This is a genomic window from Pedobacter frigidisoli, assembly GCF_004331675.1.
GTDB classification, from domain to species: domain Bacteria; phylum Bacteroidota; class Bacteroidia; order Sphingobacteriales; family Sphingobacteriaceae; genus Pedobacter; species Pedobacter frigidisoli.
The window spans coordinates 57,672-115,342 of sequence record NZ_SJSN01000015.1; the positions used below are offsets into that span (position 1 = coordinate 57,672).

General features: G+C 38.1%; 57 protein-coding genes (2 of these 57 cut by a window edge). 29 read left to right on the plus strand and 28 right to left on the minus strand.

The window, feature by feature from the left end; all coding sequences use genetic code 11:
• Both EZ449_RS17365 and EZ449_RS17370 read right to left on the minus strand, forming a co-directional pair.
• Positions 1 to 723 carry the 5' portion of a response regulator gene (locus EZ449_RS17365; protein ID WP_131561216.1) on the minus strand. 330 nt of this gene lie to the left of the window's left edge, so only the first 723 of its 1,053 coding nucleotides appear in the window; its start codon is at positions 721 to 723; its stop codon lies off the left edge, out of view.
• Entirely contained in the window at positions 698 to 1,915 is a 1,218-nt protein-coding gene (locus EZ449_RS17370; RefSeq protein WP_131561218.1) for a PAS domain-containing sensor histidine kinase, read from the minus strand. Before EZ449_RS17370 ends, EZ449_RS17365 begins: the two co-directional genes overlap by 26 nt.
• Positions 1,916 to 2,166: 251 nt before the next feature.
• On the opposite strand from EZ449_RS17370, the gene EZ449_RS17375 reads away from it, so the two are divergent.
• From EZ449_RS17375 to EZ449_RS23325, 7 genes are all read left to right on the plus strand, one after another.
• Positions 2,167 to 4,527 (plus strand): phosphoketolase family protein, encoded by a 2,361-nt coding sequence (locus tag EZ449_RS17375; RefSeq protein WP_131561220.1) that lies wholly within the window; start codon positions 2,167 to 2,169, stop codon positions 4,525 to 4,527.
• 86 nt (positions 4,528 to 4,613) lie between these two features.
• Positions 4,614 to 4,982: a BON domain-containing protein gene (locus tag EZ449_RS17380; RefSeq protein WP_165499800.1), complete on the plus strand. Its 369-nt coding sequence runs from the start codon at positions 4,614 to 4,616 to the stop codon at positions 4,980 to 4,982.
• Between the two features lie 311 nt (positions 4,983 to 5,293).
• Entirely contained in the window at positions 5,294 to 6,949 is a 1,656-nt protein-coding gene (glgP, locus tag EZ449_RS17385; RefSeq protein WP_131561224.1) for an alpha-glucan family phosphorylase, read from the plus strand.
• Positions 6,950 to 7,086: 137 nt separating this feature from the next.
• Complete coding sequence (locus tag EZ449_RS17390) at positions 7,087 to 7,917, plus strand: hypothetical protein (RefSeq protein WP_131561226.1); 831 nt, start codon at positions 7,087 to 7,089, stop codon at positions 7,915 to 7,917.
• Between the two features lie 31 nt (positions 7,918 to 7,948).
• Positions 7,949 to 8,368, plus strand: coding sequence for a hypothetical protein (locus tag EZ449_RS17395; protein WP_131561228.1), 420 nt, complete (start codon positions 7,949 to 7,951; stop codon positions 8,366 to 8,368).
• A 115-nt stretch (positions 8,369 to 8,483) separates the two neighbouring features.
• The gene (locus EZ449_RS23320; protein WP_131561230.1) at positions 8,484 to 9,614 is read left to right on the plus strand and encodes a L,D-transpeptidase scaffold domain-containing protein; all 1,131 of its coding nucleotides are present in this window, start codon (positions 8,484 to 8,486) and stop codon (positions 9,612 to 9,614) included.
• Positions 9,544 to 9,987: a L,D-transpeptidase family protein gene (locus tag EZ449_RS23325; RefSeq protein WP_131561232.1), complete on the plus strand. Its 444-nt coding sequence runs from the start codon at positions 9,544 to 9,546 to the stop codon at positions 9,985 to 9,987. Before EZ449_RS23320 ends, EZ449_RS23325 begins: the two co-directional genes overlap by 71 nt.
• A gap of 9 nt (positions 9,988 to 9,996) precedes the next feature.
• Here the strand turns inward: EZ449_RS23325 and EZ449_RS17410 are convergent, their stop codons facing one another.
• Positions 9,997 to 10,392 carry a tautomerase family protein gene (locus tag EZ449_RS17410; RefSeq protein WP_131561234.1) on the minus strand — a complete coding sequence of 132 codons (396 nt, stop codon included), beginning with the start codon at positions 10,390 to 10,392 and terminating at the stop codon, positions 9,997 to 9,999.
• Positions 10,374 to 10,505 (minus strand): hypothetical protein, encoded by a 132-nt coding sequence (locus EZ449_RS23330; RefSeq protein WP_262711143.1) that lies wholly within the window; start codon positions 10,503 to 10,505, stop codon positions 10,374 to 10,376. Before EZ449_RS23330 ends, EZ449_RS17410 begins: the two co-directional genes overlap by 19 nt.
• A gap of 52 nt (positions 10,506 to 10,557) precedes the next feature.
• Between EZ449_RS23330 and fumC the strand changes: the two genes are divergently transcribed.
• The 8 genes from fumC (at position 10,558) to msrA (ending at position 19,548) form a co-directional block, all read left to right on the plus strand.
• Positions 10,558 to 11,991 carry a class II fumarate hydratase gene (fumC, locus tag EZ449_RS17415; RefSeq protein WP_131561236.1) on the plus strand — a complete coding sequence of 478 codons (1,434 nt, stop codon included), beginning with the start codon at positions 10,558 to 10,560 and terminating at the stop codon, positions 11,989 to 11,991.
• A gap of 40 nt (positions 11,992 to 12,031) precedes the next feature.
• On the plus strand, positions 12,032 to 13,180 hold the full coding sequence (locus EZ449_RS17420) for a porin (RefSeq protein ID WP_165499801.1): 1,149 nt from the start codon (positions 12,032 to 12,034) through the stop codon (positions 13,178 to 13,180).
• Between the two features lie 10 nt (positions 13,181 to 13,190).
• Complete coding sequence (locus EZ449_RS17425; RefSeq protein WP_131561240.1) at positions 13,191 to 14,621, plus strand: anion permease; 1,431 nt, start codon at positions 13,191 to 13,193, stop codon at positions 14,619 to 14,621.
• Positions 14,622 to 14,657: 36 nt separating this feature from the next.
• The gene (locus EZ449_RS17430; protein WP_205943030.1) at positions 14,658 to 15,323 is read left to right on the plus strand and encodes a succinate dehydrogenase cytochrome b subunit; all 666 of its coding nucleotides are present in this window, start codon (positions 14,658 to 14,660) and stop codon (positions 15,321 to 15,323) included.
• Positions 15,323 to 17,233 (plus strand): fumarate reductase/succinate dehydrogenase flavoprotein subunit, encoded by a 1,911-nt coding sequence (locus EZ449_RS17435; RefSeq protein WP_131561243.1) that lies wholly within the window; start codon positions 15,323 to 15,325, stop codon positions 17,231 to 17,233. The genes EZ449_RS17430 and EZ449_RS17435 overlap by 1 nt, the downstream gene beginning before the upstream one ends.
• A 21-nt stretch (positions 17,234 to 17,254) precedes the next feature.
• The gene (locus EZ449_RS17440) at positions 17,255 to 18,001 is read left to right on the plus strand and encodes a succinate dehydrogenase/fumarate reductase iron-sulfur subunit (protein WP_131561245.1); all 747 of its coding nucleotides are present in this window, start codon (positions 17,255 to 17,257) and stop codon (positions 17,999 to 18,001) included.
• Entirely contained in the window at positions 18,002 to 18,811 is an 810-nt protein-coding gene (locus tag EZ449_RS17445; protein ID WP_131561247.1) for a DUF6544 family protein, read from the plus strand. It abuts the gene before it with no gap.
• A 245-nt stretch (positions 18,812 to 19,056) separates the two neighbouring features.
• Positions 19,057 to 19,548, plus strand: coding sequence for a peptide-methionine (S)-S-oxide reductase MsrA (gene msrA, locus EZ449_RS17450; protein WP_131561249.1), 492 nt, complete (start codon positions 19,057 to 19,059; stop codon positions 19,546 to 19,548).
• 201 nt (positions 19,549 to 19,749) lie between these two features.
• Here the strand turns inward: msrA and EZ449_RS17455 are convergent, their stop codons facing one another.
• Entirely contained in the window at positions 19,750 to 20,619 is an 870-nt protein-coding gene (locus EZ449_RS17455) for a 1-aminocyclopropane-1-carboxylate deaminase/D-cysteine desulfhydrase (RefSeq protein ID WP_131561251.1), read from the minus strand.
• A 62-nt stretch (positions 20,620 to 20,681) separates the two neighbouring features.
• The gene (locus EZ449_RS17460) at positions 20,682 to 21,710 is read right to left on the minus strand and encodes a DUF6588 family protein (RefSeq protein WP_131561253.1); all 1,029 of its coding nucleotides are present in this window, start codon (positions 21,708 to 21,710) and stop codon (positions 20,682 to 20,684) included.
• A gap of 93 nt (positions 21,711 to 21,803) precedes the next feature.
• Here EZ449_RS17460 and EZ449_RS17465 point away from each other — a divergent pair, with 93 nt between their 5' ends.
• Both EZ449_RS17465 and EZ449_RS17470 read left to right on the plus strand, forming a co-directional pair.
• Positions 21,804 to 22,832, plus strand: coding sequence for an RluA family pseudouridine synthase (locus EZ449_RS17465; RefSeq protein ID WP_131561255.1), 1,029 nt, complete (start codon positions 21,804 to 21,806; stop codon positions 22,830 to 22,832).
• A gap of 3 nt (positions 22,833 to 22,835) precedes the next feature.
• A complete protein-coding gene (locus EZ449_RS17470) occupies positions 22,836 to 23,678 on the plus strand; it encodes an aminotransferase class IV (RefSeq protein WP_131561258.1) in 843 nt (280 codons plus the stop codon).
• Between the two features lie 433 nt (positions 23,679 to 24,111).
• Here the strand turns inward: EZ449_RS17470 and fmt are convergent, their stop codons facing one another.
• The gene (gene fmt, locus EZ449_RS17475; protein WP_131561260.1) at positions 24,112 to 25,020 is read right to left on the minus strand and encodes a methionyl-tRNA formyltransferase; all 909 of its coding nucleotides are present in this window, start codon (positions 25,018 to 25,020) and stop codon (positions 24,112 to 24,114) included.
• 92 nt (positions 25,021 to 25,112) lie between these two features.
• On the opposite strand from fmt, the gene EZ449_RS17480 reads away from it, so the two are divergent.
• Positions 25,113 to 26,156: a DNA topoisomerase IB gene (locus EZ449_RS17480; protein WP_131561262.1), complete on the plus strand. Its 1,044-nt coding sequence runs from the start codon at positions 25,113 to 25,115 to the stop codon at positions 26,154 to 26,156.
• 76 nt (positions 26,157 to 26,232) lie between these two features.
• Here the strand turns inward: EZ449_RS17480 and EZ449_RS17485 are convergent, their stop codons facing one another.
• Both EZ449_RS17485 and EZ449_RS17490 read right to left on the minus strand, forming a co-directional pair.
• Positions 26,233 to 26,481 (minus strand): hypothetical protein, encoded by a 249-nt coding sequence (locus EZ449_RS17485; RefSeq protein ID WP_131561264.1) that lies wholly within the window; start codon positions 26,479 to 26,481, stop codon positions 26,233 to 26,235.
• Between the two features lie 69 nt (positions 26,482 to 26,550).
• Complete coding sequence (locus EZ449_RS17490; RefSeq protein WP_131561266.1) at positions 26,551 to 27,819, minus strand: exo-beta-N-acetylmuramidase NamZ family protein; 1,269 nt, start codon at positions 27,817 to 27,819, stop codon at positions 26,551 to 26,553.
• 168 nt (positions 27,820 to 27,987) lie between these two features.
• Here EZ449_RS17490 and EZ449_RS17495 point away from each other — a divergent pair, with 168 nt between their 5' ends.
• Positions 27,988 to 29,208: an ABC transporter permease gene (locus EZ449_RS17495; protein ID WP_131561268.1), complete on the plus strand. Its 1,221-nt coding sequence runs from the start codon at positions 27,988 to 27,990 to the stop codon at positions 29,206 to 29,208.
• Positions 29,209 to 29,390: 182 nt separating this feature from the next.
• Here EZ449_RS17495 and EZ449_RS17500 read toward each other — a convergent pair whose 3' ends face one another.
• Positions 29,391 to 30,191, minus strand: coding sequence for a tRNA pseudouridine synthase A (locus tag EZ449_RS17500; RefSeq protein WP_131561270.1), 801 nt, complete (start codon positions 30,189 to 30,191; stop codon positions 29,391 to 29,393).
• A 73-nt stretch (positions 30,192 to 30,264) separates the two neighbouring features.
• Here EZ449_RS17500 and EZ449_RS17505 point away from each other — a divergent pair, with 73 nt between their 5' ends.
• The gene (locus EZ449_RS17505) at positions 30,265 to 30,648 is read left to right on the plus strand and encodes a YchJ family protein (protein ID WP_225872358.1); all 384 of its coding nucleotides are present in this window, start codon (positions 30,265 to 30,267) and stop codon (positions 30,646 to 30,648) included.
• Here EZ449_RS17505 and EZ449_RS17510 read toward each other — a convergent pair.
• The 9 genes from EZ449_RS17510 to mnmD all read right to left on the minus strand — a co-directional run bounded on the left by EZ449_RS17510 (position 30,643) and on the right by mnmD (position 38,021).
• Positions 30,643 to 31,767, minus strand: coding sequence for an ATP-binding protein (locus EZ449_RS17510; RefSeq protein ID WP_131561272.1), 1,125 nt, complete (start codon positions 31,765 to 31,767; stop codon positions 30,643 to 30,645). The two genes, EZ449_RS17505 and EZ449_RS17510, sit on opposite strands and share 6 nt — an antisense overlap.
• 71 nt (positions 31,768 to 31,838) lie before the next feature.
• A complete protein-coding gene (locus EZ449_RS17515; protein ID WP_131561274.1) occupies positions 31,839 to 32,291 on the minus strand; it encodes a hypothetical protein in 453 nt (150 codons plus the stop codon).
• A gap of 2 nt (positions 32,292 to 32,293) precedes the next feature.
• On the minus strand, positions 32,294 to 33,172 hold the full coding sequence (locus EZ449_RS17520; RefSeq protein ID WP_131561276.1) for a restriction endonuclease: 879 nt from the start codon (positions 33,170 to 33,172) through the stop codon (positions 32,294 to 32,296).
• Between the two features lie 18 nt (positions 33,173 to 33,190).
• Positions 33,191 to 33,997, minus strand: coding sequence for a nucleoside triphosphate pyrophosphohydrolase (gene mazG, locus EZ449_RS17525; RefSeq protein WP_131561279.1), 807 nt, complete (start codon positions 33,995 to 33,997; stop codon positions 33,191 to 33,193).
• A gap of 465 nt (positions 33,998 to 34,462) precedes the next feature.
• Entirely contained in the window at positions 34,463 to 34,759 is a 297-nt protein-coding gene (locus EZ449_RS17530) for a hypothetical protein (RefSeq protein WP_131561281.1), read from the minus strand.
• A gap of 2 nt (positions 34,760 to 34,761) precedes the next feature.
• Entirely contained in the window at positions 34,762 to 35,871 is a 1,110-nt protein-coding gene (locus EZ449_RS17535) for an AI-2E family transporter (protein WP_131561283.1), read from the minus strand.
• Positions 35,872 to 35,947: 76 nt separating this feature from the next.
• Positions 35,948 to 36,895, minus strand: coding sequence for an aldo/keto reductase (locus EZ449_RS17540; protein ID WP_131561286.1), 948 nt, complete (start codon positions 36,893 to 36,895; stop codon positions 35,948 to 35,950).
• Between the two features lie 82 nt (positions 36,896 to 36,977).
• The gene (locus EZ449_RS17545; RefSeq protein WP_131561288.1) at positions 36,978 to 37,229 is read right to left on the minus strand and encodes a hypothetical protein; all 252 of its coding nucleotides are present in this window, start codon (positions 37,227 to 37,229) and stop codon (positions 36,978 to 36,980) included.
• Positions 37,230 to 37,355: 126 nt separating this feature from the next.
• Positions 37,356 to 38,021 carry a tRNA (5-methylaminomethyl-2-thiouridine)(34)-methyltransferase MnmD gene (gene mnmD / locus EZ449_RS17550; protein WP_131561290.1) on the minus strand — a complete coding sequence of 222 codons (666 nt, stop codon included), beginning with the start codon at positions 38,019 to 38,021 and terminating at the stop codon, positions 37,356 to 37,358.
• A 168-nt stretch (positions 38,022 to 38,189) separates the two neighbouring features.
• Between mnmD and EZ449_RS17555 the strand changes: the two genes are divergently transcribed.
• Positions 38,190 to 38,528: an MmcQ/YjbR family DNA-binding protein gene (locus tag EZ449_RS17555; protein ID WP_131561292.1), complete on the plus strand. Its 339-nt coding sequence runs from the start codon at positions 38,190 to 38,192 to the stop codon at positions 38,526 to 38,528.
• Positions 38,529 to 39,081: 553 nt separating this feature from the next.
• On the opposite strand, the gene EZ449_RS17560 is transcribed toward EZ449_RS17555, so the two are convergent.
• Positions 39,082 to 40,629, minus strand: a complete 1,548-nt coding sequence (locus EZ449_RS17560; RefSeq protein WP_131561294.1) for a M20/M25/M40 family metallo-hydrolase — start codon at positions 40,627 to 40,629, stop codon at positions 39,082 to 39,084.
• Positions 40,630 to 41,363: 734 nt separating this feature from the next.
• Entirely contained in the window at positions 41,364 to 42,209 is an 846-nt protein-coding gene (gene accD / locus EZ449_RS17565) for an acetyl-CoA carboxylase, carboxyltransferase subunit beta (RefSeq protein ID WP_131561296.1), read from the minus strand.
• A gap of 206 nt (positions 42,210 to 42,415) precedes the next feature.
• On the opposite strand from accD, the gene fbaA reads away from it, so the two are divergent.
• The 3 genes from fbaA (at position 42,416) to EZ449_RS17580 (ending at position 44,541) form a co-directional block, all read left to right on the plus strand.
• On the plus strand, positions 42,416 to 43,495 hold the full coding sequence (gene fbaA / locus EZ449_RS17570; RefSeq protein WP_131561298.1) for a class II fructose-bisphosphate aldolase: 1,080 nt from the start codon (positions 42,416 to 42,418) through the stop codon (positions 43,493 to 43,495).
• 141 nt (positions 43,496 to 43,636) lie between these two features.
• Positions 43,637 to 44,122, plus strand: a complete 486-nt coding sequence (locus EZ449_RS17575) for a low affinity iron permease family protein (protein ID WP_131561300.1) — start codon at positions 43,637 to 43,639, stop codon at positions 44,120 to 44,122.
• Entirely contained in the window at positions 44,119 to 44,541 is a 423-nt protein-coding gene (locus tag EZ449_RS17580; RefSeq protein WP_131561302.1) for a GNAT family N-acetyltransferase, read from the plus strand. Before EZ449_RS17575 ends, EZ449_RS17580 begins: the two co-directional genes overlap by 4 nt.
• Positions 44,542 to 44,823: 282 nt before the next feature.
• Here EZ449_RS17580 and EZ449_RS17585 read toward each other — a convergent pair whose 3' ends face one another.
• The 5 genes from EZ449_RS17585 to EZ449_RS17605 form a co-directional block, all read right to left on the minus strand.
• Positions 44,824 to 45,684, minus strand: a complete 861-nt coding sequence (locus EZ449_RS17585; protein ID WP_131561305.1) for a hydroxymethylglutaryl-CoA lyase — start codon at positions 45,682 to 45,684, stop codon at positions 44,824 to 44,826.
• Between the two features lie 136 nt (positions 45,685 to 45,820).
• Positions 45,821 to 47,137, minus strand: coding sequence for an NAD(P)/FAD-dependent oxidoreductase (locus EZ449_RS17590; protein WP_131561307.1), 1,317 nt, complete (start codon positions 47,135 to 47,137; stop codon positions 45,821 to 45,823).
• 725 nt (positions 47,138 to 47,862) lie between these two features.
• A complete protein-coding gene (gene secDF / locus EZ449_RS17595; RefSeq protein ID WP_131561309.1) occupies positions 47,863 to 50,844 on the minus strand; it encodes a protein translocase subunit SecDF in 2,982 nt (993 codons plus the stop codon).
• A 386-nt stretch (positions 50,845 to 51,230) separates the two neighbouring features.
• Complete coding sequence (locus EZ449_RS17600) at positions 51,231 to 51,740, minus strand: dihydrofolate reductase (protein ID WP_131561311.1); 510 nt, start codon at positions 51,738 to 51,740, stop codon at positions 51,231 to 51,233.
• Positions 51,741 to 51,957: 217 nt separating this feature from the next.
• On the minus strand, positions 51,958 to 52,752 hold the full coding sequence (locus EZ449_RS17605; protein ID WP_131561313.1) for a thymidylate synthase: 795 nt from the start codon (positions 52,750 to 52,752) through the stop codon (positions 51,958 to 51,960).
• 200 nt (positions 52,753 to 52,952) lie between these two features.
• On the opposite strand from EZ449_RS17605, the gene ispE reads away from it, so the two are divergent.
• The 5 genes from ispE to EZ449_RS17630 all read left to right on the plus strand — a co-directional run bounded on the left by ispE (position 52,953) and on the right by EZ449_RS17630 (position 57,047).
• A complete protein-coding gene (gene ispE, locus EZ449_RS17610) occupies positions 52,953 to 53,756 on the plus strand; it encodes a 4-(cytidine 5'-diphospho)-2-C-methyl-D-erythritol kinase (RefSeq protein WP_131561315.1) in 804 nt (267 codons plus the stop codon).
• A gap of 163 nt (positions 53,757 to 53,919) precedes the next feature.
• Positions 53,920 to 54,339, plus strand: a complete 420-nt coding sequence (locus tag EZ449_RS17615) for an OsmC family protein (protein WP_131561317.1) — start codon at positions 53,920 to 53,922, stop codon at positions 54,337 to 54,339.
• Between the two features lie 70 nt (positions 54,340 to 54,409).
• Positions 54,410 to 55,582 carry a trans-sulfuration enzyme family protein gene (locus tag EZ449_RS17620; protein ID WP_131561319.1) on the plus strand — a complete coding sequence of 391 codons (1,173 nt, stop codon included), beginning with the start codon at positions 54,410 to 54,412 and terminating at the stop codon, positions 55,580 to 55,582.
• A gap of 179 nt (positions 55,583 to 55,761) precedes the next feature.
• Positions 55,762 to 56,484, plus strand: coding sequence for a pirin family protein (locus EZ449_RS17625; RefSeq protein ID WP_131561321.1), 723 nt, complete (start codon positions 55,762 to 55,764; stop codon positions 56,482 to 56,484).
• A 266-nt stretch (positions 56,485 to 56,750) separates the two neighbouring features.
• Positions 56,751 to 57,047 (plus strand): response regulator, encoded by a 297-nt coding sequence (locus tag EZ449_RS17630; RefSeq protein WP_131561323.1) that lies wholly within the window; start codon positions 56,751 to 56,753, stop codon positions 57,045 to 57,047.
• A 338-nt stretch (positions 57,048 to 57,385) separates the two neighbouring features.
• On the opposite strand, the gene EZ449_RS17635 is transcribed toward EZ449_RS17630, so the two are convergent.
• Both EZ449_RS17635 and EZ449_RS17640 read right to left on the minus strand, forming a co-directional pair.
• Positions 57,386 to 57,664: a lipopolysaccharide assembly protein LapA domain-containing protein gene (locus EZ449_RS17635; protein ID WP_131561325.1), complete on the minus strand. Its 279-nt coding sequence runs from the start codon at positions 57,662 to 57,664 to the stop codon at positions 57,386 to 57,388.
• A 4-nt stretch (positions 57,665 to 57,668) separates the two neighbouring features.
• Positions 57,669 to 57,671, minus strand: the final stretch of a protein-coding gene (locus tag EZ449_RS17640) for a TolB-like translocation protein (protein WP_131561327.1). The gene runs 2,802 nt beyond the window's last position; only the last 3 of its 2,805 coding nucleotides appear in the window; its start codon lies off the right edge, out of view; it ends in the stop codon at positions 57,669 to 57,671.

Consider the following 57,671-nt stretch of genomic DNA (forward strand, 5'->3'; position numbering starts at 1 on the left):
TTCCATTTGATCTAATGGGATGAGGCAAACCTTGCTGTCCTCTAATGCTGTCGCTGTATCAGCGTAAGAACTATCACTTAATACCGCGTTAATTCCCAAATAGTCGCCTTTGCCGTAAATCCCAGTCATTAGTTCTCTGCCATCCTTGGCTAGTTTTATCGTTTTAATTCTTCCATTTGTTACCAGATAAAGTCCTTTGCCGTAATCGTCTTCATAATAAATGACTTGATTCTTTTTAAAATCCCTACTTTTCTTTTCTTCAATAATCTTATTAAATTCAGCAAGCCCGTCTATTTTCTCTACCAATACTTTAAACTCTTCAGTTTTGCTATGATAGGAAAGATCATTTGCTGCTTTCTTTTTTAAACGGATCTCAATGGCATTTAGCAGTTCCATATCATCAAAAGGCTTAACTAAATAATCATCTGCACCCAATTCCATACCTTTTCGAAGATCGGCATATTCTGCCTTTGCGGTAAGAAAAATAAATGGAATTCCTATCGTCTGCTCATTCCTATTAAGCATATACAATACACCATATCCATCAAGTTCGGGCATCATAATATCACAAAGTATGATATCTGGAACATGGGTGATCGCCAAATCTACCCCAATTTTGCCGTTTTCAGCCTCAAATACTGTGTACTGGGCCATTTCGAGAATTTCAACCAGGTTTTCACGAATCTCATCATGATCTTCAATTATCAATACTTTTTTGCTCATGGTTGTTTTTTTGTGGGAATGTAAGTGTAAATATTGTTCCCCTGTTTACTCTGCTCTTAAAACTAATATGCCCATTCATTAGTCCTGTATATCGAGATAATATACTTAATCCTAATCCATTACCAGATATGTTGCCGGTGTTGTGCGCCCTAAAAAACGCTTCAAATAGATGCTTATGATCACTTTCGGGGATGCCAATCCCATCATCGCAAATCCTAATGGTACAATTATGGTCGTTTATCTTGGTGTAAAACTGAATCTGACTATCATCTCCTGAATATTTTATTGCGTTATCTATCAAGATGATTATACAGTTTTTCAGTAGATTTTGATCGAGTGTTACCTTTTGATTCGTACCCCTATGTTTAAAGATAATTTGTTGTTTCCCCCTCAACACCACCTGCATTTCGCCAGTAATTTCTTCTGCCATCTCTGATAGGTTAAAATGGCTTAATGATGGTTTAACCATGCCACTGTCCAATTTTTCCAGAGATAAAAAATCATTTAAGATCGCAGTGATATTAAGCACGGCATCCTTGATTTTGCCTACATGCTTTCCGATGTTTTTTTGATCAAGTGATTCCGAATATCGTTCAATTAAGGATGCAGATAACTGAACTAAGCTCAATGGCGTCCTAAACTCATGTGAAGCAATGGAGACAAATCTGCTTTTCAACTGACCGAACTCCTTTTCTTTCTCAAGCGATAGGTTTAGGTCTACCTGTGTGCGCTTTAAAGCATCAACGCTCATTCTCAAGGAATGAGTCCTTTCCTCAACCTGCGTTTCCAATTGCGCCGCATAGTCAAGTAATTTTCCTTCAGCCTCTTTCTCTCTGGTCAAATCGTGAATAAAACCAGCATAAACTATTCTTCCTGAGTACTTAACCTCACTTACGCCCAAACGAAATGGAAAATAACTTCCATTTTTTTTCATTCCAATTAACTCTCGGCCAATTCCAATAATATTTGCCTTTCCAGTTTCCCTGTGATTGAGGAGATGTTGGTCATGGTTAGATTTATCTGGTTGCGGCATCAGAATGGATATGTTTTCGCCGATAACCTCCTCTGCAGGATAGTCAAATAACCGGCAAGCGGCGGGGTTGATTGATTCTACTATACCTTGGTCATCAATCGTGATCAGTCCGTCTATTGCATTGTCAATAATTGCCTTTAGCAATACGGCATTTTCCATAAATAATTGATTAACAGCTAAATGTTCTACCTATATTAATAGAACGATCTCTGAGGGCTATTGTTTTGATTTTATTCTTTTAAGGAATATTGGCGCTAGCAAGGTAGTCATTCAAAAATGGAAAACAGTTTATTATTCATGATGAGCATCATCAACTTAAGATAGTACTATCATTTCTAACTAAGGTTGGGATGGTACTTTTGCTATATGTAAAGTCACTAGCAAATGTTCCATGCTAAATCCAAAACACCATGCAAGAAATTTTAGAAGCAGAAATCAATAAAATACATCAATATTGGCAGGCGGTAAATTACTTATCTGCAGGTCAGATTTATTTACAAGCTAATCCATTATTGCGTAAACCACTCACAGCAGAAGATATAAAACCAAGACTACTTGGCCATTGGGGTACTTCTCCCGGTTTAAATCTTATTTATGTCCATTTAAATCGGTTGATAAAGGATACCGATGCAGATATTTTATACGTATGCGGACCTGGCCACGGGGCTCCAGCTGTGCTGGCACATACTTACTTGGAGGGTACATATACCGAGCTTTTCCCTGAAATAACTATGGATGAGGAAGGCATGCTTAAGTTTTTTCGGCAGTTCTCAACCCCAGGAGGAATTCCTAGTCATGTGAGTGCGCACACACCAGGCTCGATTAATGAGGGTGGTGAATTGGGTTATTCCCTTATGCATGCTTTCGGGGCAGTTTTCGATCATCCGAACCTGATTGCCGCATGTGTGATTGGTGATGGAGAGGCAGAAACAGGTCCTCTTGCAGCAAGCTGGAATTCAGTTGCATTTTTAAATCCTGCTAGAGATGGTGCTGTTTTACCAATACTTCATCTAAACGGATACAAAATAGCAAGCCCAACCATATTTTCCCGGATGGATGATACGGCCTTAAGCGAACTTTTTAAAGGCTATGGATATGAGGTATTTTTCGTTGAGGGTGAGCACCCACATAACGTTCACCGCCAAATGTCTTCCACTTTGGATATCGTGTATGATAAGATCAGAAAAATACAATACAACGCCCGGGCAGAAGGCATGATCCATCAAAGAAAATGGCCAATGATTATCTTAAGAACACCTAAGGGCTGGACGGGCCCAAAATCCTGGAACAATCTGCCCATCGAAGGATCCTTTCGCTCGCATCAGGTTCCATTGGCTGGAGTTAAGGAGAACCCTGAGAAATTGCAAGCCCTTGAGGCATGGATGCGCAGCTATGAACCAGAGCAGCTCTTCGACGAGCATGGTACGCTAAACCCCGAACTCCGTAGTATTTCACCTGTCGGCAATAAAAGAATGAGCGCTTCACCTTATGCAAATGGAGGCGTATTGTTAAGGGAACTTATTTTGCCAGACTTCAAAAACTATGGTATCAAGGTATCCCACCCGGGCACAATCGCAGCTGAAAGTACCAGAAATTTAGGTAAGTTTTTGCGTGAGATATTCACGCTGAATGCGGACAATAAGAACTTTAGGTTGTTCTGTCCAGATGAAACGAATTCCAATAGGTTAGAGGCTGTATTTCAGGTAACTAATCGATGCTTTATGGAAAAAATAATCGATACAGATGATAAGTTATCTCCAGATGGAAGGGTAATGGAAGTTTTGAGTGAACACCTTTGCGAAGGTTGGCTTGAAGGTTACTTATTAACGGGTAGACATGGTCTATTTCCATGTTATGAAGCTTTTGTAACCATTGTAGATTCTATGGTTAGCCAACATGCAAAATGGCTGAAGACTACTCAGGAAATTCCGTGGCGCAAACCAATAGCCTCACTTAACTACTTATTAACCTCTCATGTATGGAGACAAGATAACAATGGTTATAGTCATCAGGGGCCAGGTTTTATTGATACAGTGGTCAATAAAAAAAGCAGTGTGATCAGAATCTATTTACCACCTGATGCCAATACCCTGCTTTCGGTTATGGATCATTGTTTAAGAAGCAAAAACTATATTAATGTTGTTATTGCCGGGAAACAGCCTGAATTGCAATGGTTAGGGATGGAAGAAGCTGTAGCGCATTGTGAAAAAGGAGCATCCATTTGGGAATGGGCCGGAAATGAAGTTGGAGTACCGGAGGTTATCTTAGCCTGCGCCGGAGATGTGCCAACCCAAGAAACCATCGCTGCGGCGGAAATTCTTCGTACGCAGCTACCTGAGCTTCAGGTACGAGTTGTTAATGTGGTTGATTTAATGTCTCTTTCTCCGAGAGCGTATCATGCACATGGTTTAAGTGATGAATATTTTGAAGACCTATTTACCAATGCTGCCCCTGTAATTTTTGCATTCCATGGTTATGTCCGTATCATTCATGACCTGGTTCATGGTAGGCCAGACCCGGCACGGTTCCATGTTCAAGGATTTATGGAAGAAGGTACAACCACCACACCATTCGATATGGTGGTATTAAATCAGATGAGTCGCCATCATCTAGCCATAGAAGCGGTTAAGCGTATTCCCCGGTTACAGCAGCAGGCTGATGAATTCATCCGCTTTTGTGAGGATAAGTTAAACAGCCACAAGGAATACATAAGTGTCCATCTTGATGATATGCCAGAGATAAAAAACTGGCGATTAAAGAGGGTCAGATAATTCATTTTGCCTGATTATATAGGGAAATAAATAAAAATATGATGTTGAGAAAAAGCGTATTTGGCCCATTAACAATGGAAATTATAATGAAAAATAAAGATAAAAACTTGGAGAAAGAGGTTAGACTGGCTATTAATTCAAATACTCTTATGAATGAAGAGAAAATAGAAATTTCGGTAGAAAGTGGTCTTGTAACCCTAAAAGGATCAGTGGATAGTTACGCCAAAAAACTAGCCACAGAACATGCCGCAAAATCGGTGAAAGGCGTAAAAGATGTTATTCAGAAAATTGAGGTCAGGTTTGCGCTTAAAAACAACCTGATCGTTTACATGGGAATAAACTTGGTTTTAGATAGTAGGCATTCCTATAAAAATGATAGTGACCAACCTATGCATATTTTAGGTCCAATTCGCCCGAATTTTCATGCTGAAAGGAGCCGTAATGAAATCTGGTGAAAAGGCAAAGTTCAGTAAAGATAATGGTATAAGCATTTTCCAAAGCTATTTACTTAATAGGCTAGCTTTGCTGAACTGGATATCAAGCCGTTATCTCATTATGGAGCTTTCCAAAAACATGATGCGCTGGCCATATATGTCCTTGGGAAAGTTTATAAAAAGGATATTTAACAATCATGAAACAGTTTAATGTTATACATGGATTGGTTTTTGTAGAATGCTCTTGAATAATTTGTAATTTAAGCCTGAAAATACAAGCAGATTACAAAATTCTTATTTTCAATAAAAGATCATTCAATAAAAACTTTTTCATGACTAGAACAGAGCTCTTTGGGTATAGTCCCAATTCAGAATATCAAACCAGTGTGGCCTATTTTTCAATGGAGTTTGCCATTGATCAATCTCTAAAGATTTATAGTGGAGGGTTAGGATTTCTTTCCGGCTCTCATCTTCGAAGCGCCTTTGAGCTGAAGCAAAATTTGTTAGGCATCGGCATGCTTTGGAAATATGGGTATTATGACCAAGTAAGGGATAAGGATAATAATATGGTTCCAGCTTTTGTTCAAAAAGATTATTCTTTTTTGGAAGATACTGGGATTATCCTTTCTGTTCCTGTACATAGTGCAATGGTGAAGGTTAAGGCGTTTTTATTGCGGCCAGAAACATTTGGAACCGCACCTTTATTTTTGCTGAGTACCGATCTTCCAGAAAATGATGAGGTAAGTAAGAGCATCACTCACCGATTGTATGATCCTAATGAGGCCACCCAGATTGCACAATCGATCATTTTGGGCATTGGTGGAGGAATGCTTTTGGATCAGCTAAATCTTCAGCCAGATTATTACCACATGAACGAGGGGCATGCTGTACCCCTAAACTTTTATCTATATTCAAAATATCAAAATCTAACTGAGATTAAAAAGAGAATGGTATTTACTACACATACTCCCGAGCTTGCTGGTAATGAGGAGCATGATTTTTCGCTACTAAAAGAGATGTCGTTCTTCTACCACATGCAAGACCATGAAGTTAAGTTTGTGTTAGGGCTAGAAGGTGATAAGTTTAACTACACCCTGGCAGCGCTGAAGTTTTCTGGCAAGGCAAATGCAGTTTCCAAACTTCATGGAGAAGTCGCTCGTGAGATGTGGGGAGGCTATGATGGCATTTGTGAGATTATTTCCATTACCAACGCACAAAATCAAAAATATTGGCAGGATAGTGAAATTGCTAAAAGTGTAGAGGAGAATAATGAGCAGGAGTTTTTTGGTAGGAAGAAAGAACTAAAATCAATGTTGTTTCAACATGTTGCCGATCAAACAGGAAAGCTATTTGATGAAAATGTACTGACCCTAGTATGGGCCAGGCGTTTTGCTGCGTATAAAAGAGCAGATCTTCTTATGCATGATTGGGAGCGTTTCGAGGCATTATTAAAGCTTTCAAAATACCCAATACAGATCATTTGGGCAGGAAAACCATATCCAGAAGATAAGGGAGCTAACCAAATCTTCAATAGTATTATTGATAAAACAAGAAAATTTCCTAATTGTGCAGTATTGGTAGGCTATGAACTTGGTTTATCCTCCCTATTAAAAAAAGGTTCCGATGTTTGGCTGAATAACCCAAAAATGTATCGTGAGGCTTCAGGTACAAGTGGCATGACGGCAGCAATGAATGGTGCGATCAACTTGTCTATTCCAGACGGTTGGATTCCTGAATTTGCCCTAAATGGCGAAAACTGTTTTCTTATCGAGCCTGCTCAAGATTCGTTATCCGAAGAGGCGAGAGATAGAAAAGAGAATGCCAACCTAATGGATGTATTGGAAAACATGGTTCTACCTACGTACTATGATCATCCAAAAAAGTGGTTCAATATGGTTCAAAAGGGTTTTAAAGGCGTTGTCCCAGAATTTGAATCAGCAAGAATGGCAGAAGCCTATTACAAGCAAATGTACCAGCAGGCAAATTAAAGTTAAACGATTTCTAATCTCATGCCATATTCCAACTTCTATGATCAACCTCAATTATTAAGGTGATTACCATCATTTAATTTGCCTTAGGCTATACCGATCTTTATTGTCAGCGTATAGCTTAAAGCAAATCACAAATGAAATCCATTATCATCATTAACGACCAGAGTCCAGAATCTGAACATGCTGCAGCATTTGCACTCATCCTGGCACAACGTATTGGGGTAAATATTATCGTAGCAAACTTACCGGTTCTAAAACTTACTACGGATGAATATGGATGGACTGATACGCTTCCGGAGATCATTAATGCTGTATCAATCGATACCAAGATGGTGAAAAATCTTTTGGAGAGAAAAATGCTCCATCCCGGATTTAAACCAGTCATTCAAGAATTAAGTTTTTCTTGTGAAAATGGAGATTTATATAAGCTAGCCAGTGAAAACGAAATCTTGCTGGTAATAAAAGGCTTGGATGAATTTCTGCCTGAAGCGCTGCTTAATGTAAACCTTGCCATTAATAATCTACTTCACAAAATTCATGTGCCGCTGATGATCATTCCATCATCATGGTCGGATAATGAACTCAAGCGCATGGTGTATTTAACCGATCTGCGCTTTTGTGGACTTGGCATGGTAAAGTTTTTGGCCAACCTTGCAACATGTTGGGATGCTAATCTGGTTATCGCACATTCATCGGCAAGTGGTCTTCCACAGATGGAGATCAATCAGGCAGAAGAAGTGTTTAACCAAGAGGTGAGCCACAATGTAGGCTACAAAAAACTTTTCCTTAATATGCTCGATCAAAACGAATGTATAGATACGTTGGAAGTTGTGGTAAGTGAAATGAAAGCCGATCTCTTAATTTTAGTTGACCAGCATTTTCATTTCAATTTCCTTACCCAGCAATATTTCAAGGATAAATGCTCGCTATACAAGCCTGTTCCGATACTTATACTTCCATCATAACTAAAATTTTATAGCATATAATATGAACACCATGAATAGTAATTCCCCAGCATTTATCCATTATCATACCATAGCAAAACAATGGGCATCGGATATTGATTTTTTTAAGGTTGAAATGGTCTTTCTTCATCATTTGCTCGATGATCATTTTATACTGCTCTCCAGCGCTGAATATATAGATGACCTAAAAGCTGTAGGCAAAAAATTTTTAACGCTTGAGAAAGATAAATATAATGTAGATACAGAGCTGATCGATTATATAAAGGTATTAGAGGGGCAAACAGAAAATTTGGTTGATAGCCATGGAGAATTGTTGGATAATAAGCAAAAGCAAATGGAACAGCGTATGTCTCACCTCACTTCGACTTACAGAAAACTTAAGCAGGAACTTTTTTCCTTGGTTATTTCATTAATACAGGATAGAAAGCGACAAGGTTTGCCTCAGCTGTAAGGGTATGTATGGGTTAAATGAATTTTGCCTCATTTAAATAATCAACTTATATCATAAGCTTATAAAGTTCTTCGCAGCCCCTATTAGAATTACATCCTCATTTTAAATAAGAAAAATGAAAAATCACCTAAAATCCCAAGGTCAATCAAAGTTCAAAGAGATCATATTTATCGTTTGCTTGGTCTGTTTGTTCTTGCACATATCTGTTAATGCACTGGCTCAAAATCCAGTCATCTCTTTTACAAAAGAGGGAGAAACTAACGAATTGATTTCGCAGGAAACAAAAATGCAGCTTGTAGAATGTAAAAACGTACTTAATTATCCAAAATCAGTAGAACGATTTTATAAGATTAACTCCTACAAGTTATCTTGGGTAAATAAACTGAACCATAACAGGCAGCTAGCTCCAGCCATGTTAATATTAGATTGTGTGAAACAGTTCGGGCTCAACCGTGATGATTTCCATGCGAATAACCTGCTTTATAAACAAATTGAAACCCTTGCTGAAGTGCCCGAAATGCTTAGTGGAGGCCAACGTGCAATCTTCGATGTTTTAATGACTGATGCAATGATCACCTTTATGAACCACCTGCATTACGGAAAATTTAATACCTCCTTAACGCCAACTAAAATTGATGATGGCGAACCAGGTGATTTTAATGCCGTTCTCAAATTGGTGCAATTAATGGTAAGTAAGGATTTTTATAATGAGATAGCTGGCGTTAGGCCAAGGTCTGCAGCGTATGATGACCTGCAAAAATACATGCATTTGGTTCGGGGGCAATACCTGGAAGATAGCTATGAATTCCCTGAAAAAAGCGTTCGAAAAATGACGATCAACATGGAGCGCCTGCGTTGGGATACCGGTAAGGATGGTACAGTCTTAATGATCAATATTCCTGCACAAATGGCAAAGCTGCATGTAGCCGACTCTATATATGCATTCAAAATTATTGTAGGTAAAGCTTCATCGCCAACCCCTACTTTAGCGAGCTACATTACACACTTTACTACGGCACCTGAGTGGAAAGTTCCTTATAGTATTTTTACTAATGAAATATTACCAAAGGCAATTAAAAATGAAAACTACCTTGAAAATAATCATTACGCCATCTATGATGCAAAAGGGAATTATATACCAACAAGTGTTAAAAAGTTACAATACATCAAAGCTCATGCAAAAAATTACTTTGCAAGACAGTCGTCTGGATGTGATAGCGCAATGGGCAATAGTATTCAGATTTGATAATCCATACCAGGTTTTTTTGCATGATACCCCACAACCAGAATTATTCCAATCCAAAGACAGGGCGCTAAGCCATGGCTGCATTCGTGTGGAAAAGGTAGAAAAGATGGCCTCCCTTATCTTATTAGCAGATGGAAGCAAAGCCAAAACCCCCATAATGCGTAAAGCAGTAGCAGCTTATCAAAAAAAGGATTTCGTGCTTAAAAATCCGATTCCGATATCCATAAATTATATCACTTGCGAAATGATCGATAAGCAGCTGGTTATTTACAATGATATTTATGCTCAAGATCGGGCACTTGAAATGGCCATGTATGGTTATGAAAGGCTGCTTGCGTCTGATTTAAGAATAAGTTTGAAAGCGCTTAATTAAGCTTTCTCATTATAAAGAACCCTCATCTGGCAACCACTCTGAACTAAAGCTTCCCAGTCGCTGATGATACATTTCGTCGCCACTATGTTGTGTAAATTCGATGTTAAGCTGGCCAACTTCCAGCCCTAAAACTTCATTACACATATCAATCAGCGCCCTAGAAAGTGCTGTTCTGGTATGCGCATCGCGGCCCTGGCGGATATCGCACATCATAATTGCAGCAGGCATAGGTTCATCATCACCACATCGCCAGATTGCACCTTCACCAAGTTCCCTAATGCTCACGGTAATACGGTTAGCATCAGCTTTCATAATTCTGGAGTAAGTTTCCCCAATTCGCTTGGCCAATATTTTTTTCGTGGCATAAGGATAATTTCTGATGACTTCTAGTTGTAGGTATGGCATAATGGAAGTTTTTTAGTGCATAAGCCTAAACTGGTAAATGCGATATACAAAGTAGGCTTATTTGCCAATATTTCGTGCTGATCCAAATCATCCTCTACCTTGATTGCCATCATGGTCTTCCCTTTAAAAACTACCCACCTTTACATAAATCCTAATTGATCATATATGCAATCCCTGACAAACACAATAACCACTGCCGCTCAATTATCGAGAACCGAACATGACAGCATGGGCGAGATACAGGTTCCGAAAACTCGTTATTGGGGTGCACAAACCCAGCGATCAAAAGATAACTTTAAGATTGGTCCTCAAGCATCAATGCCAACAGAAATTATCGAAGCCTTTGGTTATCTCAAAAAAGCTGCGGCGTATGCGAACAAAGATCTAAAGGTATTACCTGCTGATAAAAGAGACCTGATTGCGCAGGCTTGTGATGAAATCATCTCAGGAGAACTCTCAAACGAATTTCCTTTGGTGATTTGGCAAACTGGTTCTGGAACGCAGTCTAATATGAATGTGAATGAAGTGATTTCCAATAGAATCCATGTAATTCAAGGCAACGAGCTAGGTAATGGAAAATTATTTGTCCATCCTAATGATGATGTCAATAAGTCTCAATCATCAAACGATACATTTCCAACTGCCATGCATATTGCAGCCTACAAAATTCTCGTCGATGTTACCATTCCGGGGATTGAAAAACTGAGGGACACTTTAAGGGTAAAATCTGATGATTTTATGGATGTGGTGAAAATTGGGCGCACACACCTTATGGATGCCACACCCTTAACACTTGGGCAAGAAATTTCTGGGTATGTTTCTCAACTAGATCATGGCCTTAAAGCGCTGAACCATACCCTTGATCACCTTTCTGAACTGGCCTTAGGAGGAACCGCTGTTGGAACAGGCATGAATACACCTTTTGGATACGACGTTTTAGTAGCCAGTTATATAAGTGAGTTTACCAAACTTCCCTTTCGTACAGCTGATAATAAATATGAGGCATTATCCGCTCATGATGCTATTGTAGAAAGCCATGGCGCATTAAAACAGATCGCAGTTTCACTCATGCATATTTCCAATAATATTCGTCTGCTCGCCTCCGGACCAAGATGTGGCATCGGGGAGTTGCACTTGCCCGAAAACGAGCCTGGTTCTTCCATTATGCCAGGAAAGGTTAACCCTACCCAAAATGAGGCAGTAACGATGGTTGCAGCACAGGTAATGGGTAATGATGTGGCGATCACAATAGCCGGATCAAACGGACAGTTTCAATTGAATGTATTTAAACCTGTAATGGCGGCCAATTTCCTGCAGTCAGCTAGACTGATTGGAGATGCCTGTTGCTCTTTCAACGAGCACTGTGCCTTAGGTTTAGCACCCAATTATGAAGGGATAAAAAAACACCTAGAAACGTCTCTCATGCTAGTTACCGCCCTAAATCCACACATTGGATATGACAATTCTGCTAAGATTGCAAAATCGGCAATGGCCGATAATATTTCCTTACGTGAGGCTGCGGTTAGGCTTGGAATGTTAACAGATGCCCAGTTCGATGAGTGGGTGCGCCCAGAAGATATGGTCGGTACGATCAAATAATCATTTACAAATAACCACACAAAAAGCAACTATACCCCTCATGAAATATCTCGTTTCTACATTTGTTATATTGGTAATATGTTCTTGCTCCATTTTCGCACAGCAAAAGGATCAGACCAGGTTGAGCGATACCCTAAAAAATTATTCAGCTTATAAAAGAAAGCTTTCGTTCGCAGGAGTATTGCAAACCAGATATGTTTTGGCTCTCGATAAAAATATCGATATTAATGGTAAAAACTTCAATCCAGATGCCTCAAAGGCCGTAACAAACTCGTTTCTAGTCAAAAGAGCAAGGATTATGGTAAAGGGCGATATTAATGACCACTTTTCTGCAAATATCCTTGCTAACCTTGCAGAGTTTAACAGCGATCCAACCAATAAGGTGCTGGAGAATGCTTATATCAAATATTCCCTCAATCAATATTTTCATATTCAGGCAGGTCAGTTCCGTCCCTTTTTTGGTATTGAGGATGTGATGGCGGTAGATATCATCCGAACCCTAGACTTTTCGAATCAATATTATGCCTTTGGGAAAAACGGATGGCAGAGCTTTCAGACTGGGCTTTCGGTTTTTGGTAATGTAATTCCCGGAGGAAAAATCAGATACTTCGCAGGAACGTATAATGGAAATAATAAAAACCAGTCTACTGATGATAATAATACCAAAAATCTATACGCAAGGCTGGAAACAGATTTGATTAAAGATTTTACCCTTGGGCTAAATGCCGGAACGGGCAGTTTGGCTAGCAGTAGTATTGGCCAGGCTTATGGAGCAGACGCCACTGCAAAGATAACGCTATCGAAAAAGTTCGACATCTTGTTAATGGCTGAATATAAAAAAGGCGCAAATTTTCTAGCCTATAATGCAGATAAGCAGGTTGTTCGGCCAGATTTGACTGAATATCAAATGCAAGGCTTTTATTTTTTTCCAACCCTTCGCTACAATCATCAAAGCCGTAGGCTTCGGGCGGTAGAATTCTCCTGCAGGTACGAATACTTTGATGAAAATTACAAGCTTGCCAGCAACCCTCGCCAAACCCTAATTCCTAATGTGTCACTGATTTTTGCTGATGATTTCTATGCGGCACTCCAAGTGGGTGTGGCTATCGATCGCTTTAAAAATCAGGTGCCATTAACTACCACTTACAGCCGTAACCTTGGTTACGTTCAGTTACAAATACGCTTTTAACTAAAATATCATGAAAGAAATTAATCTAAAATCGCTAATCATAACCCTTGTGGTTGGTATTGTTATCTGGTTTATCCCAGTACCAGATGGTGTTAAGCCTAACGCCTGGCATTTACTGGCCATCTTTGTGGCAACCATTGTTGGTATCATATCCAAGGCCGCATCAATGGGCACAATGGCCATCATTGGTATTACCATGTGCGCAGCTACACAAGTGTTGGCACCAGGTGATCCGGGCAAATCTATTCTTAATGCACTTAGCGGTTTTGGAAATTCAACCATCTGGTTAATCGGTCTGGCTTTTTTTATCGCTAGGGGATTTATAAAAACTGGCCTTGGAACAAGAATAGCTTATAGTTTTATCAAGATTTTTGGCAAAAGCCCATTGGGTTTAGCTTATGGATTAAATACAGCCGATTTAATATTGGCACCAGCCATTCCTAGTAATACGGCAAGAGCGGGAGGAGTAATCTTCCCAATCATGAAATCTATTGCGGTAAATATGGGCTCTATTCCCGAAAAGGCAGAAACTCACCGTAAAATAGGCGCATTTTTAACTTTGAGCAGTTATAATGCAAATATGATTACTTCGGTTATGTTTCTAACCGCCACAGCGAGTAACCCTATGGCACAAAAGTTTGCTAGGGATCTTGGTGTTACCATCACTTGGGGTAGCTGGGCCATAGCGGCGCTGGTTCCCGGACTGGTTTGTTTTATTCTAGTTCCATTGTTTTTATATAAGGTTTTTCCGCCAGAATTAAAGGAAACCAGGGAAGCGCCTGCAATTGCCGCAAAGCAATTAAAGGAAATGGGCCCAATGACCATAAAGGAATGGTTGATGGTTGCCACTTTCATTATCCTCCTGGTGCTGTGGATCTTTGGTAATCTGTTCGCCATCGATGCCACAACCGGAGCCTTAATCGGTCTTTGTATTTTACTTTTATGTGGCGTGCTAACCTGGGATGATGTAAAATCTGAAAAAGGAGCCTGGGATACTATTGTTTGGTTTTCTTCACTCGTGATGATGGGATCATTCTTAAATTCTTTAGGTTTCATCGGTTGGTTTGGACAACTGGTAGGGGGCCAGATGACGGGCTTGAGCTGGCAGCTCGCTTTTCCGGTGATCATATTAGTTTATTCTTATTGCCATTATATGTTCGCTAGTGCCACAGCCCAAGTCGCCGCAATGTATTCAGTATTTCTAGCTGTTGGTATTGCCGTGGGCGTACCCGGAACAATGCTCGCGATATTTCTTGGTGCATGTGCCTCATTAATGGGATCGCTAACGCACTATGGCCATGGCCCAGCGCCAATATTTTTCGGAAGTACTTATGTAGATCTGAAAGATTGGTGGAAACAAGGCTTCTTTATGAGTGTACTATTCTTACTGGTTTGGTTCATCGTAGGCGGTATGTGGTGGAAAGTTATTGGCCTTTGGTAGGTAATCAGCTTCGTAAAATTTTTGAAAACATTTACTATGAAACAAACAACGTTAATTTATAAGCTAGTGATGGCTACTTCGGGGCTTTTCCTGTGCTTCTTTCTCATCATTCATTTATTGGGGAATCTTCAGTTGCTCTCTCCACCAGCGGTAGCAAGGGAACAGTTTAACTGGTATTCTCATTTATTATCTGGGAACATCCTCATCAAGATCATTTCTTATGTTCTGTATCTTTCCATTATAGCGCATGCAGTTTATGCGCTAATTATTACCAGGGTAAATATTAAAGCACAAGGCAGCAAGTATGTTTACGATAAGCGAGGCAAGGTAAGTTCTTGGAACAGCCGAAATATGGGCGTATTGGGTACTATCATCTTGATTTTTTTAGTCATCCACTTTAAGGATTACTGGTACATCTACAAGTTCGGAAATCTTCCGCTGGATGTCAAAGGAAATAAGGACCTGTATTCCATTGTGGTTAGTTCCTTTCAGCAAGGCTGGTATGTCATTCTATATGAACTTTCTTTTATCGCCCTTGGATTTCACTTATTGCATGGTTTTTTTAGTGCCGCTAGAACACTTGGGCTGTATCATCGCAAATATGCAGCAGCCATCCGTGTTGTGGGATGGATATATTCGCTGGCAATAACCTTAGGCTTTATGCTCATACCCATTTTCATTTATTTTAATCTAAATTTCTAATGATAGACGCCAAAATTCCTGAGGGAAACCTTGCTGATAAGTGGAGTAATTATAAAGATAGCTCCAAGCTGATCAATCCTGCCAACAGAAAAAAACTTGATATCATTGTAGTAGGAACGGGGTTGGCCGGTTCATCCTGCGCCGCTACCTTGGCGGAGCAGGGATATAATGTCAAATCTTTTTGCTTTCAGGATTCTGCTCGCAGGGCGCATTCTGTAGCCGCCCAAGGTGGTGTAAATGCGGCAAAAAACTATAAAAATGATGGAGACAGCGTTTATCGCATGTTTTATGATACGATAAAGGGTGGAGATTTCCGCTCCCGTGAGGCCAATGTTTACCGGTTGGCAGAATGTTCGATGGCGCTTATCGATCAGGCGGTAGCACAAGGCGTACCTTTTGCAAGGGAGTACGCTGGCTATCTCAGCAATCGCTCATTTGGTGGGGTGCAGGTATCGCGAACATTTTATGCCCGTGGACAAACCGGGCAACAATTACTCCTTGGCGCTTACCAGGCATTAATGAGGCAAGAATCACTCGGCAAAGTTAAAACCTATACCCGGCATGAAATGCTCGATTTAGTACTGGTTGATGGCAAAGCCCGTGGTATTATTGCCCGAAACCTAGAGACAGGCGAAATTGAACGGCATGCGGCAAATGCTGTTGTATTAGCCACAGGTGGCTATGGTAAAGTATATTACCTGTCTACCTTGGCTATGGGCTGCAATACTTCTGCCATTTGGAGGGCACACAAGAAAGGGGCATTTATGTCGGGGGTAAGCTGGATCCAATTTCATCCAACATGTTTGCCGCAAATTGGCGAAACCCAATCCAAATTAACCTTAATGTCCGAATCACTTCGGAACGATGGCAGAATTTGGGTTCCCAAAAAGGCAGGTGATGACCGTGTTCCAAATGAAATACCCGAGGAGGAAAGGGACTATTACCTGGAGCGTCGTTATCCTACTTTTGGAAATCTTTCCCCTAGGGATATTTCATCACGGGCAGCGAAGGAAAGAATTGATGCTGGCTGCGGTGTTGGACCTATGAAAAATGCGGTCTGTCTTGATTTTTCAAAAGCAATAAAAGAACAGGGAAGAAATAAAATTGAAGAGAAATACGGCAATCTTTTCCGTATGTACGAAAAGATAAACGGTGTTGATGCCTATAAAGAGCCTATGCTGATTTCCCCAGCTGCTCACTTCACAATGGGTGGGCTCTGGGTAGACTACAATCTAATGACCACCATACCTGGATTATTTGCATTGGGTGAAGCGAATTTTTCCGATCACGGTGCCAACCGTCTTGGCGCAAATTCTCTGTTGCAATCTTGTGTTGATGGTTATTTTATTGCCCCTTACACCATTCCGAATTTTCTCTCTGCAGAACTAAAAGGAGCAAAGGTGACTGCAGATCATCCTGCATTTGATGAAGCTGAGAAGCTTGTTAGGGAACAGCTCAATAGGTTCCTTAATGTTCAGGGGCACCTTTCCGCCGATCATTTTCATAAAACGCTTGGTAAACTGCTGTATGATAAGTGCGGTCTTTCCAGAACAAAAGAAAGTTTAAAGCAGGCCATTGTCGAAATTAAGGCACTAAAGAAATCATTCGACCACGATCTTAAAATTACGGGTGATGATCAGGTAAATTCCGAGCTCGAAAAGGCAGGACGAGTGTCCGATTTTCTGGAACTAGGAGAATTGATGTGTTACGATGCCCTGCAAAGGGAAGAATCTTGTGGTGCGCATTTTAGAGAAGAATTTCAGACGGCTGATGGCGAAGCCGTTCGAAATGATGAAGATTTCTGTTATGTCTCTGCTTGGGAATGGATGGGTGAGGATAGCGAACCGGAATTACATAAAGAACCACTGGTTTTTGAAACCGTGAAATTAACAGTAAGAAGTTATAAATAACATTTAATAGGGGATTGTATTATGAAATTATACTTGAAAATCTGGCGTCAAGAGCACAGGGAGTCAAAAGGGGATATGGTGAGCTACGAAGTTGAAGGTATTTCCGAGCACATGTCTTTTTTGGAAATGCTCGACCTTTTGAATGAGCGGCTGATTAAAAAGGGAGAGCGGGTTATCGAATTTGACCACGACTGCCGAGAGGGTATTTGTGGGGCCTGTGGGATGATGATAAATGGCAGAGCACATGGCCCATTAAGCGGCACCACAACCTGCCAACTCCACATGCGAAGTTTTAAGGATGGGGAAACTGTTTATATAGAGCCTTTTAGGGCGGCTGCTTTTCCTGTTTTAAGGGATCTTAAAATTGATCGTTCAGCTTTTGACCACATCATTCAGTCTGGTGGTTATGTATCAGCTTCTACGGGGCAGGCACCCGAATCAAACAGTATTCTTATCGCTCATGATACTACTGAAGCTGCATTTGATGCTGCCGCCTGTATTGGTTGTGGGGCATGCGTAGCAACCTGTAAAAACTCCAGTGCGGCGCTGTTTACTTCGGCAAAAATTACTCATCTGGTGCTACTACCCCAAGGAAAACTAGAGTCGGCAGATCGTATAATTCAGATGGTAAACCAAATGGATGAAGAAGGCTTTGGTCATTGTTCAAATACCGAAGCCTGCGAGGTGGAGTGTCCTCAGGAAATATCTGCCCTCCATATCGGTAGAATGAATTATGAGTACAATAAAGCATTATTGATAAGAAAGTAAATGTTGATCATATTGTACATTCTAACTGGCAGCTTAGTGCTCTATTTTATATTGGTGCTGATTTATCAGTTACGTTATAAAATGCAGGTCAAAAAATTGTTTTCTCTTCAAGATCGATCGCCTCAAAGAAAATTCAATTTAGCTCAGCTTGCTCATCTGCCACCACCAGTGGTAAGTTATTTTAAGCTGGTGCTAAAGAATGGGCAAGCGTATCCAAGAAGTATTCGCTTAAAACATGGAGGATTATTCAAATTAGGCATAGATAAGCCATGGATACCAATTTCTGGAGCGCAATATTTCACACCTGCTCCGGCAGGCTTTATTTGGAAAGGTGATACGGCTTGGTTCAGTGCAAGAGACATCTATATTGGCGCTACCGGAACACTAGAGGTGTTACTATTTTCTGCATTGAAGATTGTAAGCAGTAAAGGGAAAATATATGATCAGGGCGAACTGTTGCGATGGCTGGCCGAGAGTGTTTGGTTTCCAACTAATCTTTTGCCAGATGAAAATAAACAATGGTTTGCAATAGATTCAGAAAATGCAAGGTTAAAGGTAAGCATAGATGGAGTGGTTTTGAATTACTTGGTAACCTTTAATGAAAGAGGGGAAATTGCAAGATTGGCAACTCGAAGATATATGACAAATAAGCTTGAAACCTGGATAATCAATCTCTCCAGCTATCGTGAAATCAATTCAGTTAAGATTCCATTCTACGCTGAGGCCAGCTGGAAACTGGAAGACAAATTGTTTACCTATGCCCGGTTTTCGGTAAGGAAAGTTGAATACGATAAGCCTTATCGTTTTTAAAAAAGATGTACATGTTTAAATGTATTTTGAGTTAAGGAGAATGATGTGCTTAAACTGAACTGTTTAAGGTATGATTACAAACAAATGCGGCTTTTGAATATTGGTAATGTAAAAATTTTTTTTGTGTATTCTTTTTTCTGGCTAAAACTCTTACCGAAAAATTAACCACTTAATGACTAAACAATGGGCTTTAAATCTTGTTATTTCTTTATCGACACATTACCTTTATACAAAATACAAATTATATGAATACTGAAAAAGCAATTCTTGCAGGTGGCTGCTTTTGGGGAGTAGAAGAACTATTCCGCCATCAACCTGGAGTGATATCAACGGTAGTTGGCTATACAGGCGGCGATGTGCAAAATGCAACCTATCGTAATCATGGAACACATGCAGAGGGGATAGAAATTACTTTTGATGCTGATGTTTTATCCTATCGTAAACTTTTAGAATATTTCTTCCAAATTCACGATCCTACAACTAAGAACAGACAAGGAAATGATGTCGGCACTTCTTACCGTTCGGCTATTTTTTATTTAGATGAAGCACAAAAGGAAGTTGCCAATAAGCTAATAGAAGAAATGGAAGCTTCGGGCGTTTGGCCTGGTAAAATTGTTACGGAGATAGTTCCGGCAGGCGATTTTTGGAATGCTGAGGAAGATCATCAAGATTATTTACAAAAACTACCTTACGGCTATACCTGTCATTTCGAAAGACCAGATTGGAAATTGGCTTAAATGATAGCCACATCGATTATTTGGGTGAGTTTATCTATTAACTGATATACAAAGTTGAAATCTGCTTAAGTTTGAATTAAGAATTAAATCAACGGGACGATTTAGAAATCTCATTGGCTTCTCAGAAATGGGAAGCCTTTTTTATTTTATAAATTTATAGTCTTTTATTGAAATGTTCAACTAGGCTACCGCATCAATAACTTAAAATTTATCTTTCATCCCAAACATACCGAGTAATCCGCCAGTATGGATGGCTAATATCTTCTCCTCTTTTTTAATTACTCCTTGCTTCTGTAGATCTATAATGGCGAAGAACATCTTTGCGGTGTAAACCGGATCAACTAATAAACCTGTCGAAGCAATAAAATCTTTAATAAATGAGATGAATTTATCAGTAGTTTTGGCGTAACCTCCAAAATGATAATCGAGGTGTAATTGCAAATGCTGGGAAAGAGCAACATAATTTGCTATTTCATCTGCGATAAAAGATCCCCCTTTTAAAACAGGAATAATATGCAGCTTGGTTTTTAAATGATGCTTTTGAATGCCTGCCAACAATCCAGCTGCGGTAGTTCCGGTTCCAGCTGCACAAAAAACATGGTCGTAAGTGGTTGTTAATTCATCAATAATTTCAGCACAGCCGATAATGGCTTCAGGTGATGCCCCACCTTCATCAATAAAGTAAGCATCAGCATCATCACTAAAATGTTTTTCGAATAAAAGATTTTTGTCTCTATAACTTTCCCGATCTACAAAAATGAGTTTCATACCAAATAAATGGCACAATAAAAGCATTTCGTTTTTAACTTCTTCTCCTCTAACAAAGGCCGTAGATGTAAAACCAGTTCTGGCTGCCGCCGCTGCTGTAGCCACTAAGTGATTGGAATACGCCCCTCCAAAGGTAACTAAATGCGTTTTGTTCTCTGTTTTTGCTTTAGTAAGAATATGCTTCAGCTTTCGCCACTTATTCCCCGAGATATAAGGGTCAATTAAATCATCTCGCTTAACAAAAAGATTGTTAAAAGGAGCTAGATTTATCTTTTGAACAGGACTATAGATTTCTTCGAACACGTGTAAAAGTAAAAAACACCTGAATATTTCAGGTGTTTTATGTTGATAAAATATGCAATAGGTTATTTTCCTATACCAAAGCCTAAGCCAAAATTAAATAAGCTGTATTTGGCAACTGTGTAAGAAGAATAAACTTTAAAGAAGCCAAACTTTAATTGGAAACCTAAACTTGCCCTTATTCCATCTATATCCGTTTGCTTAACAGAAATTGGGTCTACATAGGTTGCCGAAGTTGTTGCACTGGTTTCAAAACGGTAAGTGCCTAATGCTTTTAAATTTGTTTTTGAGGTTTGATAACCCACGCTTGCGAATGGAGTGAAAAACAAGATTTGTTTCGATACGATGGCATCAATATTTACGCCGTTAAACTTGGCGTCTATACGTTGATCAGAGCTTGATGCATTATCAATGTTTAAATCTAAATCGTACTTATACTGCGTAAAACCTCCCGCAATGGCAATATCAACAGGGATTAATTTTTCCGTTTTGCCCATTATTAGTGGAAGCAATTCGAATTTTACGCCAAAGCCAATCATGGATAGGCTTCCCAAATCATCACCCAATTTAATTTTAGGCATTGCTCTTAAGGTAACATCAATGTTTTTAGGCAAGCCCAATGTTCCTTGTAATTGCACTGCTGGCACAATATGGAAACCTACACCTTTTGGCAAGTTGAAAAATTTGCCAGTTGGAATGCCTGAGCTGGTGTAAACTTGCATTCTTCCACCTACCTCATCATCGCCAAAAGCCGTTGGGCCAATTGATGAAGAGCCTGGAGCAGTTTTAATATTGCTTAAGCCAAGGCTATTTACATCATAACTTCTTCCCGATTGCGGCACTAATGCACCTGAACCAGAAAACCTAATATCGAACTTTAAAAAACCTTTGGATTTCGCTGTGTTTGTCCAGCCATCTGTTAAGCCTAAGCCCAAACCTTTGTAAAGTGGGTTGAAATAGGCATTAACGAGTTTGGTTGCATCTGCGGGACCAGAAACAAATAGGCTTCCAACATCTTGTTGTGCGCTTGCCTTTTGTACAAATGCAAATAGAGATAAGGCCAAAATGGCCTTAATTGAGTAGCATTTTTTCATAATTAAATAAATTGGGACGATTTGATTTATGCTTAAAGATAACGGTGTTTTTTTAATTCTAGAATCTTCCTAGTAAAAGTTTATTTTTGCGCCATGGAAAATGTGGTCGAATTGCAGGAATCGGAAGAGCAGGAGTTGTATGAACATTTGAAAATAATTGTTGATAAAGGGCAGTCATTGCTTCGCATCGATAAGTTTTTAATGATCAGGATAGAAAATGCTTCTCGTAACCGCATTCAAAATGCAATTGATGCTGGTAATGTTTTGGTTAACCAAAAGACGATAAAGGCAAGTTACAAGGTAAAACCTTTCGATGAGATTTCTATCGTTTTACCCCATCCACCACGCGATACCGAAGTTTATCCAGAAGATTTACCGATAGAAATTGTTTATGAAGACAATGATCTCTTATTGGTAAACAAAGCTGCCGGAATGGTTGTACACCCTGGTTTTAACAATTATACAGGGACTTTAGTTAACGCTTTAGCTTTCCATTTTGAGCAACTGCCACAACTGCCGGGTAATGATGGCCGCCCAGGTTTGGTACACCGGATTGATAAAGATACTTCTGGTTTATTGTTGGTGAGTAAAAATGAAAAATCCATTACCCTTTTGGCCCGTCAATTCTTCGATCACAGCATCACCAGAAAGTACATTGCGCTGGTTTGGGGCGATATCGAAAACGACGGAACAGTTACTGGTTATATTGGCAGAAGTGCTAAAGATCGCCGTGTAATGGCCATTTATGATGATGAGGAAAAAGGAAAATGGTCGGTTACACACTACAAGGTTTTAAAACGTTTGGGTTATGTAACCTTAATTAGCTGTGAGTTAGAAACAGGTAGAACGCACCAAATTAGGGCGCACATGCAACACATTGGCCGTCCGCTATTTAACGATGCCGCTTACGGTGGCGATAAGATTTTGAAAGGAACTACGTTTACTAAGTACAAACAGTTTGTAGAAAATTGCTTTGAGTTATTGCCTCGCCAAGCACTACATGCGCAAAGTTTAGGTTTTATTCATCCAACAACAAAAGAATATGTGCACTTTGAAACGCCACTTCCGGCCGATTTTAAGGCAGCATTAAACAAATGGGAAAATTACGTCGCCACATCATAAAATATGTCTCAACAGTACCTTTTATTTAATGATGAATTTCATGCCGTTGATGCTCCCATTTTAACAGCTTCTAACCGAGGTTTTAAATTTGGTGATGGCTTGTTCGAAAGCATGCGTATGATTTGCAACAAACTTCAGTTTGCAGATTTGCATGCCGATAGATTGGTTGCTGGAATGAAAGCACTGAAAATAGATGGTCATGCCTTAATGGATGATTATTTTCTGCGACAAAAAACAACGGATCTGGCTAAAAAAAACCGATGGAATGGAAATGTTCGCTTTCGCCTTTCGGTTTACCGTGATGGTGCAGGTCTTTACACACCAGAAATTAACAAGGCAGCGTATGTTTTAGAGGGAACTCCACTAAAAACAACTCAATATGAATTAAATGCCAAGGGTTTAATTATCGATGTTTTCGATGAAATGACCAAGCCTATCAATAAATTAGCCAATTATAAAACATCAAATGCATTGCTTTATGTAATGGCTGGTTTGTTTAAAAGCCAGAATAGGTTGGATGAAGCCATGATTCTAAATCAACACGGGTTTCTGTGCGAAAGTATCAGTGCCAATGTTTTTGTGGTTTACAATAATCAAATTTACACGCCAGCTTTAACTGAAGGTTGTGTTAGTGGAATAATGCGTACCACAATTATGCTGCTCTGCAAAATGAACGATATCACCTTAATCGAAGCGCAAATCAACCCCGAAATATTAAAGGAGGCCGATGAGGTTTTCATCACCAATGCTACCCAAGGCATTCAATGGATTATGGGCTACGGCAGAAAGCGTTATTTTAACGAGGTTTCAAAGTTCTTAATCGATAAATTGAATGCTTTAGCTTGAGGATAAGTTGGACAATCTGTTTAATGCTAGTTCCTAAAACACAAAACACGAACGGCCGTCTTCCTGAACTTGATTCAGGATCTTAATAACATGAACATTAAGCATAAAAGGTGCTGAATCAAGTTCAGCATGACGATCGCTTTAGGCAGGATGCATAAACATATTACACGAACGGCCGTCTTCCTGAACTTGATTCAGGATCTTAATAACATGAACATTAAGCATGAAAGGTGCTGATTCGAGCTCTGTATGACGATTGTTTTAGAATGCTACTATTTTGGCCACCTAAACCCGATCGAAGCGAGATGCCAATTTCTTCAATTGGCAGAAGCGGGAGCGGGGCTGAAATAACCTAAAAGCTACTGAAACTGCTTTCCAAAACTTAATCAAGTTTTACCAAAGCTTTAACGTTTGGTAGGAGATGGGATATTTTTTACAACCTCATTCCCCGTAAAAAATCCTCAATTAGCATACGTTTTTTCCCCTCGTACTGAATATCTAAAAGTTTGATAAATCCATCTTTCGTAGCAAACTTTAAAAAGGTTTTTCCATCTGTTAAAAAACCACCAGCAACAATTGCCGATTCCTTGTCTTCTAGCTCAGCCTTGAAAATTTTTAGCGTTTTATCGTTCAGCAAAGTAAAAGCAGTTGGGTACGGACTTAAACCTCGAATAAGATTATGAATGGTTTGCGATGAGTTATTCCAATCGATTTTGCAATCCTCTTTAAATATTTTAGGCGCATGTTTTAAATCATCACTTTGTGGCTGCGGTTGTTCAGTTACCTTATTTTCTGCAATGGCATGTAGCGTTTTGACTATTAATTTAGCGCCAATAACCATCAGTTTATCGTGTAATTCGCCAGCGGTTTCATCATCGCCAATGGCAACACTTTCACTCATAATAATGTCGCCGGTATCAATTTCCTGTTTCAAAAAGAACGTTGTTACCCCACTTTCTTTTTCGCCATTAATAATAACGTGATTAATGGGTGCGGCACCACGGTATTGAGGCAATAGGGAGCCATGTAAATTGATGGTTCCTTTTGCTGGCATTTGCCAAACTATTTCGGGCAACATCCTAAATGCAACCACAACTTGTAAATCGGCCTGATAAGATTTTAGCGCTTCAATAAATTCTGGGTTCTTCAGTTTTTCGGGTTGTAAAACAGGAATTCCCTTTTCTACAGCATACTTTTTTACGGCGCTTTCATTAAGTTTTTGCCCACGACCAGCAGGTTTATCTGGTGCGGTAACTACAGCAACAACATCAAAATTGGCTTGTACTAAGGCATCTAAAGAAGCAACGGCAAAATCGGGCGTGCCCATAAAAACTATTCTCATAAAAAATATGTTGTGTTTCTGAAAATAACGTGGATACCCACATTAAAGTTTTGCAAAATAACTAAAAATAAACCCATACTGGTAGGCAAAAAATGGTACAAGGCAAAGAGGTTGTTAAAGAAAGTGGTTTGGTGTATGTTACAGACGCCATGCCTGGATTTTATCGAAAAGGAAAGCCTGGGAAATTTCATTACGAGGACAAAAATGGAAGCAAGGTAATAGAAGAAAAACACCTTGATAGAATTAAGGCTTTGGTGATTCCGCCGGCATGGCAAAATGTGTGGATTGCCAATAAGCCAAATGCTTATTTACAAGTTACTGGAATTGATGCGGCGGGTAGAAAGCAATATAAATACCATGCAAAATGGACCAGCCGCCGATCTGAAGATAAGTATTTTAGGTTATTGGAATTTGGTAAAGCCTTAACCAATGCTCGAAAAAACTTGGCAAAAGATTTACGTAGAAAGGATTTGGATGAAAGAAAGGTCTTAGCTATTTCTGTAGATGTACTTCAAAAAACATTAATCCGTGTTGGGAACGAAAATTACAAACAACTATATGGTTCGTTTGGCTTAACTACCTTACGTGATAAACATGTCAAAATTAATGGCAGTAAAATTACCATGGATTTTATTGGCAAAAAAGGAGTTCATCAACAATTAGAACTGAACGATAGAACACTGGCCAAGCTGGTAAAAAAGTGCAGGGATATTCCTGGGCAAGAGTTATTTCAGTTTTATACTAACGGAAAGGAGCATCGAAGTATAGATTCTGGTAAGATTAACAACTACATAAGAGAAATAACAGGAGATGATTTTACTGCAAAGGATTTTAGAACATGGGGCGGAACGCTCGAAGCTTTAAGACAATTCTCGAGATGCAGTGCTGATGAAAATTTTTCGCTAAATTCTAAAAAGGCAATCGTTTCAGTTTTAGATTGTGTTGCAAAGAAATTAGGCAATACCAGAGCAGTTTGTAAGAGCTCTTATGTTTATCCTTTATTGCTTACGGCTTACGAGAATGATGAGTTAGGTAAATACATGAAGAAAATGAACAACAATAAAACTATAGGAAAGTTAGGTTTGGAGCATGACGAGAAAGTGCTCTTGTCGTTCCTCAAATCAACTAGTAAATAGAAGTTCAACATATTGACTTTAAAGCAAAAAAGACTACAATAATAATTCAGTGTAGTCTTTTTAATATTATTCTTTATTATTCTTTTGGAGCTTTTTTAATGGAATGAACAGGTTGCTCTTCATTTTCTCGCTGTTTTGCAGGATCATCCGTTTTAACAGGTTTATTTGGTAAGCTATCATTTGGCTTTCTAACTGTTTTCTTGTCTTCTGGTGCTCGGCCCTTGGGCACTTCTTCCTGATAATTACTGCCTGGTTTGTCACTTGTTACTTTCGGTCCGCTCATGATATTAATGATTGAATTTGTGAATGATGAAATCTCATTCATATCAAGAACAAGTATTTATAAGTTATTGTTTGAGCAAATAGTAACGTTAAAATTCGCAATCTCAATTCTCTAATTATAAAGCAGATATTTCTTGCGCATGGTTTTATAAGCAGATAATCCAGGTTCCCAGCTGGCCCTAATTTCTTCTTCACTTTTACCATCGATAATCTGTTGTCTGAAATTTGCCACGCCAACTAAACGCTCAATTGGCATCGTTTGGTTACTCAACGTAGAGTTGAAGAAATCAGCTTTTTTAGGTGAGGCTTTGTATAATTGAATAACCCAATCGATGTTTATTTTCTTTTCTTTCCTTAAAATTGAGGTATCATAATTTCTTAAATCTATGCCGTAACACTCTTGATCTCTAAAAATTGGCGTTTCTGCCATCCCTTTAATTCCGGTTGGTGTGTATGAGAATTTGTAAATGCCTTTTAAGTATGGCGCACCAATTACGGTAAAGGGAAATTGCGTTCCACGACCGTGGTTAAGGTAAATGCCCTCAAACAAACAAGTGCTCGGATAAAGTAAAATAGCTTGTTGCGTATTTAAATTTGGTGATGGTTTAACCGGTAAGGTGTATTCCATATCATGATTATAGTTGGCGTTTTTAATGATAGTGATTTTACAATTCACCTTATCTTTTAACCATCTCTCGCCATTCAACATTTGGGCGTATTCTCCAACCGTTAAGCCATGCGCCATAGGAATGGGTTGAACGCCAATACCCGATTTAAATTTTGGATCTAAAATTGGTCCATCTATTAAATATCCATTTGGATTAGGTCGATCTAAAATCAAAAGCTCTTTTTTATTTACGGCACAGGCTTCCATTAAATGCTGCAATGTATTAATGTAAGTATAAAAACGAACACCAACATCTTGTATGTCGAAAATCATAATATCAATGCCAGCCAAATCTTCAGCTGTGGGCGTGCTGTGTTTTCCGTAAAGCGAGATAACTTTTATGCCCGTTTTTGCGTCTATCTCATCATTTACACTAACGCCGGCACTTGCAGCACCTCTAAAGCCATGTTCAGGGCCAAATATTTTCTCAATTTTAACACCCCGCTTTAACAAACTATCTACTGAGGTTTGTTTACCAATTATCGATGTATTATTCACCACCATGCCCACACGCTTCCCTTTTAGCAAAGGCAAATATTTTTCAGTCTGTTCTGCTCCGGTTTTAATTTTGGTAGTCTCTGGAATATTGATGTTTCTAATGGTTTGTTTTTTACGAGTTGATGCTCCTCCAACTTCTTGCTCGAATGGTTTGGGCTGGCCGCAAGCAGAAAGTGCAATTAGGCTCGTTAACGCAAAGCTGATGTATGTTTTCATATTAGGGATATTTTGATCTTGATTTTTTAGTCGTTATTAATCAAACAATTTAGTATTTTTTTAAGTATTGTTAATAGCGTATTGATTATTTTACGAATGCTAATTTATTTTCAAAAATGCCATTTTTAAAAAGGATTTAAGCATTTTTGCCCTAACAAATCTATCATTTTGAATTTCGAATATTTCATAGCAGGGCGAATTGCCATAAAATCAGAACGAACTTTTTCAAAGCTCATTGTGCGCATTGCAATTGCAGGTGTAATGTTAAGCTTGGCCGTAATGATCCTTTCCATCGCCATCATTAAAGGCTTTAAAACTGAAATTCAAGATAAGGTGCGCGGTTATTTGGGCGATGTACAAATTACTCGCTATGACCTAAACAACTCTTTCGAGCATTCGCCATTTGTCCTCGATGCCGAAACTCGAAAACAGCTTAAAAACAATCCCGATATAGAATACTTTTATCCATTCGCTACAAAACCTGCCATACTTTCAGCAAATAACGAAATTGAGGGCATCAACTTTAAGGGAATCGATAAAAGTTATAAATGGGATTATATCAAGCAGCATATCATCAGCGGAACCATCATCGATTTTGCTGATAGCACTGCTGCGATGCAAGAATTACTAATCTCCAATTACACGGCAAATCGCTTAAAGCTTAAAACTGGCGACGATTTTATTATGTATTTCGTTCAAAATCAACTTCGTCCGCGTAAATTTAAAATCGTTGGTATTTACGACATTGGGGTAGAAGATATCGATAAAGGATTTGTACTCGGGAACCTCAACATCATTAAACGCCTAAACAACTGGAAGCCAAACGAAATCGGTGGTGTCGAAATTAGGATCAAAAATTTCGGTAAGTTAAAAACAGTTGCCGATAATATTTTTGAGCAACTGCCCCGTAATCTCCGCTCATATTCCATCGAAGAGAATTTCCCTAATATATTTACTTGGCTTGGCCTCTTAGATGTAAATACGAGGGTTTTACTCATTCTTATGCTCATTGTAGGCGTAATCAATATGGTTACGGCGCTGCTTATTATGATTTTAGAACGAACCAATATGATCGGCATGTTGAAATCTTTTGGGGCAAGCAATTGGAGCATCATGAAGATTTTTCTCTATAATGCTGCCTATCTTATCGGAATTGGGTTGTTGCTGGGGAATATTTTGGGTGTAGGTTTAGGGCTTTTCCAACAAGCTACACACATATTTAAGCTCAACCAATCTTCGTATTTTTTAGCCTACGCACCAATTGAGTTTCATCTAATAGATATTATTGGACTAAATATAATCACGGTTGTGGTTTGTTTAACCGTTTTAATTATTCCATCGTTCTTAATTAGTAAAGTATCGCCACTAAAAGCAATTCGGTTTAAATAATTTTTTTAGAAAAGCAAAATCCTTGCTCATCGGAGAGGATAGTCCCGCTTTCGCCCATAGTGCCGAAGAAAAATCGGCAGCTATTTGGCTCAATCTGGTTTAGATTAGCTGGGTAAACCACCATTGGGAAAATCCCCCTCCAGGTTTTTAAAAAAAGATTGAGTTAGGGGTAAATGCTATTGCTAAACAGAAGCCCACTCGGTGCCTTGTAAAGCTGAAATAATTTCTGATCGTGGTGCCAAATTTAAATAGGGGTAAGTTACTTTTGATAAATATAATCCCGTAGGATGAGCAGGAAGCAGTAGTTTCGGTGTTTTTAAAGTAGTTAGATAACTCTCAAATTCATCTACGCTAATTTCACCCTTACCAACCAATAAAATTTTACCCATCGTAATGCGGATCATTTTTCCAAGAAAACGGTTGCTGGCGATGTGAAATCTAAATCTATCAGCTTTAGGGTTTACGAATAATGTAGCTTCCATCACATTACATATCGTATGCTCATATTTATCGGGATGTGTGCAAAATGCCCTATAATCTTTATATTGGGTAAGGAGTTTTACAGCCGACTTCATTTTATCAAAATCTAAATTATTAACTTGATAAAGAGAACTTTGCGTGTTTAAAAATGGGTCTTTGTAGGTGTGAACAAAATAATCATATCTCCGTTGTACGGCATCAAAACGGGCATGAGCCTTAGGCTGCATTGGAATAATATCGAATGCGGCAATGTTACATGGAAGTGCTTTATTTAAGATGTAAAGCAAATCGAAATCGAATGCTTGTTCTATATCTGCATGAAAGAAAAACTGACTTGCATGTACATGAGCATCTGTTCTGCCACATCCATTAATGGTGATCGGTGTTTTTAAAATCTTCGAAAGGGTTTGTTCAATAACTTCCTGTACGCTTTTAACGCCTGGCTGCCTTTGCCAGCCACTATAATACTGACCCTGATATGCTATGTGAAAGAAGTACCTCATTTTTCGATTGCAATTTTACGCAAATTTTGGCATCGGGAATATTAAATTCATAATTTGGCCATTAAATTGTAAAATGAACTTAATTAATTGTCCTTGCGGAAGCGGTTTGGTCTATGCAATTTGCTGTCAGCCTTGCCACTTAAAAATAAAACCTGCGCCAACTGCCGAAGCTTTAATGCGTTCTCGTTATGCTGCTTTTGTTGTTGCTGATGCAGATTATCTTTACGAAACTACTCACGTTAGCAAACGAAAAGGCAATTCGAAAGATGCTTATTTAGAAAGCGCCAAGAACACCAAATGGCTGAAACTGGAAATTGTTTCAGCAGGTTTTGATGAAGTTGAATTCAAAGCGTATTATTTGAATAACAGATTTCATACTGAAGTACTGCATGAAAAATCTAATTTCAAATTAGAAGATGGTAAGTGGTATTATGTTGATGGGGAGTTTTACTCATAATAAAAACTCATGTAAATTATCTGGCGTAATTATTTTTGTTTCTACATTTTTATATGCATCCAAAAACGTTTTTGGAAATTTATTCTTTGATTTTGGATTCCATTTTATCTCGTAGGCGTTCATTAAACCATTTCTTTCCTCAATATAATCAATTTCCTGTTGAGCATGCGTACGCCAAAAATATTGATTGCAATTTATTTGATTGTAAGCAAGAAACTTAACTCTTTCACTTATCACAAAGTTTTCCCAAAGGGCGCCAATATCTTGTCTTAGTGTTGCTGGGCCAAATTGATTTATTACAGCATTTCTAATCCCGTTATCATAAAAATAGATCTTTCGACTTTTTTTTAATTCGTTTCGAAGATTTCTGCTTAATGAGCCTAACCGGAAAATAATAAATGCCTTTTCCAAAATATTGATATATTTTTCTGTTGTTTGATTATCCAGTCCTGTTAGCTGACCTAATTCATGATAAGAAACTTCATTTCCGACCTGAAAAGCCAATGCCTGAATCAATTTTTCCATTTTTTCAGGTTTCTGGATTTTTTCCCAAGTTAAAATATCCTTATACAAATAACTGTCAGATAATTGTTTCAATCTTATTTCTTCTTCACCTTGATTATTAACAATTTCTGGGTAATAACCATAAACAAGACGGTGATTCAACAATCTTTTTTCTGTAAGTAAACCATGTTCTGCAACCATTTCTCCATAAGAGAAAGGAAATAAGTTGTACTCCCATTTTCTACCTGTTAGCGGCTCGTTGATGTGCTTTGACAATTCAAATGCCGAAGAACCTGTTGCAATCACTTTCACATCTTTTAATTGGTCGATAATTAATTTGATGGATAGCCCGATATTGTCAATACGTTGGGCTTCATCTATAACTAAGGTTTTTGCCTTTCCCAATAATGAACGTAAAGCAGTAGATGTGGTATTCGATAACATTACTCGGATGTCTGCATCATCTCCATTCCACCAAGTTATTGGGGTAGCAAATTTCGATGAGAGCTGCTGTAATAGCGTACTTTTCCCAACTTGCCTTGGTCCTAAAAGAATTAATGCTTTTTCGTCTTTGAGATGTTTTTCAATAGAATGTGTAATTGCTCTTGAAATCATAATCGCAAATTTAATATAAATTTTGCGAATATAATCGCAAAATTTATATTAAATTTGCGAATGTATTCTTCTTAAGAATCAATATCCAAAGTAATTTCAATTTTACCTAAATCGGTTTTATAAACATCTAAAGAAACCAAATCTAAATCGTAAAGGCTATGTCCCCAAATGCCATATTTCCCTTTACCATCATTTATGGCAATTGCTTTTTCTTCTTCTTCAAAAATTTCGATGTACTTTGTTCTTATTTCAATCAGCAATTTTTCTCTGCTAAAACCAGTTTCTGAAATCAATGATAGAGATGCGGGATTAGTTAGGGGATAATCTATCACAATGGTGATTTCGTTTTCACTAATTACAATTTCATCCTTATCTATCAAGTTTAAAATTTCTTCATTCGCATTGGCAATATTAATCCAAGGAATTAATCCATTATCACCAATGGTTTTGGTTGCCCGAACATTAAAAGTGATGATGTTAATTAGGTTTTTCGGACTTTGATTATCGTTATTTTCTTCACTCATGTTTAAAGTTTTTCGAACCATTCAGATGTAACTATAACTTCTTCAACGAATTTAGTGTCAACACCAAGTTTTAGTTCTTTTAATTTATCACAAAGTAACTCTCCATCAATTAAGTCTATGGGTGGGGCACCATCTCGCGTTGCTTCTTTTATTGCTTCCCTAGTAAATTTACCTGTAGTTATAACTAATCCCTTGTCTGCTCTTCCTTGCATTGCACCTCTAAAATCTCTAATTTGACTTGGTGAAACTGAACCCTGATATCTCTTGCATTGGAAAATAACATGAAAGCTCAATAGCCCGCTAACCCTTACAATACCTTTGCCATCAATTCCACCATCGCCAACTTTGCCTGTCACTTCCACCTGAGAAAATCCGCTTTCTCTCAATATTCTCTGTGCTAACCGCTCAAATGCCGCTGGAGATATTTTGTATAAAATATTTAGTAATTTTTCTTTCCATTGTTCGGTATCATCGACCTCATTAGTTACTTCTTCAATTTCCTTGGATTCATTTTCTTTTATTTCTGGCTCTATTAACCTATCCTGTTCTCTTACTTTTTTAACAATCTCTGAGTGATTTAACTTAGCAATATCTATATCAGAGTCTAAAAGTGCCCAAATTCTTCTTGAAGAGTTTTCTAATAAGCCGAATTTTTTTAAGTATGTTCTGCTCCAAGCTAGTCTGTAATCTACTTCACTTCGAGTTCCATTCTCATCGTGGGGAATCAGAAGTATTTCTTCAGAAATATGGGCTATTTCATAAACATTTGTGTTTATTTCATCGACGGTTCCAGAGCCTCCAAGCTTTATTAAGGCTTTCACGGTAGGAATTATCAGTTCATCAAAAGATGGAATTTTGCTATTTAATTTTTTTCGAGCCATTTAGTTTTTTATAACACGTTACAATTTCTTAGCCTCATTCCAATAAATATCCATTTCAGCAAGCGTCATGTCGGCTAAAGCTTTGCCGTTTTCCTTGGCTTTGTTTTCTAAATATTGGAAACGTTTAATGAATTTTTTATTCGTTTTCTCTAATGCATTCTCGGGATTGATATTGATAAAACGAGCATAGTTTATCAAAGAAAAAAGCACATCGCCAAATTCTGATTCTGCTTTTTCAACATCAATGGCGGTATTATCAACTACATTGAATTCAGCTTTAAATTCCTGTAATTCTTCCTCAACCTTTTCCCAAACCTGATTTTTATCTTCCCAATCGAAACCAACACCACGTGCTTTCTCCTGTATGCGAGATGCTTTTACCAATGCCGGTAACGAACTTGGAACACCAGCTAAAACCGATTTGTTGCCCTCTTTTAACTTGATTTGCTCCCAGTTTCGCTTAACGTCTTCTTCGTTTTGTACTTCAACATCGCCATAAATATGCGGATGGCGGTTAACCAATTTATCGCAAACACCGTTTAAAACATCAACAATGTTGAAATCGTTGGTCTCCGAAGCAATTCTGGAATAAAAAACCAAGTGCATCATCACGTCGCCAAGTTCCTTTTTAATTTCATCTAAATCGCCCTCTAAAATGGCATCGCTTAACTCGTAAGTTTCTTCGATGGTTAAATGGCGCAAGGTTTCCATGGTTTGCTTTTTATCCCAAGGACATTGCGTACGCAACGTATCTAAAACTGTAAGTAAGCGATTAAAGGCATCGGCAGGATTGCCTGCACTTGCAGGAATTGGATTGTTCGGCATGGTTTATAATTTTATCGAACGCTAAAGTACCAATCCCAAGCGATTAAGAAAAATTGAAAGGGAGTTCTGAACCATAAATATTTAATTGATTTGAAATTACAATGTTTAAGAGATAAGCCGAGTTTATGTTTGAACGCTTCGTTTGAAAATTTGGTTTCTTGCAGCAACTGATTTTAATAAACCTACTTGAAGCGATATACTTTTGGTTTACTAGAAATCATTTTTATGCTAACATTCACCAAAAGATTTAGCGGAAAGGAGGAGTAACAATAAAAAACGCTTGTTGATTGCTTTTCAAAACCTCTCCATATTAAAGCAAATGGTAATTTTTCTTTTGTGCTGTCCCTCTCCTTAAAGAGATGGAAATAATGGTCGGCTGATTTGAACCCAGTTTTAAATTTGCTCCTTGGTTCTTTCTGCGCTTCGCCCCGTCTATTCCAGGAGAGGGGAAAAAGGGGTGAGGTTCTACTTAATCAAATTAAAAGCAATTAAAATAGTAGCTACAAACAATATTACCAAGCCAGATAAGAACACAAAATCAGCAACTTTTTCTAACTTCTGACTCTCACTTCTTTCTCTCCGCATCGAGATAAAGGAAAGGATGCAGCTCGTCATGAAAAACATTACCGCGGCCACCGCAAATTCATCAATTAAGGAATCATCGGTAAGGTTTAATTTTTTTAAAGAGGTTAGTACAATGAAGCAAATGCCGAGTAAATTGGCAGATGTACTTAAAATATGAGGCGACCTGTTTTCGGGCATTATTAATCTTTTTCCTCTAATTTAATCTTTTTTGTAATACGGTAAACACGTTTCTTTTTACCGGGTTTGTGTTCTTCGCCCATTAAAATACCCCAGGGTTTAAGCGTATCAACCCTGTCGAAAATAATTTTCAGCATTGCTAAATATGGAATACATAAAAACATGCCCGAAATGCCCCAAATCATTTCACCCACAACAATACCAATAAAGGCAAACAGCGCATTAATTTTTACTTTTGAGCCAACAACTAAAGGCATTAAAACATTTCCATCTATAGCATGCACACCTACAAATACCAATAAAACTATTAATACTTTAGCCGCACCAGCGGTTGCAAATGTTACAAGACAGCTTACCACTAATGCAAAGAAAATACCTAAATATGGCACAACATTAAATATACCGCCGATTAAGCCTAACAGAATTGCATATTTTACGCCCAATAAGCTAAGAACAATGATTAATAGTAGCGATACAATAAACATTTGTAAAAATAGACCAATGATATACCTCTTGATTATCTGCTGGATATGGCTCACAATTTCTGTCACTCTTTGGCGATGTTCCTCCTTAAAAACCGAGGTAAGAAATGTATAGAGTACCCTACGGTAGTTTAAAATAAAAAAAGTAAATAATAAGGTAAAGCCTAGAAATAGAAAGGTAGATGACACAGTAGCCAAGGTTGAACCAACAATGGCCGCACTAGTTGCAAGTGCCTTGCTTTGACTTTCTTTGATATAACTAGCTGGCTCTGGTATATTAATTTTAAAATTTTGGTAAGCCCAAGTTTTTAATTCTATAAAAGATTCTGCACCTTTTTGTTCTAATAATGGCCAATCTGACCATAAATCGCTCAATTGATTTCCAAAGAAATAAACTACACCTGCAACTACTGCAATCATTAATATTACAGCGGAAATAGTGGATAAGCTACGCTTAAATCTTAATTTCCTTTCTAAATAATTGGCCAGCGGCAACATTAAAAGCGCCATTAAAAACGAAAATAGCAGCGGTGCTAACAATGATTGCCCCAAAATGGCGATGTAGGTTAGACTTATTAAACAGAAAAGAACGAGGGCCAGTTTAGGGAGAAAAGATAGTTTTTCTTTCATAGTAATTTAAATCCTGTTTAATACAAAATGCCCGACTAAATGTTTTAATCGGGCATTTAAATATAGCAGATTATTTTTAATAGCTGCTTGCTTTATCCAATAACGAAATATCTTCGGGCGTTAATTTTAAGTTCTCTGCCTCTGTAAAAGATTTCAACTGACTTAAATCGGTAACACTTGCAATTGGTGCCGTAATTGATGGATGTTGAATTAACCAACCCAAGGCTACTGATGCCTGCTCAACGCTATGATTATCTGCAACTTTATCCAATGCTTCTAAAATTCTAAAACCTCTTTCGTTCAGGAATTTCTTCGCACCACCACCTCGCTGACTTTTTTTCAAATCATCCTCGCTACGGTATTTTCCTGTTAAAAAGCCACTTGCTAAAGAATAATAAGTAACTACACCTAAGCCATGCTCTAAACAAATTTTCTCGTGTTCTTGCTCAAATTCTTCTCTTTCGTACAAATTATAACCTGGCTGGTAAACTTGGTAGCGAGGTAAGCTGTGCTCGGAAGAAGCAAGTAATGATTCTTTTAATCTATCTGCCGAAAAGTTTGAAGCGCCAACCCAACGCACTTTTCCAGCTTTAATTAGTGTCTCATAAGCGCTTAAGGTTTCTTCAACAGGCGTTGTCTCGTCATCAAAATGAGAAAAATATAAATCGATATAATCCGTTTGTAAACGAGAAAGCGAATGCTCAACCTCGTTAATAATGTAATCTTTTTTCAAAGATTTGCCTTGTCCCATATCCGAACCCACTTTCGTAGCAATAATTACATCGTGGCGTTTATTATGTTTCTTAAGCCAATTGCCTATAATTGTTTCCGATTCGCCGCCTTTATTTCCTGGTACCCAACTCGAATAAACATCAGCAGTATCGATAAAATTGAAACCACTCTCCACAAAATGGTCTAATATCTCAAACGATTTCTGCTCGTCGATAGTCCATCCGAAAACGTTTCCTCCAAATACAATGGGCGCAATATTTAAATCTGTTTTTCCTAAAATCCTTTTTTCCATGATATGAAATTTAATATTGGTTTAACAAATGAAAGGATGTTGAGTTTTTCAACAGGCGTCGGAATTGTGTCAGATTTGAATCTCACCCATTTAAAGGCATTAGCGGTGCTTGGTTGGTATCAGCCATCTCCTTTATTTCCCTCAATTTAACGATAGGGAATGCAAATGCTTTCCAATTATTTCTTGCTTCAATAGGGTGAGGCTTTTTTTTGAAAAGCAATCCACCATTCCATTTTAATTTAGTCCCGTTTTCCGCTATAAGTTTTTTAACCTCGGTCACTCTGAGGTCTAAAGCATTTTTTTCATCGGTTGCAGATGCTTCGTGCCTCAGCATGACAATAATATTTAAGGAAGTGCAAAAAAAAAGCTTTCTGCTCCACCCGGGTTTAGGAAATTCGGTTTTTGCTACTATTTAAGTTTCCCTGCAAATTGCCCATCATCCATTTTCACCTCATCCATCTTACATCCCTTTAACCGCCCTAAGCATTTCTCTCTTACCGGGGGCACCCGGCAATTTTTCAATGGTAAAACCAATAGCTTTCACAGCTCTTTTAAGTTTTCCTGTAATGGCATAGGTAATAAAAGTTCCACCCGGTTTTAAGAAACTGCAGGCATGAGCTATAATTTCATCGGTCCACATTTCGGGTTGGTGCTGAACCGAAAAAGCATCATAATAAATCACGTCAAATCTTTTTTCGGTATCAAATTCAGCTAAGGTTGTATATGGAATTTCGAGTTTGCAAAGTGCAGATAAAGTTTGTTGAGTTATTAAAGCTTCATCGTAACTGGTAATAAAATCATTCCAAATTTCTGACGAAACATATTCCGAATAACCTGTTTGATTAAGCACATCAACAGTTAATGGAAATGCTTCAATGCTGGTGTAATCTAGTTTTATGTTATTTTCATTGCAATATTCAAAGCTTAAGATAAAGTTCAAACCCGTTCCAAAGCCAACTTCTAAAATTGATATTTCAGATTTTCCCTCAGTTGCAAATTTCAACCCTGCATCAATAAAAACATGTTTGCTTTCTTGTAGAGCGCCATGTTTACTGTGGTAATGTTCGCCAATGGTTTCGTTGTAAAGCGTGTTCGAGCCGTCGGCAGTAGGGGTAATAATATTCATGTGCAAAGGATTTTGACCAGGATTAAAGGATGATAAGATTTTCAAGATAACACTACAAATATAGTATCAAGTCGCAAGTATCAGGTATCAAGATTTGCATATTGCCTTAGTATTTTTCGACTTGCTCTTTTCCCTTTAAGCTTTTACCTTTGGTCTTTAAGCTCAATTATGGATATCGAATCTTTCAGAGAATATTGTTTAAGTCTACCGGGCACAACCGAGGGCATGAAATGGGATCATCTTTGTTTCATGATTGAAGAAAAAATCTATGTTATCATCGCCATTGATGAGGGGAGTCGGTTTTCTATAAAATGTAATCCTGATGATTTTGATGCCTTAACTGCAAGAGACGGAATTGCACAAGCTTATCATTTGGCAAAGCGCCAATGGATTCAAATAGAAAATTTAGATGTGTTAACCGATAAGGAGCTGAAAAGTAGGGTTGCAGATTCAAGAGCGATGGTTTTGGCTAAATTGCCAAAGAAAACGCAAGCTAAATATGTTTGATAATTCAATTAATTAGCCTTTCTAATTAAGAATTTATTTTTGTTTTTTAGTTTAAGGTATATGGTTAAGGTTTGAACGTTAGATCTTATTAAAACACAGCTATAAAATATCCTATCATAGCCAACGAAATTGCGAAAAAAGTCATCGTAATCGTAGTCTTTAACTTGTTGGTTGGTTTTGTTTCTTTATCAATATTTGCATTTAACATCAGCGATAACTTCAAGCCTATTGTACCATCATATAATCCTAAGATAGCATTAATAAAAATGGAACTTAATAATCCGAATTGTATAGAGACTATATATCCCATTCCGATGTAAATAATAATAGATAATACGCTTAAATACATATACTTGAAGTTTAATTTTCGTGAAGCTACTGCTCCAAGAGTGTCAATTATTGATATGCATGATAGTCCAATAAAAAAATAGATTAATAAATTAAAATAGATACCGTTCATCAATTAGTATTTGTAGCGTAATTAGTGGTTTTAATTTATAAAAAAGAGCATCCGTTTCCAAATGCTCTTTCCTTAAACTTATTTAGTCATTGTTTACAAACCACCTTTTCTATTCGATTTACTTGGTATCGGCCAAGTTGCAGGTTTTCCCGTTCGTTCGTTTACAGGCAAATCTGTAGCTTTCTCAGTCGATGTTTTTTCTGCATCTTCACAAGCCATGTAAACCATAATCGCAGTTAGAATTACGTTGCTTCTTATTTCATCAAAAACCAATTTGTCATAAGTATCACGATTGGTATGCCATGTGTATGTTCCATAATCCCAGCTAGTTGCACCTAAAGAATAGCCAAGGGCGCCTGCCGCAACAAATGAGGCAAAATCAGAACCGCCTGCACCTGGCATACCAGGGAAACTCGTTTTAACTTGATTTTTAATCGTATCAGGAACGGCTGCCAACCAACGTGTAATGTAATCTTTTGATTTAGCAAAACCTTGTCCGCCAATATTTACGATTCGCCCAGTTCCATTGTCTTGATTAAATAAAGCTTGCAAATTGCTCACGATTTCAGGATGATCTTCAACAAAAGCTCTCGAACCATTTAAACCTTGTTCTTCACTTCCCCAATGGCCAACCAAAATCGTACGTTTTGGATTAGGATAGAATTTCTTCAAAATACGCATGGCTTCCATCATTAAAATAGTGCCTGAACCGTTATCTGTTGCACCACTTGCAGCATCCCACGAATCGAAGTGAGCCGATAACATTACATATTCTTTAGGTTTTTGCTTTCCCTTAATTTCGGCAATGGTATTAAAAGTTGGTACAACGCCTAACTCTCTTGATTCTGATTCGATTTTCAATGTTGGTTTATTTCCACTTTGTGCTAAACGATAAACTAAACCATAATCTTCTACCGATAAATCTACCGTAGGTATTTTCGATGTGTTAGCACCGAAAACTTTATCAACGCCAAAACCTTGAGACCAATTATTAATGATGATACCAGCAGCTCCTGCATTTTCGATAGCAAGCGCTAGGTTTTTAGCGTTTAATCCTGTTTTTACAATTCCTGCAGCCCAAGCTTTTGCAGCATCAGCTTTTTCTTTTTTATATTTTTCGAATAAATCTTTGGTTGCAAATTCTTCCCAATTTTTTTCAGGACGGCCAGAGATTTGGCTCATGGAAATTAAAACCAATTTACCTCTAGCGTTCGGTAACCATTTTTGAAAGGAAACTGAATCGGTAATTGCAGGAAGAACAATGGCTTCTGCATTTATCGCTTTTCCATTGGTTGATGGACTCCAGGCTAATTGTGTACCCTCCAAGGTTCTTAACCGCGGACTAACCAAATCAATATGGGTAACGCCTCTTTCCCAGCCACGCCATTCGCCCCATCTTTCATTCTTTGCAGAAATGCCCCAATCGCTGTATTTTTTTACTGCCCAGTCATTAGCTTGTTTCATTTGTGGTGAACCTACTAAACGCGGTCCGACAACATCTAAAAGCTCGTGAGCAAGTTTTTCTAATTGTGAGTTTTCATTTACTTCTTTAACGATATTATCGATAACTTTTTTGTCTTGTGCAAATGCAAAAGAAGAAGTAAATAGGAGTAAGGTTGGTAGTAGAAGTTTTTTATTCATTTCAGTTTGCTTAATTGATAGGCTAATTTAGGGAATAACAGGATGGGAGAGGTGATGTTAATGGAAATGTTGCAGTTCTTGGGTTTCGTCATTGCGAAGCGATTTTTCATCGCTGTGGCAATCTCTTACTTGGAATGTTTGTCTTTGCCAGACAGCTTGTCCCGATTTTCATCGGGAGGCTTTTTTCTTTTTCTTTGAAAAAAAGAAACAAAACCGAGCATTTCTGCGAGCTCGTGAATGCAATTAAAAAACAATAGACAACAATGAATAATTCAAGGCTTGCACCTGATTTTGGAAAAATTCGTCAAACCGTTACCGAAAATAATTTGAGGCCTGGCCCTTTCACAGCCCCTGAGGCTGCAAATTTTTTTGTTCTGTGGGGTTTGAAAGCGAGTGTAGACGGTTTCAACGTTTTTTCTTAAAATCATCTGCTATGCCGGATATGTTCTTCGGAAAGGTTGTGGTGTTTTGAAAGTTTTTCCATAGCACCTTTCAACTCCCCTCCTTATTTTCAAGGAGGGGTTGGGGGTGGTTTTTTAACTACCATTCCCAAGAATTACAAAACCTGCATAATCTAAACCTGATTGCCGTGGTAGCTCCCGATTTTTTTCTAATCGGGACTACAAACAAAAAGCAGGACTGAATTAACCGAAGTTCTTCATGCCCTGCTTTTCTAAAAATTTTTATACTTTTTATTGCTCCCTCTCTTTCGGAGAGGGTTGGGGTGAGGCTTTTTAATTATTCATCATCTTAATAAAAGCGCCCAACTTAGCTTTCATGGCTCTTCTATCAACAATAAAATCGAGAAAACCATGCTCCAAAACAAATTCTGAAGTTTGGAAACCTTTAGGTAAATCTTTTTTAATCGTCTCTTTAATAACCCTCGGACCAGCAAAGCCGATTAACGCCCCTGGTTCTGCAATGTTGATATCGCCAAGCATTGCGTACGATGCTGTAACGCCACCTGTTGTTGGGTCGGTTAGCAAAGAAATGTACGGAATTTTAGCTTGACTTAACAATGCTAATTTCGCAGATGTTTTAGCCATTTGCATCAATGAAAATGCGGCCTCCATCATACGTGCGCCACCTGATTTTGAAATCATCAGGAACGGAATTTTATGTTTAATGCTATAATCAATTGAACGGGCAATTTTTTCACCAACAACTGAACCCATAGAACCGCCAATGAAAGCGAAATCCATACAGGCAATCACTAAATCCTGACCATCAATTTTACCAACGCCTGCACGAATAGCATCTTTTAAGCCTGTTTTAGCTTGGCTTTCGATAATTCTTTCGGTATAAGGTTTATTATCATTAAAGTTTAAAGGGTCGCCCGAAGTAAGGTTGGCGAAGAGCTCTTTAAACTCGTTGTTATCGAATAAAACTTCAAAATATTCTTTAGAACCTACCCTCAGGTGGTAATTACAGTAATGGCAAACGTATTTGTTTTCCTGAAGTTCTGCCTGATGTAGCGGTTTTTTGCAATTTGGACATTTATTCCACAAACCATCTGGTGCTTCTTTTTTCTCTTCTGTTGTGGTAATGATACCTTTATTCTCTCTCTTAAACCAAGCCATATAATTTTTTAAAGAATTGGATTGCAAAGAAACGAAAAAAATATTTAAGTCAAGTATTTCTATTTAGTGTAAAAAGTACACGATGGATAATGTCTTTTTTACACCAAATAGCCTTTATTTGGTTATTAGACAAATAATTCTGTTGTTACAAAAGCATGAAATGTTATTTTTTTTTATAACTTCGGACTTAATAAAATTAACAAGAAATGAGTTTAAAAGGCTACAAAGGCGTAATTTACGGAGATGCCGTTCAAGAATTGTTTGAGCAGGCTAAAAAACATCAGTTTGCTTTACCAGCAGTAAACGTAACCGGAACAAACACGGTAAACGCGGTATTGGAAACTGCTAAGGCAGTAAATTCGCCTGTTATGATTCAATTATCTAATGGTGGTGCGCAGTTTTATGCGGGTAAAACTTTAGATAACGAGAAATTGCAGGCATGTATTTTAGGTGCTGTATCGGCAGCTAAACATGTACATTTATTGGCAGAACATTATGGTGTTGCTGTGGTTTTACATACCGACCACGCCGCTAAAAAATTATTGCCTTGGATTGATGGCCTTTTAGACCACGGCGAAAAATTCTTCGCTGAAACAGGAAAACCTTTGTTTTCATCGCACATGTTAGATCTTTCGGAAGAGCCGATTGAAGAAAACATGGAAATTTCTGCTAAATATTTAGCTCGCATGGCGAAAATGAACATGACTATCGAAATCGAACTTGGTGTTACAGGTGGCGAGGAAGATGGCGTAGACAATAGCGATGTTGATAGCTCAAAATTATATACTCAACCGAGCGAAGTTGCTTATGCTCACGAAGAATTAAGCAAAGTTTCGCCACGTTTTACTGTTGCTGCTGCATTTGGAAATGTTCACGGTGTATACAAGCCAGGTAACGTGAAATTGCAACCTGTAATTTTGAAAAATTCACAGGATTTCATTAAAGAAAAATTCAATTTAACTGCCGAGAAACCAATTAACTTCGTTTTCCATGGTGGTTCAGGTTCTTCTCAAGAAGAAATTAGAGAGGCAATTTCTTACGGTGCTATTAAAATGAATATTGATACTGATATGCAATGGGCATTTTGGGAGGGTATTTTAGAGTATTACAAAAAGAATGAAGCTTATCTTCAAGGCCAGATTGGTAACCCTGATGGCGATGATAAACCAAACAAAAAATATTATGACCCGCGTGTTTGGTTACGTAAAGGTGAAGAAACTTTTGTTAAGCGTTTAACTACTGCATTTGAAGATTTAAATTGCATTAACGCAAACGATAAATTATAATATTTTGATTGATTTTATATTTTGATTAATTATTTAATCATTCAAAAATCATTCATTCAATAATTAAACAAAAGCGCCATAGGTTGTAAAACTTATGGCGCTTTTGTTTGTTAATCGTTATATTTAATCAAATATAATGTGATGACAAAATCTAAATCTGATACAAAAAGAAATAATTTTTTTGAAAAATTCGCTAATGCTGCAACTAAATTTACAGGAAGCTCTGTTGCTTTTATTTCAGCCACGGCAATTGTAATAATTTGGGCAGTAACAGGTCCGCTGTTTAATTATTCTGAAACCTGGCAATTGGTAATCAATACGGGCACCACAATTATTACTTTTTTAATGGTTTTTTTGATTCAGAAAGCGCAGAATAAAGATGGGAAGGCCATTCAGTTAAAGTTAAACGAATTGATTGCCGCACAACAGGGCGCAAGTAATCGAATGGTAGATATTGAGGATTTGAGTGAAAAGGAATTAGACCAGTTACATAAATTTTACGTTACGATTGCTACACTTGCCAAAAAAGAGGCCGATATTCATTGCTCGCACTCTATCGATGTAGCGAAAGAGTTGAACGAAATGAAATTGAAAACGAATAAACACTTTAAACACCATAAGCCATGAGTCTGCTAGTCCAAAAAGTTAATCATCCCGAAGATTTAGATAAAGTTTTTGCTATTCGTAAAATTGTGTTTGTAGATGAGCAGAATTGTCCGCCGGAACTGGAATGGGAGCACGAAGACGAATCTATCCATTTTTTAGCTACCCAAAACGGACAGCCTTGCGGCGCATGCCGCTGGCGTAAGACGGATGCAGGTTACAAGCTGGAACGTTTTGCGGTATTGAAAGAGTTTAGAGGACAAGGTGTTGGCAGGGCTTTAATTGCAGAAGCACTTTCTGATTTGCCTGAAGATGCGCATTATATTTATCTGAATTCGCAATTAGATGCGATGAGTTTATACGCCAAATTTGGTTTTGTAGCAGAGGGAGAGCAGTTTGAAGAAGCTGGAATTCAGCATTTTAAAATGGTAAAAAGTGTTTAAATAAGGTTATCCTCATTGCGGAGGTACGAAGCAATCTTAATGCGTTCGCAAAAACGAAACGATTGCTTTCCTTAATTATTCCATCAGTCTGAACTAGTTTCAGAGTTTTATTTAGTCGTTTAATTATTTGGAAAGCAATTGCAGCAGCATTTGGCAATGGTTCTGTCCCGCTAATGTTCCAAGCACCGTAGAAAACGGTGGCTTTCCACGTTTATCGGGTTTAGATGGTCAGATATGTAATTATATTTTCGACAAAATGAAATAGACGATAGTCTTGCGACATTAGTTAAATATTTTTACCGACAAACCCATTGCTTCATTCCACTTATCCATGTTAAGTTCTACAGTTTCACCTCTACTGTTTAAATAGGCAATCACATCCTCTGTGGCAATGTTTCCTGTTAAATCATCAGCAGCCATTGGGCAACCACCAAAACCTTTCAGGGCAGAATCTATTCTTTTAACACCTGAATTATAAGCAGCTTCAATTTTTTCAAAACGTTCGTAAGGAGTGGAGTGTAAATGAATTCCAATTTCCGGATTGCTAAACCTAGAAATCAGTTTAGGGAGAATTTCTGTGATGGTTTCGGGTGTAGAAACTCCAACAGTATCTGCCAAGGAAAGAATCTTAACGCCCTTGCTTATTAAAACATCGGCCCATTTTTCTACAATTTCATAATTCCACTCGTCGCCATAAGGATTCCCAAACCCCATCGACAAATAAACAACCGCTGTTTTATTATGTTTATAGCAGAGCGATAACATTTTCTCAACAGTTGTTAAAGATTTTTCGATACTTGAATTGGTATTTCGTTGCTGAAATGTTTCTGAAATGGAAAAAGGAAAACCCAAGTAATTTATCTGCTCGTGTTTTACAGCATCTTCTACGCCTCTTAAATTAGCCACAATGGCCAATAGCTTAGTTGATGTATTACTTAAATCCAAATTGGCTAAAACTTCGTCAGTATCTGCCATTTGCGGAATAGCCTTTGGCGATACAAAACTTCCAAAATCAAGCGTATCAAAACCAACCTGAAGCAGTAAATTCAAATATTCAGACTTCAATTCAGTTGGTACAAAATCGTGTAATCCCTGCATGGCATCACGTGGGCATTCTACTAATTTGAATTGGTTTTGGCTCATATCTTTTGGTTTAACCACAAAGTTCGCAAAGTTTTTCGCAAAGAAAAGAAGCAAGGTTAAAACATTCTCGCAAAGGGCAAGTTGGTGCTAATGACTAATGACTAATGACTAATGACTAATGACTAATGACTAATGACTAATGAACTTCCTTAACTTCTTCCCGGTAATCTACACTTCTATCTTTAGCAAAGGTTCTAATAATTAATCGTGTTCCTCTATCATAACTGAAATAACTCCAAAGCCAGTTGATGAAAACAATAATCTTATTTCTAAAGCCAACCAAAGTCATCAAGTGGACAAACATCCATGTAAACCAGGCGAATATACCCTGGAAATGAATTTTACCAATATCAACGACTGCTTTGTTTCTTCCAACGGTCGCCATTGAGCCTTTGTCGAAGTATTTAAATTTTTCTAAAGGTTTCTTTTCAATGATGTTGATTAAATTCTTTGCTAAATGATGACCTTGCTGAATAGCTGCCGGTGCAACTCCTGGATGACCATTTGGTGTTTCGTCATCAATAATTGCCGAAACATCGCCAATAGCATAAACATTCTGATAACCAACAACTAAGTTCTGGGTATCAGTTTTTAATCTTCCGCCACGAACGATTTCAGCTTTATCTAATCCCGCTAAAACTTCTCCCTTAACACCTGCGCTCCAAATAACTGTAGCGCTTAAAATTGGTGCTTTATCTTGTAAAGTAAGCGTATGCCCATCATAACCTAATACGCGGGTTTCATTCATTACCTTAACGCCCATTTTAACTAAAAACTCTTTCGACTTTTGTTGGGCCTGCGGCGACATCGGGCCTAAAAGTTCAGGTGAGTTTTCAATTAAATAAATGTTAACCTTGCTTAAATCCATTTCAGGATAATCGTTCGGAATAACGTGTTTTTTCAGCTCTGCAATGGCTCCTGAAGTTTCTACACCTGTAGGACCGCCACCAACAACCACGAAGTTTAGTAAGGCGCTTTTTTTATCTTTATCAGTTTCAATTAAAGATTTTTCGAAATTTTGTAAAATCAAGCTTCTTAAATCCAAAGCCTCGGGTATAGATTTCATAGGCATTGAATTAGCCTCGATTTCTTTATTGCCAAAGAAGTTACTGGTAGAACCTGTAGCGATAACCAAATAATCGTAACTGATTTTACCAATATCGGTAAGTAAGCAGTTTTCTGCTGCAATAACTTCTTGGACTTGCGTTACCCGAAATATTAAGTTTTTTTGCCCTTTAAATATTTTACGAAGCGGAAAAGCAATGGAATCTGCCTCTAAACCGCCTGTAGCCACTTGATAAAGTAAAGGCTGAAAAGTATGATAGTTATGTTTATCTAACATGACTACCTGAAAAGGTTTGTTTTTTAATCTTTTTGCTAATTCAATCCCGCCAAATCCGCCACCAACAATCACTACTCTTGGGTATTCGCTTTTAGGAAGTTGTAAATCCATTTTTTATTGGTTTATCTGTTGCTAATGTAACAAAAAGATAGCCAAAAGGTTTATGGATTGAGGTTTTGGGGAGCTTCAAATAGAATAATACTTAAGATATAACGATGCTATGACCGAATGGGTTTTTGGGAGTTTTAAGGGAGAAACTTTGTTAAATAAACCTGATGGAAGCCTCACCCTATGAATGGTTATGCTTTGGCAACAGCATCTCAATCCCTCTCCTGAAGAGAGGGAAACAAAGAAATGTGGTTTTGAACCCTTGGTTGAAAGTACAGTCTGCCAAAACCCTCTCTTCTGGAGAGGGCTGCTTCAATCCTTGCCTTACTTCTGCCTTTCAAAGGGTGAGGCCTATTCTCTTCTGGAGAGGGCTGCTTCAATCCTTGCCTTACTTCTGCATTTCAAAGGGTGAGGCCTATTCTCTTCTGGAGAGGGCTGCTTCAATCCTTGCCTTACTTCTGCCTTTCAAAGGGTGAGGCCTATTCTCTTYTGGAGAGGGCTGCTTCAATCCTTGCCTTACTTCTGCMWTTCAAAGGGTGAGGCCTATTCTCTTCTGGAGAGGTCTGYTTCAATCCTTGCCTTACTTCTGCCTTTCAAAGGGTGAGGCCTATTCTCTTCTGGAGAGGGCTGCTTCAATCCTTGACTTACTTCTTCCTTTCAAAGGGTGAGGTAAAAAAAAACGCCTCGATTTTATCGAGGCGTTCCATATATTTTAAGAATTTGAATTCTTATTTTTTCTCAGTAGTACTACCCAAATCAATTACGATAGGCGTAGAGATACATAATGATGAATAGGTACCGATAATACGACCGATTAGCAATGCGAAGATAAATCCGCGGATGCTATCTCCACCAAAGATGAATATTACCAATAACACGAAGAATACGGTTAATGAAGTTAAAATTGTACGACTTAACGTACTGTTCAATGCGAAGTTGATTAAGTTGTTACGCTCTTCACCATGCAAATCTTCTTTACCAGACTCTTTTAGTTTCTCACGAATACGGTCAAACACAACAACTGTTTCCGTCATGGTGTAACCCATTACCGTTAAAATTGCTGCAATAAAATCTTGACCAATTTCTAATGAGAATGGCATCACACCATCTAGAATTGTATAAAAAGATAGTACCATCAACACATCATGGAATAATGCAATTACTGCACCTAAACCATATTGCCATTTTTTAAATCGTACTACGATGTAGATAAACATGAATAAACATGAGATCAATACCGCGTAGAAAGCACCATTTACAATATCACTAGCGATAATTGGCGTTACTTTTTGCGAGCTTACAATTTCATATTTAGAACCAGCCAAGCCTTTGTTCAACGCATCTTCCACAACTTTATCAGTTGCAATGTTTTGATCTTCGATATGGAAAGTTGTAGTAATTTTTACCTGACTATCTTCTCCCGCAGTTTTAACCTCTGGAGTTTCGTTTCCGAATGCAGGCGTTAACTTAGTTTTTATATCTTCTGTGCTAACCGCTTTATCGAAGTGAACCAAGTAAGTTCTGCCACCTTTAAAATCTACACCTAAGTTTAAACCACCATTTTTAAAGTACATTCCAATACCAGCAATAATGATGATAGTTGAAATGATATAGTAAATTTTACGGCGACCAACAAAGTTGAATGCTAGGTTTTTAAATGCGTTACGTGTTAAGGCATTATCGAAATTGATTTCTATTTTACGTGTTAATAACGAATCGAAAACTACTCTCGAAATCGCTACAGCAGCAAATAAAGAGGAAAGGATACCGATACATAATGTAGTTGCAAAACCTTGAACTGGTCCGCTACCGAAGATGTAAAGAATAGCACCTAAAATAAATAAGGTAACGTTGGAGTCAATGATCGACGGCATTGCATGTTGGAAACCTTCCTTAATTGCAGCACCCATATTCTTGCCATGAGCAAGTTCTTCACGTACACGCTCGAAGATTAGAATGTTTGCATCAACCGATAAACCTATCGTTAACACGATACCAGCAATACCAGGCAATGTTAAAACTGCACCTAGTGAAACTAAGATACCGATAACGAAGAATAAGTTAATTAATAAAGCAAAGTTAGCAACCCAACCAGCACGGTGATAATATAACGCCATGAAGATTAAGATCACAATAAACGCAATTACGAAAGAGATTAAACCATCGTGAATTGCTTGTGCACCTAAAGTTGGACCAACAATATAGCTACCTGCAATACGAGCAGGAGCAGGCAATTTACCAGCTTTTAAAATGTTCGATAAATCTTTAGTATCAGCTTGTGTAAAGTTACCAGTGATAGAAGAAACACCACCAGCAATTTCGTTTTGAACTGTTGGTGCTGAATAAACTTGGTTATCTAAAACTATAGCAATCGATTTTTTATTGTTTGCATCAGAAGCCGCTTCAGCAGTAATTTTTTTCCATTTCGCAGCACCTTCGCTGGTCATGTACATGGTTACTTCTGGTTTGCCTTTTTGATCAAAGTCATCTTTTGAATCACTAATTGCATCACCACCTAAATCTGGTTTGCCATCAGCACTTGTAACTTTAATAGCATAAAGTTCAAAAACTTTAGATCCTTCTCTTGGTTTAACGCTCCACATAAATTTCATCGTAGATGGAATTGAAGCAGCAACCTCAGGCATTTTTAAGTATGAATTAACCTTTGCAGTATCTTTTTGTAACGACATACCCACAACAGCACCTGGAATAAGTTGTTGTTGTCCATTCTCACCTTGGTAAATTGGAAGATTAAGAACAGCGTATAATGGGTTAGATTTTGCTAACTCAGCCCTAACAGCTGTAGAATCTTTTTTACCTAAACCAGCAAGCTTGCCGCCTTTGGCTGTTGTATCTTTAGCAGCAGCTTTTTCTAAGCCCGCTAATTTACCACCAGCTGCAGGAGTTGCAGCTGTATCTTTAGTTACAGGAGCATTAACTTTTAATGTAGATGCTAAAGTTTTATTAATATTTTCTAATAATGGAGCAACCTCTTGTACTTGGTAAACTTGCCAGAATTGTAACTCAGCAGAACCTTGTAAAAGTTTCGCCATACGCTCTTTATCTTGTACACCTGGCATTTCGATTAGGATACGGTTGCTACCTTCTTGTTTTTGCATGTTCGGGCTCACAACGCCAGAACCATCAATACGAGAACGTAAAACAGTAAACGAACGATCAATTGCACTTGTAGCTTCTTTTTCCAAGAAAGATTCAACTTCGCCATTGCTTGCGTTTGGTTTTAACTGAGAAGCATTATCTTGATTTGAAAAATAATCTGCAAGTTTTACACCTGGGCTTAATTTCTCGAATTCATCAACAAAAATCTTGATGTAATCTTTACCACCAGCGTTTAATTGAGTTTGTGCGTTTTGAATGGCTTTGTTAAAGTTAACATCAGCAGGGTTGCCCGCTAAAGATTTAACCAACTCAGCTAACGATATCTCCATCGTTACATTCATTCCACCTTTTAAGTCTAAACCTAAATTAATCTCTTTCGCTTTTACCTCTTGGTAAGTAAATCCAGTTACAGGATAAACTTTCACGGTACTCATCGAATCTAAGTAAGCCTTTTCTTTGGCTACATCACCTTTCGCATAGTTTTTTGCGTCTTTTTCCACCTTGGATGCTACCAAAGTAAAAGAAAGTGCATACGCACAAACGATAGCTAATACTATCGCTATAAACTTAATAAAACCTTTTCCTTGCATTGTTTGTTTAAAATAATTTGTCTTTCGCTGTTTTTTAACAAGTCGGCAAATCTAATTAAATTTTTAAATTATAGAACCCCTTAATTGATAATTTATTAACATTAATTTTTATGGGGCAATTAAGCCACTTTTGTTGCGCAAAACTTGTTGAAGCTTTTAATTTTGAAGCTGAAATTTATTTGGAAAGCAATTGCAGTAGCTTTTGGCGTTGGTTCGGCCCCGCTAATGTTCCAAGCACCGAAGAAGAATCGGTGGCTTTCCACGAATATCGGGTTTAGATGGCAACTAGGCTATCGTCATTGCGAGGCACGAAGCAATCTTAATGCGTTTGCTAAAAACCCATAGTAGTAAGATTGCTTCGTGCCTCGCAATAACGACTTTTAAATTTATCTCCGTTTTAACACCTCAAAAGTATAATCGTATTTATTCTTTTCATCTGCCTTGTGAGGGTCGGAACTAACTAAATCCCATTCATCCCTATCAATCGCAGGGAAAAAAGTATCCGCATCAAATATGTGGTGTATGGTGGTTAAATATAATGTATCTGTTTTCGGTAAAGCCTGACGATAAATTTCAGCACCACCAACGATGAAAACCGGCTTTTCTTCATTTTTGGTAATCTCCAGAGCCTCATCCAAGCTATTTACTACTTCAACACCATCGATTTTTAAAGAAGAATCTCGAGTGATCACAATATTCCTACGGTTTGGCAAAGGCCTGCCAACAGAATCAAATGTCTTGCGACCCATCACAACCGTATGGCCAGAAGTGGTCTGTTTAAAAAACTTTAAATCAGCAGGCATGTGCCATAAAAGCTGGTTGTTTTTACCGATTGCGAAGTTTTCGCCAACGGCAACGGCTATGGAAAGCGTAGGGCTTTTTGGTTCATTAGTCATTAGTTTCCTTTGTTTAAAAGTGACGATGGAACTTTCTTAAGGTTGCAGTTTCACTAGTTTAATGAGATTGCTTCGTCGTTCCTCCTCGCAATGACGACGGTCGGAGCGTCATTGCGAACTGAAGCGTGGATATGCGGGCGGGGGTGAAGCAATCTGATTTTTACGCCCCTTAATTTATCCAATTTGCTTTTAGCTCCCCCTTAAGGGGGCTGGGGGGTTACACCGCTACAATTCCTTTAATATGCGGATGCGCCTCGTAATTCTCCAAAGTAAAATCTTCAAACTTAAAATCGAAAATGCTTTTAACTTCAGGATTAATTTTCATTGTGGGCAGTGGTTTTGGTTCTCTGCTTAATTGTAGGTGAGCCTGCTCGATGTGGTTGTTATATAAATGCGCATCGCCTAAAGTATGTACGAAATCGCCAGCCTCTAAACCGCAAACCTGTGCAACCATCATTGTTAACAAAGCATAAGATGCAATATTAAAAGGAACACCCAAGAAAATATCAGCACTGCGTTGATACAATTGGCAGCTTAATTTACCGTCTGCAACATAAAATTGAAAGAAAGCATGACAAGGAGGTAGCGCCATATTCTCAATCTCCGCAACATTCCAAGCCGAAACAATAATTCTACGGGAATCAGGATTATTTTTTATCGTGTTGATAATATTAGTAATCTGGTCGATGTGTTGTCCATCAGGTGTTGGCCAACTTCTCCATTGCGAACCGTAAACAGGACCTAAGTCCCCATCTTCATCAGCCCATTCATCCCAAATGCGAACGCCATTATCTTTCAAGTATTTGATATTGGTATCGCCAGTTAAAAACCAAATTAATTCGTGGATGATAGATTTTAAATGCAGTTTCTTCGTCGTAACCATCGGAAAACCCTCTTGCAAGTTAAAACGCATTTGATAGCCGAAAACGCTGATGGTTCCTGTTCCTGTTCGGTCGTGTTTTTGTGCGCCGTTATCCAGCACATGCTGCATTAAATCTAAATATTGTTTCATAAATCCCTAATCCCGATAAATCGGGACTTCCCATTTTAAATAATTAATTACAAATATGTAAAAAATCTTAATCCAGAAATCTTTTAGTTTTCTACATTAATGGATTTTTAAACAAGCCTGACTTTTGTATGTTTGCATCAGCACTGTATTTGACTTTGAGGGGGAAATCTCAAATCTCAAATCTCAAATCTCAAATCCGAATGTTATCCTTTCCAAACGCAAAAATAAACCTGGGTTTAAATATTACCGAAAAACGTAGCGATGGTTACCACAACCTCGAAACGGTTTTTTACCGGATTAATATCAAAGATTCGGTTGAGATTACGGATGCTGAATTTACTTCATGTAAAATCCATGGTATTGATATTCCTGGTGATGCGAATGACAATTTGTGCATAAAGGCATATAATCTGGTTAAGCAAGATTTTGATATTCCTGCGCAGCAGATTAATTTATTGAAAAATATTCCCGTAGGCGCAGGTCTCGGCGGAGGTTCTGCAGATTGCGCTTTCCTCATCAAATTATTAAATGATAAATTCAGTTTGGGTTTATCTGTAAAAGAAATGGAAGATTATGCCCGTCAGCTGGGTGCTGATTGTGCTTTCTTCATAGAAAACAAACCTGTTTATGCTTTTAATAAAGGCGATGAATTTGAAAAATGCGAAGTTGATTTGTCAGCCTGGTTTAAAGTTTTGATTAAACCGCCTGTACACGTGAGTACGGCCGATGCTTATGCCCTTGTAAAACCTCAAAAGCCTTTGCAATCCTTAAAAGAAATCATACATTTGTCGCCAACAACATGGAAAAATAAGGTTATCAACGATTTCGAGCCATCGGTATTCGCAAAGTATCCCCAAATTCATCAAATAAAAACCAGTTTATACGATGCAGGCGCAACATTCGCTTTAATGAGTGGTAGCGGTTCGTCGGTTTTTGCAATTTTTAACGAACCCGTTAAACTGCCTGAACTGGAAAAAAACAACTTAGTATTCTACAACATTTAGATTGCTTAGCGCATGGCGTTTGGAGCATAGATGTGGAGGATATTGGAGAATTTAATTTATATGGTTAGTTGAAAGTCTTAATGCTCGATACTAGCTTAATACTAATAATAATTTAAACGACTTGTACTCCCTCCCCTCTGGGGAGGGTTGGGGAGGGGCTAAAATGAATATAAATCTTATCCGCAAAAGCGGAAAATTTAATTTCGAGGCAGAAAATGAGAGCGGTTTTACTGTCGAATTAGATGCAAAAGCTGCTATTGGTGGCGAGGGCAAAGGTTTCAGACCAATGGAGATGCTATTGGTTGGCCTTGGTGGATGCAGCGGAATCGACATGGTAAATGTGTTGACCAAACAAAAAGAACCGCTCGACGATATCAAAATCGCGATTAACGCTACTCGTAAAGACGAAGAAATGCCGCCAATTTTTGATGAAATTGAGATTCATTTCGATTTATATGGCAATTTAAGCACAGCAAAAGTAGAACGTGCCTTAGCAATGACTTTCGATAAATACTGCTCCGTGTCGAATATTTTAGGTCGCTCTGCAAAAATTAATTTTACTTATAAAATAAATAAGGTTTAAGGTAAAAGGTTTAGGGCTTAAGGTCTGGAATCTCACATCACAAATCTCAATACTCATATCACAAAACAAAATGAAATCCGAAAATTTTGAAACCATAGCGATACGCACTCAAGTTGAACGCAGTTTGCACAAAGAACATTCTTCACCAATTTATTTAACATCGAGTTATAAGTTTGATGATGCAGAAGAAATGCGTGCCCTTTTTGCAAACGAAAAAGAGGGAAATGTTTATAGTCGTTATGCAAATCCAAGCACATCAGAATTTATTGAAAAAATGTGCCTTTTGGAGGGCGCTGAAGATGGTTTTGCCACTGCAACAGGCATGGCGGCTATTTTTACCACGTTCGGTGCTTTCCTAAAAAATGGCGACCATATTGTTTCAAGTCGTTCGGTTTTTGGCTCAACGCATCAATTATTAACCAATGTTTTTTCAAAATGGGGGGTAACTTTCGATTACGCTGATTTAGATAAACCAGAAGATTGGGAGGGTTTGATTAAGCCGAATACCAAAATGATTTTCGTTGAAACGCCGTCAAATCCTGGTATCGATATTATTGACTTGGAATTTTTGGGCGATTTGGCTAAAAAACATAATCAACTTTTAGTGGTTGATAACTGTTTCGCAACGCCTTATTTGCAGCAACCAATTGCATTGGGCGCTCATATTTCTATTCACTCGGCCACAAAATACATCGACGGACAAGGTCGCGTTTTAGGCGGTATAATTTTAGGTTCAAAAGCGTTAATTACCGAGGTAATGAATTTCGCCCGTCACAGTGGGCCATCATTATCGCCTTTTAATGCTTGGATTTTATCAAAAAGCTTAGAAACGCTGGCCGTTCGTATGGACCGCCATTGCGAAAATGCCTTAAAAGTTGCCGAATACATGGAGAAACATCCAAAAATTAAATTGGTAAAATATCCTTTCTTGCCATCGCATCCGCAGTATGAAATTGCTAAAAAGCAAATGAAACAAGGTGGCGGAGTAGTAACTGTTGTTGTTGAGGGGGGAGTTGCTGGTGCCAGCAAATTTATGGATGGACTGAAAATGTTTTCTATCTCGGCAAACTTAGCCGATACACGCTCTATCGCTACGCATCCTGCAACGAGCACACATAGTAAATTAACCGAAGAGGAACGCAATATTGTTGGTATTGAGCAGGGTTCGGTTCGTTTATCAATCGGTTTGGAACACATCAATGATATTTTGGCTGATATTGAACAGGCGTTAAACACCCTATAGTCCCAAAAGGGAATTGCAGGCGAGGCGGAAAAGCAATTTTTGTTTTTCCGCCTCGCTTTTTTTTGCTCTATAAGTTTTGAAAATCTTTTAATCCATAAATCCTGCTCTTTCTTACCCTACATCAATGCACAGGTTTAAAACCTGCAGTAAATTTGTATCATAAACAAGAAAGGAAATTTATGTCACAGTTTATTTTGCACAAAGAAAACACCAGGGGCCATGCAAATCATGGTTGGTTAAACGCTCACCACTCATTCAGCTTTGCTAACTATTACAATCCTGAAAGAATGCACTTTGGAGTTTTAAGGGTTTTAAATGATGACTTGATTGATGGTGGAATGGGCTTTGGCTCACATCCACACGATAATATGGAAATCATCACGATTCCATTAGCCGGAGCCATTGCGCACAAAGATAGCATGGGAAATTCTGCGGTAATTAAAAGCGGAGAAATCCAGGTGATGAGCGCCGGAACAGGTGTGAGTCATAGCGAATTTAACGCCTTGGCAGATGAGCAATTGAATTTATTGCAAATTTGGTTGTTCCCAAACAAGAAAAATGTTACGCCACGTTACGACCAGCAAGCTTTAAATGTTGAGGCCATGCACAACAACTTTCAGCAAATTTTATCGCCAAGTGCAGATGATGCTGGTGTTTGGATTCAGCAAGATGCATGGTTCTCGTTAGGGAAATTTGATGCCGGATTTGAAACTGAATACAAAATCAAAAAAGCTGGAAACGGTGTTTATGCTTTCGTCATCAGCGGAGAGGTTACCATCGATGGACAAACTTTAAGCAAAAGAGATGGTTTAGGTATCTGGGATACGGATAGCATCAGTTTTAAAGCGAATACAGCAGATGCTGAAGTGTTGTTGATGGATATTCCGATGGAATTGAATTAATAAATCTTGATTTTTACCAAACCTCGTAGGTTTTTAAAACCTACGAGGTTTATATTTTAATTTGTCCTAGCCGGACAGGCTCTTTTCTTTTGGCATCAAAAGAAACAAAAATGTCGGCTTAAAATTTTTCTATTGAAGTTAGTGCTTAGGATTTGCCTGTACTTGCCGAAAAATTTGTCAGGCCGATTTGAGTGGAACGAAGATTTAGTGCTTTGGCCTTGCCGGAAGGAAATCCAAATCTTAAACCCAATTTAATATTAATGTATATGCAAATTACCATACTTTATATCGGCAGAGATCCAGAAATTACGATCGTGATGAACCGCCTGCTTAATGCCCGACCAGAATGGAAAGGCATTTGTGTTTGTACTGATGAAGAAGCGATGTCAATTTTAAAAGCCCAACATGTTGATTTGGTTCTTTTGGGTAATGGTATTAATCCCAATTGTGAAAAAGCGCTTAGAGAGAATGTAAATGTGCTAAAACCCAAAATTAAAATCATTCAGCATTACGGTGGTGGAAGTGGATTGCTTTATGGCGAAATCATGACTGCATTAGGTTAAATTTATAATCTTTGACAACTTTAATAGCACAAGAGAAAGGAAAGTTGTCAAAACTAAAACAACATCCCGTAGATGTTTTAGGCGTCTCGCTAAGCTAACTCAAATAGTAGCAGTTTCCTTGCTTTTTAAACGGGACTGCAGCGGTATCCTTTTAAAATTAGCAGAAACTTTGTTCACGCTGTCATTCTGAGGCACGAAGAATCTGCCTCCGATGAAACAGATACTTCGTGCCTCAGTATGACAGAAGCATTATAAAAGATTTAGCGGAAAGCCCGACTAACCTTTAATCGAAGTTCAGGTTTTGCTTTCCAAAGAAATATCCAGAAAATCCAACAATCTTAGGAAATGTAATCTCTGTCTTCATCGCTCAATTCCTTTTTATTAGAAACTGGTTGTTGTTTTTCAATCTCATCATCGTAGCTGCTCACTGTTTTTCTTGGTCGGCCAACGATGAAGCCAATGATAAAACCGATAACTACACAAACTCCTATGACTAAAAGTTTAGATACTGCAACTGATGTAACCAGGAAATCGAAATCGACCGGCTCGGTATTTACCATTAAAAATATGGTTAATAATGCGGTTAGGATGATAATGGAAATGGTTTTAGCGCTCATTGGTTTA

Coding starts and splice junctions, on each gene's coding strand:
- EZ449_RS17615 (WP_131561317.1), top strand. CDS start 53,920: ATGAATATAAATCTTATCCGCAAAAGCGGAAAATTTAATTTCGAGGCA.
- EZ449_RS17490 (WP_131561266.1), bottom strand. CDS start 27,819: ATGAAAACATACATCAGCTTTGCGTTAACGAGCCTAATTGCACTTTCT.
- fumC (WP_131561236.1), top strand. CDS start 10,558: ATGCAATCCCTGACAAACACAATAACCACTGCCGCTCAATTATCGAGA.
- EZ449_RS17530 (WP_131561281.1), bottom strand. CDS start 34,759: ATGCCCGAAAACAGGTCGCCTCATATTTTAAGTACATCTGCCAATTTA.
- EZ449_RS17420 (WP_165499801.1), top strand. CDS start 12,032: ATGAAATATCTCGTTTCTACATTTGTTATATTGGTAATATGTTCTTGC.
- EZ449_RS17370 (WP_131561218.1), bottom strand. CDS start 1,915: ATGGAAAATGCCGTATTGCTAAAGGCAATTATTGACAATGCAATAGAC.
- EZ449_RS17500 (WP_131561270.1), bottom strand. CDS start 30,191: ATGAGGTACTTCTTTCACATAGCATATCAGGGTCAGTATTATAGTGGC.
- EZ449_RS17430 (WP_205943030.1), top strand. CDS start 14,658: ATGAAACAAACAACGTTAATTTATAAGCTAGTGATGGCTACTTCGGGG.
- EZ449_RS17505 (WP_225872358.1), top strand. CDS start 30,265: ATGAACTTAATTAATTGTCCTTGCGGAAGCGGTTTGGTCTATGCAATT.
- EZ449_RS17480 (WP_131561262.1), top strand. CDS start 25,113: ATGGTACAAGGCAAAGAGGTTGTTAAAGAAAGTGGTTTGGTGTATGTT.
- EZ449_RS17515 (WP_131561274.1), bottom strand. CDS start 32,291: ATGAGTGAAGAAAATAACGATAATCAAAGTCCGAAAAACCTAATTAAC.
- glgP (WP_131561224.1), top strand. CDS start 5,294: ATGACTAGAACAGAGCTCTTTGGGTATAGTCCCAATTCAGAATATCAA.
- EZ449_RS17460 (WP_131561253.1), bottom strand. CDS start 21,710: ATGAAAAAATGCTACTCAATTAAGGCCATTTTGGCCTTATCTCTATTT.
- EZ449_RS17625 (WP_131561321.1), top strand. CDS start 55,762: ATGTCACAGTTTATTTTGCACAAAGAAAACACCAGGGGCCATGCAAAT.
- fmt (WP_131561260.1), bottom strand. CDS start 25,020: ATGAGAATAGTTTTTATGGGCACGCCCGATTTTGCCGTTGCTTCTTTA.
- EZ449_RS17630 (WP_131561323.1), top strand. CDS start 56,751: ATGCAAATTACCATACTTTATATCGGCAGAGATCCAGAAATTACGATC.
- secDF (WP_131561309.1), bottom strand. CDS start 50,844: ATGCAAGGAAAAGGTTTTATTAAGTTTATAGCGATAGTATTAGCTATC.
- accD (WP_131561296.1), bottom strand. CDS start 42,209: ATGGCTTGGTTTAAGAGAGAGAATAAAGGTATCATTACCACAACAGAA.
- EZ449_RS17560 (WP_131561294.1), bottom strand. CDS start 40,629: ATGAATAAAAAACTTCTACTACCAACCTTACTCCTATTTACTTCTTCT.
- EZ449_RS17575 (WP_131561300.1), top strand. CDS start 43,637: ATGACAAAATCTAAATCTGATACAAAAAGAAATAATTTTTTTGAAAAA.
- EZ449_RS17395 (WP_131561228.1), top strand. CDS start 7,949: ATGAATAGTAATTCCCCAGCATTTATCCATTATCATACCATAGCAAAA.
- mazG (WP_131561279.1), bottom strand. CDS start 33,997: ATGCCGAACAATCCAATTCCTGCAAGTGCAGGCAATCCTGCCGATGCC.
- EZ449_RS17445 (WP_131561247.1), top strand. CDS start 18,002: ATGTTGATCATATTGTACATTCTAACTGGCAGCTTAGTGCTCTATTTT.
- EZ449_RS17470 (WP_131561258.1), top strand. CDS start 22,836: ATGTCTCAACAGTACCTTTTATTTAATGATGAATTTCATGCCGTTGAT.
- EZ449_RS17555 (WP_131561292.1), top strand. CDS start 38,190: ATGGATATCGAATCTTTCAGAGAATATTGTTTAAGTCTACCGGGCACA.
- EZ449_RS23330 (WP_262711143.1), bottom strand. CDS start 10,505: ATGATGGCAATCAAGGTAGAGGATGATTTGGATCAGCACGAAATATTG.
- ispE (WP_131561315.1), top strand. CDS start 52,953: ATGTTATCCTTTCCAAACGCAAAAATAAACCTGGGTTTAAATATTACC.
- fbaA (WP_131561298.1), top strand. CDS start 42,416: ATGAGTTTAAAAGGCTACAAAGGCGTAATTTACGGAGATGCCGTTCAA.
- EZ449_RS17590 (WP_131561307.1), bottom strand. CDS start 47,137: ATGGATTTACAACTTCCTAAAAGCGAATACCCAAGAGTAGTGATTGTT.
- EZ449_RS17600 (WP_131561311.1), bottom strand. CDS start 51,740: ATGACTAATGAACCAAAAAGCCCTACGCTTTCCATAGCCGTTGCCGTT.
- EZ449_RS17485 (WP_131561264.1), bottom strand. CDS start 26,481: ATGAATGAGATTTCATCATTCACAAATTCAATCATTAATATCATGAGC.
- EZ449_RS17410 (WP_131561234.1), bottom strand. CDS start 10,392: ATGCCATACCTACAACTAGAAGTCATCAGAAATTATCCTTATGCCACG.
- EZ449_RS17510 (WP_131561272.1), bottom strand. CDS start 31,767: ATGATTTCAAGAGCAATTACACATTCTATTGAAAAACATCTCAAAGAC.
- EZ449_RS17540 (WP_131561286.1), bottom strand. CDS start 36,895: ATGGAAAAAAGGATTTTAGGAAAAACAGATTTAAATATTGCGCCCATT.
- EZ449_RS17380 (WP_165499800.1), top strand. CDS start 4,614: ATGAAAAATAAAGATAAAAACTTGGAGAAAGAGGTTAGACTGGCTATT.
- msrA (WP_131561249.1), top strand. CDS start 19,057: ATGAATACTGAAAAAGCAATTCTTGCAGGTGGCTGCTTTTGGGGAGTA.
- EZ449_RS17580 (WP_131561302.1), top strand. CDS start 44,119: ATGAGTCTGCTAGTCCAAAAAGTTAATCATCCCGAAGATTTAGATAAA.
- EZ449_RS17535 (WP_131561283.1), bottom strand. CDS start 35,871: ATGAAAGAAAAACTATCTTTTCTCCCTAAACTGGCCCTCGTTCTTTTC.
- mnmD (WP_131561290.1), bottom strand. CDS start 38,021: ATGAATATTATTACCCCTACTGCCGACGGCTCGAACACGCTTTACAAC.
- EZ449_RS17465 (WP_131561255.1), top strand. CDS start 21,804: ATGGAAAATGTGGTCGAATTGCAGGAATCGGAAGAGCAGGAGTTGTAT.
- EZ449_RS17435 (WP_131561243.1), top strand. CDS start 15,323: ATGATAGACGCCAAAATTCCTGAGGGAAACCTTGCTGATAAGTGGAGT.
- EZ449_RS23320 (WP_131561230.1), top strand. CDS start 8,484: ATGAAAAATCACCTAAAATCCCAAGGTCAATCAAAGTTCAAAGAGATC.
- EZ449_RS17375 (WP_131561220.1), top strand. CDS start 2,167: ATGCAAGAAATTTTAGAAGCAGAAATCAATAAAATACATCAATATTGG.
- EZ449_RS17635 (WP_131561325.1), bottom strand. CDS start 57,664: ATGAGCGCTAAAACCATTTCCATTATCATCCTAACCGCATTATTAACC.
- EZ449_RS17585 (WP_131561305.1), bottom strand. CDS start 45,684: ATGAGCCAAAACCAATTCAAATTAGTAGAATGCCCACGTGATGCCATG.
- EZ449_RS23325 (WP_131561232.1), top strand. CDS start 9,544: ATGCAAAAAATTACTTTGCAAGACAGTCGTCTGGATGTGATAGCGCAA.
- EZ449_RS17390 (WP_131561226.1), top strand. CDS start 7,087: ATGAAATCCATTATCATCATTAACGACCAGAGTCCAGAATCTGAACAT.
- EZ449_RS17545 (WP_131561288.1), bottom strand. CDS start 37,229: ATGCTGAGGCACGAAGCATCTGCAACCGATGAAAAAAATGCTTTAGAC.
- EZ449_RS17520 (WP_131561276.1), bottom strand. CDS start 33,172: ATGGCTCGAAAAAAATTAAATAGCAAAATTCCATCTTTTGATGAACTG.
- EZ449_RS17425 (WP_131561240.1), top strand. CDS start 13,191: ATGAAAGAAATTAATCTAAAATCGCTAATCATAACCCTTGTGGTTGGT.
- EZ449_RS17440 (WP_131561245.1), top strand. CDS start 17,255: ATGAAATTATACTTGAAAATCTGGCGTCAAGAGCACAGGGAGTCAAAA.
- EZ449_RS17605 (WP_131561313.1), bottom strand. CDS start 52,752: ATGAAACAATATTTAGATTTAATGCAGCATGTGCTGGATAACGGCGCA.
- EZ449_RS17620 (WP_131561319.1), top strand. CDS start 54,410: ATGAAATCCGAAAATTTTGAAACCATAGCGATACGCACTCAAGTTGAA.